The sequence below is a fragment of the Lactiplantibacillus nangangensis genome (genome assembly GCF_005405065.1).
GTDB classification, from domain to species: domain Bacteria; phylum Bacillota; class Bacilli; order Lactobacillales; family Lactobacillaceae; genus Lactiplantibacillus; species Lactiplantibacillus nangangensis.
In genome coordinates this window covers 171,444-229,114 of sequence record NZ_BJDI01000002.1, presented here as the reverse complement: position 1 = coordinate 229,114, position 57,671 = coordinate 171,444, and the positions used below count along the sequence as shown (strand labels likewise).

59 protein-coding genes and 1 pseudogene (2 of these 60 cut by a window edge) are annotated in these 57,671 nt (G+C 44.7%); 9 read left to right on the top strand and 51 right to left on the bottom strand.

Annotated features, from left to right (window positions below):
- A protein-coding gene (locus FFM70_RS02760; RefSeq protein WP_137615315.1) for an RsmB/NOP family class I SAM-dependent RNA methyltransferase crosses the window boundary here: on the bottom strand, positions 1–742 show its 5' portion. It extends 626 nt beyond the left edge of the window; only the first 742 of its 1,368 coding nucleotides appear in the window; it begins with the start codon at positions 740–742; its stop codon lies beyond the left edge, outside the window.
- Positions 743–888: 146 nt separating this feature from the next.
- Here FFM70_RS02760 and FFM70_RS02755 point away from each other — a divergent pair, with 146 nt between their 5' ends.
- Positions 889–1,698: a Cof-type HAD-IIB family hydrolase gene (locus FFM70_RS02755; protein WP_137615314.1), complete on the top strand. Its 810-nt coding sequence runs from the start codon at positions 889–891 to the stop codon at positions 1,696–1,698.
- A 106-nt stretch (positions 1,699–1,804) separates the two neighbouring features.
- On the opposite strand, the gene FFM70_RS02750 is transcribed toward FFM70_RS02755, so the two are convergent.
- From FFM70_RS02750 to FFM70_RS02720, 7 genes are all read right to left on the bottom strand, one after another.
- Positions 1,805–2,125, bottom strand: coding sequence for a hypothetical protein (locus tag FFM70_RS02750; RefSeq protein WP_137615313.1), 321 nt, complete (start codon positions 2,123–2,125; stop codon positions 1,805–1,807).
- 90 nt (positions 2,126–2,215) lie between these two features.
- A complete protein-coding gene (locus FFM70_RS02745; protein WP_137615312.1) occupies positions 2,216–2,998 on the bottom strand; it encodes a potassium channel family protein in 783 nt (260 codons plus the stop codon).
- A gap of 126 nt (positions 2,999–3,124) precedes the next feature.
- Complete coding sequence (locus FFM70_RS02740; protein ID WP_137615311.1) at positions 3,125–3,790, bottom strand: type 1 glutamine amidotransferase; 666 nt, start codon at positions 3,788–3,790, stop codon at positions 3,125–3,127.
- 54 nt (positions 3,791–3,844) lie between these two features.
- A complete protein-coding gene (murI, locus tag FFM70_RS02735) occupies positions 3,845–4,630 on the bottom strand; it encodes a glutamate racemase (protein WP_137615310.1) in 786 nt (261 codons plus the stop codon).
- A 113-nt stretch (positions 4,631–4,743) separates the two neighbouring features.
- Positions 4,744–6,072 carry a diaminopimelate decarboxylase gene (lysA, locus tag FFM70_RS02730; RefSeq protein ID WP_137615309.1) on the bottom strand — a complete coding sequence of 443 codons (1,329 nt, stop codon included), beginning with the start codon at positions 6,070–6,072 and terminating at the stop codon, positions 4,744–4,746.
- 82 nt (positions 6,073–6,154) lie between these two features.
- Positions 6,155–6,349, bottom strand: a complete 195-nt coding sequence (locus FFM70_RS02725) for a 2-hydroxymuconate tautomerase (RefSeq protein ID WP_057707072.1) — start codon at positions 6,347–6,349, stop codon at positions 6,155–6,157.
- Between the two features lie 53 nt (positions 6,350–6,402).
- Positions 6,403–7,296 carry a YitT family protein gene (locus FFM70_RS02720; protein ID WP_137615308.1) on the bottom strand — a complete coding sequence of 298 codons (894 nt, stop codon included), beginning with the start codon at positions 7,294–7,296 and terminating at the stop codon, positions 6,403–6,405.
- A gap of 124 nt (positions 7,297–7,420) precedes the next feature.
- Here FFM70_RS02720 and FFM70_RS02715 point away from each other — a divergent pair, with 124 nt between their 5' ends.
- Positions 7,421–8,860 carry a C69 family dipeptidase gene (locus FFM70_RS02715; protein ID WP_137615307.1) on the top strand — a complete coding sequence of 480 codons (1,440 nt, stop codon included), beginning with the start codon at positions 7,421–7,423 and terminating at the stop codon, positions 8,858–8,860.
- A 46-nt stretch (positions 8,861–8,906) separates the two neighbouring features.
- On the opposite strand, the gene FFM70_RS02710 is transcribed toward FFM70_RS02715, so the two are convergent.
- Both FFM70_RS02710 and FFM70_RS02705 read right to left on the bottom strand, forming a co-directional pair.
- On the bottom strand, positions 8,907–9,413 hold the full coding sequence (locus FFM70_RS02710) for an acyl-CoA thioesterase (protein WP_137615306.1): 507 nt from the start codon (positions 9,411–9,413) through the stop codon (positions 8,907–8,909).
- Between the two features lie 107 nt (positions 9,414–9,520).
- Positions 9,521–10,324 carry a metallophosphoesterase gene (locus FFM70_RS02705; protein ID WP_137615305.1) on the bottom strand — a complete coding sequence of 268 codons (804 nt, stop codon included), beginning with the start codon at positions 10,322–10,324 and terminating at the stop codon, positions 9,521–9,523.
- A gap of 189 nt (positions 10,325–10,513) precedes the next feature.
- Between FFM70_RS02705 and FFM70_RS02700 the strand changes: the two genes are divergently transcribed.
- Positions 10,514–10,912: a GNAT family N-acetyltransferase gene (locus FFM70_RS02700; protein ID WP_137615304.1), complete on the top strand. Its 399-nt coding sequence runs from the start codon at positions 10,514–10,516 to the stop codon at positions 10,910–10,912.
- Positions 10,913–11,065: 153 nt separating this feature from the next.
- A complete protein-coding gene (locus tag FFM70_RS02695) occupies positions 11,066–11,701 on the top strand; it encodes an RpiB/LacA/LacB family sugar-phosphate isomerase (RefSeq protein WP_137615303.1) in 636 nt (211 codons plus the stop codon).
- A gap of 79 nt (positions 11,702–11,780) precedes the next feature.
- Here the strand turns inward: FFM70_RS02695 and FFM70_RS02690 are convergent, their stop codons facing one another.
- From FFM70_RS02690 to FFM70_RS02680, 3 genes and pseudogenes are all read right to left on the bottom strand, one after another.
- On the bottom strand, positions 11,781–12,164 hold the full coding sequence (locus FFM70_RS02690) for a type II toxin-antitoxin system HicB family antitoxin (RefSeq protein ID WP_137615302.1): 384 nt from the start codon (positions 12,162–12,164) through the stop codon (positions 11,781–11,783).
- Between the two features lie 66 nt (positions 12,165–12,230).
- On the bottom strand, positions 12,231–12,425 hold the full coding sequence (locus FFM70_RS02685) for a type II toxin-antitoxin system HicA family toxin (RefSeq protein ID WP_137615301.1): 195 nt from the start codon (positions 12,423–12,425) through the stop codon (positions 12,231–12,233).
- 161 nt (positions 12,426–12,586) lie between these two features.
- Positions 12,587–12,784, bottom strand: a pseudogene (locus tag FFM70_RS02680) (response regulator transcription factor); the annotation flags it as partial.
- Positions 12,785–12,965: 181 nt separating this feature from the next.
- On the opposite strand from FFM70_RS02680, the gene FFM70_RS02675 reads away from it, so the two are divergent.
- The 3 genes from FFM70_RS02675 to FFM70_RS02665 all read left to right on the top strand — a co-directional run bounded on the left by FFM70_RS02675 (position 12,966) and on the right by FFM70_RS02665 (position 16,249).
- Positions 12,966–13,637 (top strand): TetR/AcrR family transcriptional regulator, encoded by a 672-nt coding sequence (locus FFM70_RS02675; protein WP_137615300.1) that lies wholly within the window; start codon positions 12,966–12,968, stop codon positions 13,635–13,637.
- 100 nt (positions 13,638–13,737) lie between these two features.
- On the top strand, positions 13,738–15,435 hold the full coding sequence (locus FFM70_RS02670) for a YhgE/Pip domain-containing protein (RefSeq protein ID WP_171002278.1): 1,698 nt from the start codon (positions 13,738–13,740) through the stop codon (positions 15,433–15,435).
- A 178-nt stretch (positions 15,436–15,613) separates the two neighbouring features.
- Positions 15,614–16,249: an RpiB/LacA/LacB family sugar-phosphate isomerase gene (locus FFM70_RS02665; protein WP_137615298.1), complete on the top strand. Its 636-nt coding sequence runs from the start codon at positions 15,614–15,616 to the stop codon at positions 16,247–16,249.
- Positions 16,250–16,339: 90 nt separating this feature from the next.
- Here FFM70_RS02665 and FFM70_RS02660 read toward each other — a convergent pair whose 3' ends face one another.
- The 22 genes from FFM70_RS02660 to FFM70_RS02560 form a co-directional block, all read right to left on the bottom strand.
- Positions 16,340–16,948: a response regulator transcription factor gene (locus tag FFM70_RS02660; RefSeq protein WP_137615297.1), complete on the bottom strand. Its 609-nt coding sequence runs from the start codon at positions 16,946–16,948 to the stop codon at positions 16,340–16,342.
- A complete protein-coding gene (locus FFM70_RS02655; RefSeq protein WP_223877422.1) occupies positions 16,945–18,054 on the bottom strand; it encodes a sensor histidine kinase in 1,110 nt (369 codons plus the stop codon). The genes FFM70_RS02660 and FFM70_RS02655 overlap by 4 nt, the downstream gene beginning before the upstream one ends.
- On the bottom strand, positions 18,041–18,799 hold the full coding sequence (locus FFM70_RS02650) for an ABC transporter permease (protein ID WP_137615295.1): 759 nt from the start codon (positions 18,797–18,799) through the stop codon (positions 18,041–18,043). The genes FFM70_RS02655 and FFM70_RS02650 overlap by 14 nt, the downstream gene beginning before the upstream one ends.
- A gap of 2 nt (positions 18,800–18,801) precedes the next feature.
- Complete coding sequence (locus FFM70_RS02645; protein WP_137615294.1) at positions 18,802–19,683, bottom strand: ABC transporter ATP-binding protein; 882 nt, start codon at positions 19,681–19,683, stop codon at positions 18,802–18,804.
- A 335-nt stretch (positions 19,684–20,018) separates the two neighbouring features.
- Positions 20,019–20,885 (bottom strand): SPFH domain-containing protein, encoded by an 867-nt coding sequence (locus FFM70_RS02640; RefSeq protein WP_137615293.1) that lies wholly within the window; start codon positions 20,883–20,885, stop codon positions 20,019–20,021.
- A gap of 190 nt (positions 20,886–21,075) precedes the next feature.
- Positions 21,076–21,462 carry a YxeA family protein gene (locus tag FFM70_RS02635; protein ID WP_137615292.1) on the bottom strand — a complete coding sequence of 129 codons (387 nt, stop codon included), beginning with the start codon at positions 21,460–21,462 and terminating at the stop codon, positions 21,076–21,078.
- A 200-nt stretch (positions 21,463–21,662) separates the two neighbouring features.
- Positions 21,663–21,785 carry a hypothetical protein gene (locus FFM70_RS14030; protein WP_263390596.1) on the bottom strand — a complete coding sequence of 41 codons (123 nt, stop codon included), beginning with the start codon at positions 21,783–21,785 and terminating at the stop codon, positions 21,663–21,665.
- A gap of 234 nt (positions 21,786–22,019) precedes the next feature.
- The gene (gene rplS, locus FFM70_RS02630) at positions 22,020–22,376 is read right to left on the bottom strand and encodes a 50S ribosomal protein L19 (RefSeq protein ID WP_137615291.1); all 357 of its coding nucleotides are present in this window, start codon (positions 22,374–22,376) and stop codon (positions 22,020–22,022) included.
- A 117-nt stretch (positions 22,377–22,493) separates the two neighbouring features.
- Positions 22,494–23,234, bottom strand: a complete 741-nt coding sequence (gene trmD, locus FFM70_RS02625) for a tRNA (guanosine(37)-N1)-methyltransferase TrmD (protein ID WP_137615290.1) — start codon at positions 23,232–23,234, stop codon at positions 22,494–22,496.
- Positions 23,234–23,758: a ribosome maturation factor RimM gene (gene rimM / locus FFM70_RS02620; protein ID WP_137615289.1), complete on the bottom strand. Its 525-nt coding sequence runs from the start codon at positions 23,756–23,758 to the stop codon at positions 23,234–23,236. The genes trmD and rimM overlap by 1 nt, the downstream gene beginning before the upstream one ends.
- Before the next feature lie 519 nt (positions 23,759–24,277).
- Positions 24,278–24,535 carry an RNA-binding protein KhpA gene (gene khpA / locus FFM70_RS02615; protein ID WP_137615288.1) on the bottom strand — a complete coding sequence of 86 codons (258 nt, stop codon included), beginning with the start codon at positions 24,533–24,535 and terminating at the stop codon, positions 24,278–24,280.
- A 17-nt stretch (positions 24,536–24,552) separates the two neighbouring features.
- Positions 24,553–24,825, bottom strand: coding sequence for a 30S ribosomal protein S16 (rpsP, locus tag FFM70_RS02610; RefSeq protein ID WP_003638633.1), 273 nt, complete (start codon positions 24,823–24,825; stop codon positions 24,553–24,555).
- Between the two features lie 96 nt (positions 24,826–24,921).
- Entirely contained in the window at positions 24,922–26,376 is a 1,455-nt protein-coding gene (gene ffh / locus FFM70_RS02605) for a signal recognition particle protein (RefSeq protein ID WP_137615287.1), read from the bottom strand.
- A gap of 23 nt (positions 26,377–26,399) precedes the next feature.
- Entirely contained in the window at positions 26,400–26,747 is a 348-nt protein-coding gene (locus FFM70_RS02600) for a putative DNA-binding protein (RefSeq protein ID WP_137615286.1), read from the bottom strand.
- Positions 26,748–26,891: 144 nt separating this feature from the next.
- Positions 26,892–28,277 carry a signal recognition particle-docking protein FtsY gene (gene ftsY, locus FFM70_RS02595; protein ID WP_137615285.1) on the bottom strand — a complete coding sequence of 462 codons (1,386 nt, stop codon included), beginning with the start codon at positions 28,275–28,277 and terminating at the stop codon, positions 26,892–26,894.
- A 20-nt stretch (positions 28,278–28,297) separates the two neighbouring features.
- Positions 28,298–31,867 (bottom strand): chromosome segregation protein SMC, encoded by a 3,570-nt coding sequence (gene smc, locus FFM70_RS02590; RefSeq protein ID WP_137615284.1) that lies wholly within the window; start codon positions 31,865–31,867, stop codon positions 28,298–28,300.
- A gap of 75 nt (positions 31,868–31,942) precedes the next feature.
- Positions 31,943–32,638 carry a ribonuclease III gene (gene rnc / locus FFM70_RS02585; RefSeq protein WP_137615283.1) on the bottom strand — a complete coding sequence of 232 codons (696 nt, stop codon included), beginning with the start codon at positions 32,636–32,638 and terminating at the stop codon, positions 31,943–31,945.
- A gap of 155 nt (positions 32,639–32,793) precedes the next feature.
- The gene (acpP, locus tag FFM70_RS02580; protein WP_137615282.1) at positions 32,794–33,039 is read right to left on the bottom strand and encodes an acyl carrier protein; all 246 of its coding nucleotides are present in this window, start codon (positions 33,037–33,039) and stop codon (positions 32,794–32,796) included.
- Between the two features lie 38 nt (positions 33,040–33,077).
- On the bottom strand, positions 33,078–34,124 hold the full coding sequence (gene plsX / locus FFM70_RS02575) for a phosphate acyltransferase PlsX (RefSeq protein ID WP_137615281.1): 1,047 nt from the start codon (positions 34,122–34,124) through the stop codon (positions 33,078–33,080).
- A gap of 29 nt (positions 34,125–34,153) precedes the next feature.
- A complete protein-coding gene (gene recG, locus FFM70_RS02570; RefSeq protein WP_137615280.1) occupies positions 34,154–36,193 on the bottom strand; it encodes an ATP-dependent DNA helicase RecG in 2,040 nt (679 codons plus the stop codon).
- A gap of 208 nt (positions 36,194–36,401) precedes the next feature.
- The gene (locus tag FFM70_RS02565) at positions 36,402–38,105 is read right to left on the bottom strand and encodes a DAK2 domain-containing protein (RefSeq protein ID WP_137615279.1); all 1,704 of its coding nucleotides are present in this window, start codon (positions 38,103–38,105) and stop codon (positions 36,402–36,404) included.
- Between the two features lie 35 nt (positions 38,106–38,140).
- Positions 38,141–38,503, bottom strand: coding sequence for an Asp23/Gls24 family envelope stress response protein (locus tag FFM70_RS02560; protein ID WP_137615278.1), 363 nt, complete (start codon positions 38,501–38,503; stop codon positions 38,141–38,143).
- A gap of 237 nt (positions 38,504–38,740) precedes the next feature.
- Between FFM70_RS02560 and rpmB the strand changes: the two genes are divergently transcribed.
- Positions 38,741–38,926, top strand: a complete 186-nt coding sequence (gene rpmB, locus FFM70_RS02555) for a 50S ribosomal protein L28 (protein ID WP_137607503.1) — start codon at positions 38,741–38,743, stop codon at positions 38,924–38,926.
- A gap of 735 nt (positions 38,927–39,661) precedes the next feature.
- On the opposite strand, the gene FFM70_RS02550 is transcribed toward rpmB, so the two are convergent.
- From FFM70_RS02550 to gmk, 11 genes are all read right to left on the bottom strand, one after another.
- Complete coding sequence (locus tag FFM70_RS02550; protein WP_137615277.1) at positions 39,662–40,306, bottom strand: thiamine diphosphokinase; 645 nt, start codon at positions 40,304–40,306, stop codon at positions 39,662–39,664.
- Positions 40,306–40,959 carry a ribulose-phosphate 3-epimerase gene (gene rpe / locus FFM70_RS02545; RefSeq protein ID WP_137615276.1) on the bottom strand — a complete coding sequence of 218 codons (654 nt, stop codon included), beginning with the start codon at positions 40,957–40,959 and terminating at the stop codon, positions 40,306–40,308. Before rpe ends, FFM70_RS02550 begins: the two co-directional genes overlap by 1 nt.
- Positions 40,960–40,968: 9 nt before the next feature.
- On the bottom strand, positions 40,969–41,865 hold the full coding sequence (rsgA, locus tag FFM70_RS02540; protein ID WP_137615275.1) for a ribosome small subunit-dependent GTPase A: 897 nt from the start codon (positions 41,863–41,865) through the stop codon (positions 40,969–40,971).
- Positions 41,866–41,962: 97 nt separating this feature from the next.
- Positions 41,963–43,975 carry a Stk1 family PASTA domain-containing Ser/Thr kinase gene (gene pknB / locus FFM70_RS02535; RefSeq protein WP_137615274.1) on the bottom strand — a complete coding sequence of 671 codons (2,013 nt, stop codon included), beginning with the start codon at positions 43,973–43,975 and terminating at the stop codon, positions 41,963–41,965.
- Positions 43,972–44,721, bottom strand: a complete 750-nt coding sequence (locus FFM70_RS02530; RefSeq protein ID WP_137615273.1) for a Stp1/IreP family PP2C-type Ser/Thr phosphatase — start codon at positions 44,719–44,721, stop codon at positions 43,972–43,974. Before FFM70_RS02530 ends, pknB begins: the two co-directional genes overlap by 4 nt.
- A 17-nt stretch (positions 44,722–44,738) precedes the next feature.
- On the bottom strand, positions 44,739–46,082 hold the full coding sequence (rsmB, locus tag FFM70_RS02525; RefSeq protein ID WP_137615272.1) for a 16S rRNA (cytosine(967)-C(5))-methyltransferase RsmB: 1,344 nt from the start codon (positions 46,080–46,082) through the stop codon (positions 44,739–44,741).
- Entirely contained in the window at positions 46,079–47,026 is a 948-nt protein-coding gene (gene fmt / locus FFM70_RS02520; RefSeq protein ID WP_137615271.1) for a methionyl-tRNA formyltransferase, read from the bottom strand. The genes rsmB and fmt overlap by 4 nt, the downstream gene beginning before the upstream one ends.
- A gap of 20 nt (positions 47,027–47,046) precedes the next feature.
- Positions 47,047–49,464 carry a primosomal protein N' gene (gene priA / locus FFM70_RS02515; RefSeq protein ID WP_137615270.1) on the bottom strand — a complete coding sequence of 806 codons (2,418 nt, stop codon included), beginning with the start codon at positions 49,462–49,464 and terminating at the stop codon, positions 47,047–47,049.
- A gap of 15 nt (positions 49,465–49,479) precedes the next feature.
- Entirely contained in the window at positions 49,480–50,706 is a 1,227-nt protein-coding gene (gene coaBC / locus FFM70_RS02510; RefSeq protein ID WP_137615269.1) for a bifunctional phosphopantothenoylcysteine decarboxylase/phosphopantothenate--cysteine ligase CoaBC, read from the bottom strand.
- A gap of 550 nt (positions 50,707–51,256) precedes the next feature.
- Positions 51,257–51,469 carry a DNA-directed RNA polymerase subunit omega gene (gene rpoZ, locus FFM70_RS02505; RefSeq protein WP_137607493.1) on the bottom strand — a complete coding sequence of 71 codons (213 nt, stop codon included), beginning with the start codon at positions 51,467–51,469 and terminating at the stop codon, positions 51,257–51,259.
- Positions 51,466–52,086, bottom strand: coding sequence for a guanylate kinase (gene gmk / locus FFM70_RS02500; RefSeq protein WP_137615268.1), 621 nt, complete (start codon positions 52,084–52,086; stop codon positions 51,466–51,468). Before gmk ends, rpoZ begins: the two co-directional genes overlap by 4 nt.
- A 200-nt stretch (positions 52,087–52,286) precedes the next feature.
- On the opposite strand from gmk, the gene FFM70_RS02495 reads away from it, so the two are divergent.
- Positions 52,287–52,622 carry a hypothetical protein gene (locus FFM70_RS02495; protein ID WP_137615267.1) on the top strand — a complete coding sequence of 112 codons (336 nt, stop codon included), beginning with the start codon at positions 52,287–52,289 and terminating at the stop codon, positions 52,620–52,622.
- Between the two features lie 161 nt (positions 52,623–52,783).
- On the opposite strand, the gene FFM70_RS02490 is transcribed toward FFM70_RS02495, so the two are convergent.
- The 5 genes from FFM70_RS02490 to recN form a co-directional block, all read right to left on the bottom strand.
- A complete protein-coding gene (locus tag FFM70_RS02490) occupies positions 52,784–53,437 on the bottom strand; it encodes an ABC transporter permease (protein ID WP_137615266.1) in 654 nt (217 codons plus the stop codon).
- Positions 53,437–54,372 carry an osmoprotectant ABC transporter substrate-binding protein gene (locus FFM70_RS02485; protein WP_137615265.1) on the bottom strand — a complete coding sequence of 312 codons (936 nt, stop codon included), beginning with the start codon at positions 54,370–54,372 and terminating at the stop codon, positions 53,437–53,439. The genes FFM70_RS02490 and FFM70_RS02485 overlap by 1 nt, the downstream gene beginning before the upstream one ends.
- Positions 54,373–54,384: 12 nt before the next feature.
- Positions 54,385–55,014, bottom strand: coding sequence for an ABC transporter permease (locus tag FFM70_RS02480; RefSeq protein ID WP_137615264.1), 630 nt, complete (start codon positions 55,012–55,014; stop codon positions 54,385–54,387).
- Positions 55,011–56,219, bottom strand: a complete 1,209-nt coding sequence (locus FFM70_RS02475; protein ID WP_307722483.1) for a betaine/proline/choline family ABC transporter ATP-binding protein — start codon at positions 56,217–56,219, stop codon at positions 55,011–55,013. The genes FFM70_RS02480 and FFM70_RS02475 overlap by 4 nt, the downstream gene beginning before the upstream one ends.
- 224 nt (positions 56,220–56,443) lie before the next feature.
- Positions 56,444–57,671, bottom strand: the 3' portion of a protein-coding gene (gene recN / locus FFM70_RS02470; RefSeq protein WP_137615263.1) for a DNA repair protein RecN. It continues 467 nt past the right edge of the window; the window shows 1,228 of its 1,695 coding nt (coding positions 468–1,695); its start codon lies off the right edge, out of view — the gene reads right to left on this strand; it ends in the stop codon at positions 56,444–56,446.

Here is a 57,671-nt window from a genome sequence, read left to right as displayed (position 1 = left end):
GTTCAAACTCAGGATACGTTTGTAGTAGCCAAGCAATCATTTGCTCGTCTTCTTCTGGGGCAAACGTACAAGTTGAATAGATCAAATGACCACCTGGGCGCAACATTTTAACCGTTTCAGTCAGAATCTCACGCTGTCTGGTCGCACATTCTGCCGGATAGTCCGGTGTCCAATACTGCATCGCTGCTGGATCTTTACGAAACATCCCTTCGCCAGAACATGGCGCATCTACTAAAATACGGTCAAAGAACCCTGGTAAGGCTTTGGCTAAATGAGCCGGTGTCTCATTAGTAATGACAGTATTACGAGCACCATAACGTTCCACATTGTCACCCAATGCCGTGACACGCTTTGGATTAATCTCATTTGTAACCAACAAACCAGTTTGCTTTAAGTAACTCAACAAATGGGTCGTTTTACCGCCCGGTGCGGCGCACAAATCAAGCACCCGTTCATTGAGCGCCGGCTTGGCAACTTCGCCGACCGTCATCGCACTAGGTTCTTGGCTATAAACAGCCCCGGCTAAATGTTCCAAAGAATTTCCATTAACTTTCCCATAATACCCAATCGGACTATACGGAATGGCAGCCGTCATTTTTTGCCGCATGGCCGGCGTGGTTGGCTTCATCGGATTAACCCGGAACCCCTTTTCAACTGAGCCGTCAAACGCTGCAAAAAAAGCCGGCGCGGCTGTTCCTAATAATTTTTCATATTTAGTAATAAATTCTGCTGGTAGCTTCACCCAAAAATCCTCCTCAAACGATAGTCTTCCTCAAATAGATTACCACATTTTCAGTCCTCAACAAGCAACGGAATTCGCATTCTTTCAGAAAATATGCTAAATTTAACTCACTTAGCACAATTCTGAAAACTGAGGTGACCTTTTCAATGACGCGTAAATTAATTGCTTTAGATTTAGATGGTACCACGCTCAACGCGGATTCTAAGTTAAATCAACCAACAATCCAAACCATGCAACGATTGCAAGCTGCTGGCCACGTTGTCAGCATCATCACTGGCCGGTCTTATCAAGGCTCACAAGCCATCTATGATGGGTTGCAACTCACTAGCCCGATGATTAACTTTAACGGTTCGCTGGGTCATTTACCCCATCAAGAATGGGCCTCTGAATACCAGTTTACGCTCAATAAAGCCATCGTCTTGGCATTGGTTAAATATCGTGAGCAACTGGGCATCAATGAAATTATTGCTGAAAATAAAAATAGTACCATGACAGCCGGTCAAGATCTGATTGCTGGCAAATTCTTCCCAGAAATTGCCAACAGTCCGCGCTTGACACCGGAAACGTTAACCCGCAATCCGAACTCACTAGTTTTACTCGTTCAATTAGACAAACGGTCCGCCATCATTGACTGGATCAATGACCGCTTTGGTGATTTAGTTGATGTTGGGGTTTGGGGTGGTCCTAACGCCATTCTGGAAATCACCTCAAAAGGCGTCCACAAGGCCAAGGGTGTCGCGTACTTAGCTGATTATTTTAAAATTTCACGTGAAAATATCATTGCTTTTGGCGATGAACATAATGATTTAGAAATGTTGCAATACGCTGGTTTAGGGGTCGCAATGCATAACGGCACGACTGCGATTAAGGCCGCTGCTGATGACGTGACGCCTTATGATAATGACCAAAATGGCGTCGCCCGCTACTTGAATGATTACTTTGAAATTGCTGAATGAGCAAAAAACGATGCCAAAATTAAACTAACCGTCCAGAAATGTTGATTGTTTCTGGACGGTTAGTTTTTTATTATGACAGTTGAGCATACAATCCTTTTCAACCATTTTAGCGTTGACGATGTTTGGCGAGATACCAGCAATAACTGCCGACTACACCACCTGCCGCTAAGAACCCTAAACTCAGCTGATTGATTTTATTGGCATTAGCATCATGATTAGTTGCTATAGCCAACATGGCGCCAGTTCTGCTATCAAAGAGTTCGGTCTTGGATGACCGATTATTCTGAAACGCACTTGCTTGTGCCTGCCAGCCGAGTCCACCAATCAATAAGGCAAAGCTGAGTGACATCACCACTAGCCAATGCCAACGACGCCCATTTTCACGTAACCCGCTTAACCAAACTAAAATCTCTTGATGACTTTTCATGATCATGGCCTCTCATCTGCTTAATTTACAAGCCTAACTTAACGCTAGGACTTTGCAAATAACAGCCAAAGATTTCATTCAGTCACTTGACTAACCGGATTTCTTTTTACTACCACGTTTAGATGTTTCTAGCCGTTTTACTTCAGTCTGCAGATGATCAACTTTTTGGGTCAACTGATCGATTTTCGCCAATAACAATTTGATATCTGACGCTTTTTCATCGTCTTTTTCCACTAAGTTTTGGCTCGTTTCATTGGTGATGAAGTCCGTGATCGTACTCGTTAACAACCCAATAAACCCGATACCACCGATCATTAAGACCGCTGCGATGATCTTGCCAACTGGTGTATGCGGCGTTTCGTCACCATAACCAACCGTAGTCGCGGTTGTGATCGCCCACCATAATGAATCCGATAGGCTTTGATGTTCAAATACCGAGAACAACAGCGCACTCAACACGATAATCGCAATACTGATTGAAAACAGATAAATAAATCCCGTACTATAAAGGAAACGATGAAAATCATGGCTCCATTTACCGTCCAGACCCAGGCGCCAAAACAGATGATGATATTGAATCATCCGTGCCAATCGCCCTAACCGAAACAGAGCAAAGACTGGGTGCATCGGAATGATTCCCATCAAGTCAAATGCTGAATGAATTAAGAAAGCCTTGCGATCCTTCGCCGTTGCGAGCCGGACAAAATAATCAACTGCAAAAACCGCCAATAAACCATTGGCGATGCCCATTTCAAGATGCCAGTCTCCCAAATGGAACGTCATCATTAACACATTTGCAACCGACCAAACTGTTAGAAGCGTCACGATTAAATGATAGCCCACAATTAATGATTTTTGGCGTTGATTCCCCATACGATCAATCTCCTAGATATAAGCTAATTTATAATATAGTCTTATCCAGCCCAATTAACTAGTCGTAACAATTGCAATTTAGTAATTTATTAAGGTTACAAATCAGCACTTTTCGGACTGACATCATTAAGCAGTAATATAGTCTAAGATTTTAAACATCACTGCCTGATTTTCAGCTGGCACTAGTGTCGCTAAAATATCGGCCGGTGATTGCTGTAAGACCGACCCAGCTGTATAGGCACCATCATTGACAACCATCTCACGCACATTGTCCGCTTCCGGTTCAAAATGAAACTGTAACCCCACGACCCGATGATTCATCACAAACCCTTGATTAGCGACACGGTCACTTGAAAATAACCAAGTCGCCTCTGCGGGAATCGCGAACATTTCTTCATGCCAATGCAATGCCATCAATTTAGCGGGAATGCCAGGAATTACCGTACTCTGTCGATAAACCGGTGCCCAACCAACTTCCTTGGCCGGTGCCTTGCTCACAGGATAGCCTAAAGTTTTTGTGATTTGTTGTGCGCCAAAACATGCGCCGAAAATTGGTTTGTCCGTATTTAACAATTGCTGAATAAGCACGCGTTCTTGTTTGATCCAATCTAGGTCATCATTTGGACTCATTGGACCGCCCAGAATGATCAAGAGGTCCGTTTCTGCCGCTGTCGGTAACTGGCCAAATTGATACGGATGATAGATAAACAGCTGATGACCATGTTGTTGTGACCAAGTCTGAATCGCCCCGGGACCTTCATTTGGAGTATGCTGTAGGACATTAATTCGCATGCAATCAACCTCACTTTCATATTGCGGTAATTAGTCTCAAATCTTTGCTAAAAATTAGTCCAATTCAATGCCATGTTCAAATAAATGCTGATATAGCTTGATTTCAGCACATGTCTCATTACTACTATAAAAAGAAACCGTTTGTTGATGCGCATCCGTTCTGAGTAATTGTTGCCGTTGTAAGGTTTGTTTCAAATTAGCCGCAATGCCAGAATAGCCTGTGTAAAAAGCAGTACCAGCGGCAAATCTTTCACGAATCAGTCCCTCAATAAATGGATAGTGTGTGCAACCTAAGACGACCGCATCAATTGGTCGATCACTTAGTGGTGTGAGCAACTTGGTCAGCAAACGCCGAATCGCGGGTAACTGAGCCTCGCCACCTTCAATCAGGTCGGCTAATCCCGGACAAGGTAACGATTGAATCATCGCTTGGTCACTAAACCGATTGCGTTGGGCCAAGTATTTCGGTCGACTCAAGGTCAGTGGCGTCGCCATCACCAAAATGTGTTGCTTGCCAGCGTCAACCGCTTCCTTGAGTGCCGGTTCGATGCCTAGAATTGGTAAATCTGGGTAAGCCGTAATCAGCGCTGGCTTAGCTGCAGAAGTGGCAGTATTACAAGCAATGACGATAGCTTTCACGGCATGCGCACGCAATTGTTCAACCACTTGCTTCGATAAGTCCGTCACAGTGGCCGCAGACTTCTCACCATAAGGCGCATTTTTAGAATCGCCATAAAAAATAAAATCTTCTTGTGGTAACGTTTTTGCTAGTGTTTGTAACGTACTAATGCCACCGACACCGGAGTCAAAGACCCCAATAGGCGCTGTTAATTTTGTCATCAATATCCCTCTCTCAATCAAAATAGCCTTCATTTATTGATATAATTCTATTTTATCTCAAAAGAACCTAAATCAATAAAAAAGACGAGAAATTTTCATTCTCGTCCATAAACTTAATTATTCACTTCAGTTTTAGTCACCAATGGCACATCCAAACGGGTCAAATCCGTATAAGTTTCACGTTGGACAACGAGTTGACTATGGCCGTCCTCACAAAAAACGACTGCGGGCCGCGGATTACGGTTATAATTGCTAGCCATTGAATAACCATATGCGCCAGTATCTAAGACCGCTAGCACGTCACCAGGTTGAGTTGCTGGTAATTTTTGATCCCAGATCAACATGTCACCGGACTCACAATACTTCCCCGCAATGGAGACCACTTCTTTACTTGGTAACGTCGGGTCTTTAGCCAACACGGCTTCGTATTTGGCTTCATATAAAGCGGGCCGGATATTATCACCCATGCCACCATCAACTGCTAAATACTTCCGAATGCCTGGAATATCTTTAGACGCACCGAGCGTGTACAAGGTCATCCCAGCCGTCGCAACCAACGAACGCCCTGGTTCAATCCAGATTTCCAGCATTGGGACTGCTTTAGCTTGCGTCTGAACCATTGTTTCTTTAATAATTGCATCGACAAATTCCGTTGGCAATAAGGGTTGGTCTTCGGACGTATATTTCACCCCAAAACCACCACCGACATTCATGACTTGTGGGTAGAAGCCCAAATCATTCCGCCAACGAGCAAAGACCGTTACTAGTTTATCCACGATCATCTTGAAGCCATCCAGTTCAAAAATTTGCGACCCAATGTGACAATGAATCCCAATTAAATCTAAGAATGGCGCTGCTTGGGCTTGTTTGACGGCCTCGTCAGCCTGCCCACTGTTCAAATCAAAGCCAAACTTGGAATCCTCTTGACCAGTAGAAATATACTCATGGGTATGTGCTGAAATTCCCGGTGCCACACGTAACATGATCGTCGTGACTTGTTCCCGTTGAGCAGCTAGGTCACGCAATAAGCCTAATTCATAAAAATTATCGACAATAATACAGCCGACCCCGTAATCCAAAGCCATGGTCAATTCTTCAAGTGACTTGTTGTTACCGTGAAATGAGACATGTGCCATAGGGAAACCAGCTTGTTTCGCCGTATAAAGTTCACCACCAGAAACGACGTCACAATGAATCCCCGCTTGGGCAATCAATTGATACATCGCAACCGTCGCGAAAGCTTTGCTGGCATAGCTGATTTGATAGTTGACTTGATTGGCTTCAAAGACTTGCTTGAAAGCCTGAATTTCAGCACGGATTTCTCCAGTATCGTAGACGTATAAAGGCGTTTGATACTGCTTAGCCAACTCTAAAGTGTCCACTCCGCCGACCATTAAATGCTTAGCTGCGTTTAAATCAGCGTTTGTAATTTGTTCGTTCACGATCTAACCTCTCTTTTTTTAACAACGATGCAGCTTTCAAAAAAAACCGGCCCTAACTGCTTGGCCGGTTCAGACAAAGTGACTATTTAGCCTCTTCGTCGCTCTTTAACACACCGCCAACACTGTAACGGTTCTTTTGCATTTCACTTAAGATCACGTGAATATGTTCAGCTGGTGCGCCAGTATTTTTGCTGACCGCATCCGTCACATCTTTGACGAGATTTTTAAGTTGTTCTTGTGAACGACCCGCGATTAAATCAATGTGTACGATTGGCATCGTTGTCACACTCCTCTATTAGTCTTGATAGAATCTAATCATATCTTAATTTTTTAATTTTGTAAACTCTTTCGTTGCTCCGCTTGTTGGCGTTCATTCATAAACAAACCCGAGGTATCAACCGTATTTAAAATATTGATAAACGCATGCTGATCTGTTTGTTGAACCGCCGCTTGTAACGCATATAATTCGTAGCGACTGAGAACGACCATTAACGTCGCGTTCGGTTTGCCAGAATAACCGCCGTGCGAATCTGTAATCGTCACACCACGTAAAATGGCCGTCTGAATCGCTTTCGACACCGCATCTGCTTGAGTCGTAACGATCATCGCCGTCAGTTTTTGATGTCGCGTATGAATCAGATCAACAAGCCGCGTTGAGGCATAAATGGAAATAATCGTAAATAAGGCATTTTCCCAACTGAATAACAGCCCAGAGATGATAATAATCGCGAAGTTAGTCAAAAACATCAGGCTTCCAACCGTCCGACCAGTAGCACGTTCTAGCACCAAGACGATGATATCAAAGCCACCGGTCGAGAAACCGTAACGCATTGTGATTCCAATCCCAACGCCAGTTAACACCCCGCCAAATAACGCCCCTAATAAGGGGTTGTGGGCCACGTTCACCACCGGCATGATTACAGCCGCCGCTGAAGTTAAAAAGGCGGTGGCAAAACTCATAATCGTGAACCGATGTCCTAATTTGAACCAACCGAGCAACGCAATTGGGGTATTGAATAACAGAATATAATACCCAGTATTAATATGTAGCCCCAGTGGCTTACCGGCGGAATAGAGAATCTGGGCGATCCCATTGACCCCACCACTAAAAGTATTGGCCGGGATCAAAAACTCATTTAACGCAAACGCTGAAATCACCGCGGAAGCAAGCATGATCACTAATTGCCAGAGGAACGCTAACCGTGGATTCGTAATATGTGACATCTTCAAACCTTCTTTACAATTTTCTCGCTGCACTTATTATAGCGAAAAAGCCCCATTTATACAGTTAAATGATAGAATAAGTTTAGTGAAATTTTAAGGTGTATTTACAGAAAGAAGGTTCTTTATGCTGACACATCAGTTTAATCCCTACTCAGCTTGTACCAGTATTTTAATTGGTAAAAATGCCACTGCCGATGGTTCAACGATGATTGGCCGAAATGAGGATTCTAAGGCCGCTTGGGCCAAAAAGTTTGTTGTGCATCCCCACGCCGAATTTGACGCACCACAAACGTTCCAATCACATGATCAAGACCATCCGTTTACGATGACGCTGCCCAAGATCCGTGCGAAATATACCGCGACTCCTGAATGGACGCCAAAATTCGGATTATTTGAAGAAGACGGTATCAATGAACACGGGGTCGCCATGAGTGCGACCGAAAGTGCTTATTGCAATGCCCGCGTTTTAGCCGCTGATCCCTATGTGCAGGATGGTATCGGTGAAGAAGCTATGGTGACGGTCACCTTACCTTACATTACCTCCGCGCGTGAAGGCGTCGAACGTTTGGGTAAAATTATCGAAACCCATGGGACTTACGAAACCAACGGCATTCTCTTTAGTGATACCGACGAAGTTTGGTACATGGAGACTGGTGCTGGGCATTATTGGGTCGCTCAACGAATTCCAGACGACGCTTATGCCGTGGTGGCCAATCAACTCGCAATTCAAGAAGTCGACTATGCTGATCACGAAAACTTTTTGTACGCTAAGGGTATTCGGGATTTTGTTGTTAACAATCAATTAGCTTCAATGGCCAACGGGTTGAACTTCCGTGACGTTTTTGGCACAGCTGATCTATCCGACCAACACTACAACACACCGCGTGTTTGGTATGGTCAAAAATACTTCACGCCAGAAATCGAACAAGATCCAGAATCATTTGATTTGCCATTCATCCAACGGGCCAACCGCCTCATCCATATTGATGAAGCCCAACATTACTTGGCCTCACATTATGAAGGGACCCCATTTGATCCGGTCGGTGGCGGTACTGACGCTGAAAAACACACTTACCGACCAATTAGTTTAGCCAAAACACAGGAGTCCCACGTCTTACAACTGCGGCCAGATAAGCCAGCTGGCGTACGCGGCATTCACTGGTTAGCGATGGGTGTGGCTGCCGAAAGTGTCTACGTACCATTTTATGCCAACGTTGACACGACTCCCGCCGCTTACCAACTGGCGACTGAAAAATACGACGACCAGTCGGCTTATTGGATTTATAAATTAGCGGGCGTACTCGTTGATGCCCATTATCACGACTTGCATGCCCTGCTGAATGAGGTGCAAAAAGAAACGACTATTAAACTTGGTCACCATTTAATCATGACTGATCAAGCCATCGCCAACACCCCCGCCGCTGAATTATCGGCTAAGTTGACCCAAGCCAATGAACAAGCGGCAAAGATTGCACTCACAGCCATGCAAAACTTGTCTGCTGAGCTGATTACGAAGAGTACCGATTTTTCACCATTAAATTACGAGACAGATTTAAACTTATAAATGAACTAAAGCCACTAACCGAATTTTCTCGGTTAGTGGCTTTTAATTAGTTCGTCCATGGAAAATCTAAACTAATGTGCTGATTAAAATGTTCCTGGCGTTGTAACTTCGCCATCCGTTCAGCTTGGCGTGTAGCGTACCCTTCACAAACGAAGCAGTATTCTGCACTATCCGGGACAATTTTGGGCAATTGAATCTCACGTTCCATCACGACAAATGATGAAAAACAGGTTAAACCTAAGAAACGTTCACCCGTTTTCAAATGTTCCCCAATAATCTTCGTAAAGACCTCGATTGACCGATGACCGACACCTGACACATATGATTCAGTACACATTGAATCCTGCAACCGAAATGGCAAGATAAAATTAACTTGATCCACCGAAGCAGTGACCGTTTCGATGTGCGCCACGCGAGACGCGGGAATTGAAGAGTTATCATCGATTGCAGCTAAAATCTTCCCGCCAAATACCGTGTCATGTTCATTTAAATCAGAGGAAAAGACACGGTGATTACTGACGGATAATGTTTGTGAAACTTTAATGGTTTCCATAAGGCACCTCGACACTTGTCATTAATAACTTAATTATACTAAAGAATTAAGCAATTGCGTGTCTAAGAATTTAATTTTCACGTCCAACTAGGGCTAATTAACTCATTTTAAGCTTGTAAATAGGGCTGGTTGCCATCTAATAGTTGTCCGTTCACAACCCAATTTTTAGCAATAACCGCCCCATCCTCTGAGAGGGTTAACGCAAAAATACCACCATTTTGAGCACCTGAACGGCTCCCAGCATCAATGAGGTAACGTGGGACATCTTGTTCATCTGCTTGCATTTTAATGAAGCCATAACCATCATCATGAATGGTTTGGACTGGCGTGTGGCCGGTAATCATGACTTTCTTCGTTAAATTGCGATGCCACTTTCGATTTTGATCAAAATAATAGTCATCACGAATCCATAACAAGTCATCACGCACTTGCTGATCAAACGGATAAGCCCAATCAATTCCTGCATGCATCGCCAACATTGTGTTATTCTCCCAAGTCAACGATAACTGAGCGAGAAATTTAGTGTAACGAGATAGCGGGTCATGCTTCAAGGCGTCCGCAACAACCGTCAAATTGCTCGAATGAATCCCTAATTGACGCCAAGTCCGAGCACCACCATTCAGTCGCCAAGTCTGGTAGCTCAAGTCATTTCCATAGGCCGTTTGCAACCAAAAATCATCATGATTTCCTAATAAGGCAATATCACCATACTCGTTGACACGGGTCATGATTATGTCAAGCACCGCTAATGGTTCAAGCGCATCCGGGTGGCTGCTGCCATTTCGTGATGCGCGACCATCAATATAGTCACCTAAAAAGACTAATCGACTATTTTGAATCGCTTTGGCCTGTAATAAAGCTTTTAAATCATCCGCCGCTGAATGGGTATCCCCGATAAACGTGTATTGCATCTAGTGCCCCCTCCTGTTCACACTTTTTAATCCGTTGTCATCATTTTAAAATGCCTCATCCGATAGATCATAGATTACACCATAAGTTGGCTCTCTATTTAAAAACAAATTCACCAAAGGCCGCTACTGTGCCATGAAACCGGTGAACGTGGTCCATGAGATAAAAAGTAATTTGTAAGGAGATTTTAAATGATTACTTACACCAATCAAAAACAATTAACCGCAGCGCAGTTGGCTTCAATTTTTACCAGTTCTGGCATCCATCGGCCAACGACTGATTCGCCCCGTCTGCAACAAATGCTAGACCAGGCAGATTGTCTCTGGACTGCCTGGGACGACCAACGCTTGGTGGGCGTCGCAAGGACGTTAACGGATTTCAGCTATGCCTGTTACCTATCTGACTTGGCTGTCGCTCAAGACTATCAGCATCAAGGAATTGGTCGCGAATTGGTCCAGCAGCTTAAAACAGAAATTGGCCCAGATGTTGCTTTAGTTTTGTTAGCGGCCCCCGCAGCTATGACATATTACCCCAAGCTAGAATTTGAACACATTGATAATGCTTTCTTACAGCGACGACGGCCATTTTAAAACAACAAGCTCAATCAGAATAGTTATCATTTTCTGATCGAGCTTGTTTTACATAATTTTCATCAACTAATTTCCAAACGTCACCTTAAATTATGCAGACACTCGAAGTCTCAAAAGCGTTACAATTACTTTGACAAAAAGGGAGCGTTATCAATGAAAATTGCAGTGATTCAGGCAACCACACAGCTCAATAAAAACGACCTCTTGTTCCAAGCTACCCAACAAGCTGCTGGAGCTGAGAATGAGGTGATTAACTTTGGTGTTTTTGAACACGATTCGAAGTTATCCTACGTCCAAGTCTCATTATTAGTTGGCCTATTGCTCAATACTAAAGCAGTCGACTATGTCATTACTGGTTGTAGTTCTGGCAATGGGATGGCGATTGCCTGCAATAGTTTGCCCAATGTCATTTGTGGTTATTTGCCCACACCTAGTGATGCCTACTTATTTGGCCGCATTAATCACGGCAACTGTGCCTCACTACCGCTAGGCCTAAATTTCGGGTGGGCCGGTGAATTAAACCTCCAATTCACGTTGAAAAAGCTCTTTGATGGTCCAATGAATACCGGTTATCCGCAGGCAGCTTCTAAACGTAAAGAACATGACGCGTTGATGTTGCAAAATATTAAGCGGTTGACTCAGACTAATCTAATCGGTGCAATTAACCAAATTGACTCTGATTTTATGGCGCCAATTTATCGAAAACATGATGTCTTCGACTATATCTTCAAAAATGGTTCTGAACAGAATCTTGTGAACAGCATAAAACTCATTGTTCCCGATTACTAACGGGCTTCAATAGGCATGAGTTAAAGAATATCAAAAAAAGCCCAGTATCAGCTGAGCTTGGTTGCAAATCCGTAGCATTTTAAACACCAAATTTAGTCTTTAATGCGTCCGTTAATACCTTCGAAACATTTAATTTCTGCTTTTTTGCCATATCATTTAGATACTCTGGGATCGTGACATTTTTTCGAATAGTACGTGAAAATTCTTGGCGAAAAGCACTTAAATCGGTCGTGATATAAACCAACTTTTCATCACTGCCTAGGGATGACGGATCAATCTCTGTAGCTTGGGGATATTCCGTTTGATCTTCCAATAAGTTTCCAATCAAGTCTTCACTCATCTGTACAGCATCAACGGTATCATTTCCCTGAGTAAACCCACCCTTTAAGTCTGGAATACGCACAAAAATGTAATCACCATCTTGACTAAAAATAGCCGGATAAATAACAATATCTTTTTTCATAGCTTGCCTCCTTGAACTTAAATATACGATCATCAGGAAAAAACATTTTCGATGCTAAAGAAATAATTAATTCTTTAAATTTGCTTCTCGTAAAATCGCATTTTCTAAGCCCTTACCTAATTCCTTCGCATGAATGGGAACCATAACAGTCACATTAGTGCTCGGGTTAAACATTTTAAGGTGTGAGGATCCGTTTTGTGATTTTTCGATAAAGCCATTCTCTTTGAGCAATTTTACAATTTGCCGGGGCTTCATCGGCATCTAGATCACCTCTATAGTCGTCTTGTTTTAAAGATACACATTCAGTGTGTATAAATCAAGTGTAATGTTCTAGTTATTAGTGTTTGCCTTCATTGACTCGTTTGACGTTTTAAAAGGTTAGTGTCCAAATCCAGAGTCCGTCTTCACAACACTACCCACCACTAGCTCAGCCATTTATTACGCTTAGCCACACTAATGGCCTCAAGTCGATTATGGACGCCAAGTTTGCTAAATATTGCCGACAAATAATTACGCACCGTGCCGGCAGATAAATAGAGTTCACTCGCAATCGCTTTTGTCGGCAGGCCTTGATCAGCCACTTTTAACACGGCCAGTTCACGTTCCGTTAGTGGAAAGCTTTAAAAGTACCAGCAAATCAAGTGACCACCTCACTTAATTTACTGGCACTTTTAATAATATTAGAAAATATAGTCCTTCATACGCAACATCATTTGTTAGGAAACCTGTCAAAACAAGAATGAATGATTCATTCTAAAACTGAACGATGCTATACTCGCCTCATTCCATGGAGGTGATTGAATGGATTTACACGAAAAGTTAATACGCGTTATCACAAGCGCTAAGATTTTATTTATTGTGCCCGGCTATGCTGAAACTAAGATGACCGACATCGCCACACACGCCAATCTAGCTGTTGGAACGCTATACAGTTTGTTTCGCAGTAAAGACGATCTACTGCAATTTGTGTTTGCCACCACCCTAGACTCGACAGTCATCGATCATGTTCAAGCCTTACCCGTGGCACCACTTTCCGCTGATGAGCTAGTCACACACACCGCTGAAATTTACCAACAGGCTAATGACAAGTTACACACGCTGATGACAGATTATCCAACCGATGCACGATTTTCGGCCATGTTAGACTATCTGTTTACTAATTTTCATGAATACGGTGCCTACTTTTTAATTCTCGAACGTAACCCGCAAATGAGTCCAGCCCTATTACAATTATATAAACGCTATCGACAACAACTATACACGGACATTGCCCAATTGTTAGCTGCTTTAGTCACTTCCGGTGAAGTCCGTTATCTCAGCCACCCAGAAAATGACGCATTGCTGATTATTGATCAAGTTTTCTGGTGGTCCGCTCACAAACAATACGACTCCTTTGACCATCAGACTAATCATTATGATCAGCAAGAAATGAAAAAGTGCGTCGTCCAGCAACTAACGACCAGTTATACCTGAAACGGCTAGTTAAACCTTTGAAAATACGGTCAACGTGCCGTTTTTCTTTAAGTCGGCTGATGAATGAATCGTTCATTATAAAAGTATGGGGGCATCAATGATGTTTTTAGATGAATGGAAATACATTTTTCGTACCAAAGGACTGTTACGAATTATTCTCGGAATTTTACTGATTCCAACCTTTTACGCAGTCATCTTTCTCGCCTCGTTATGGAATCCTTATAGTAATGTGAAACAGCTACCCGTCGGTATCATTAACGACGACGTAACAGTTGTCAAGCACCAGACTAGCTATTCACTCGGTCAAAAACTAACGACTCGCCTAACTCAAACTAATACTGCCGATTTCAAAGCGCTCAGTCAGACCCGCGCTAATCACGACCTAAAAAATGGGAAACTTTATATGGTCATTACAATTCCAAAAAGTTTTTCCAAACAAGCGACCGAATTAGGGCAACATCATTTTAAAAATATTGACTTAAATTATCACACCAATGCAGGCTTCAGTTTTATTGCGATGAAAATGTCGACAACAATTGCTGAAAGTGTCCAAAAATCCGTCAACCAGCAGCTCACCACCGCTTACTTGCAAGTCATGAACAAGACACTCGCAACTACCGGACAGAAATTAATCACTGCCAACCAAGCCCTAACGCAAACCAATACCGGCTTAGCCCAAACGGTTACAGGTGAAACACAACTTGCAACCGCAGATCAAACGCTAAGTAACCGTGAAACAGAGCTTCAAAATGGCCTCACACAATTATCCAGTGGAACGGCAAAATTAACTATGGGGCTCGAACAAATCCCACAAAACAATCAGCAACTTGCACAAATACTAACAACGTTAACTCAAAAGTCTGCAAACACGGACACCACACAATCCGATTTGACACAAAAAGCTGAAAGACTACTGACTGCCAACACAGTAATTGCCAAACAAGCAATCACTGGTAACAATCAAGATATGACGGCCATTCAGTCTCTTAATCAAGACATGTCAAAGTTAAGTATTGGGGCTGCAAGTCTGACTGGAGATACGACTAAATTAGCTCAAAGTACCGGATTGATCCACCAAGCCAATGTTAAAATCGCCACCGGGCTTAAAACTGGTGGCCATCAACTAATCGCCACTAGTCAAAACACGTCTCACCAGATAAATAGTATCGTCACACCAGTCAAGCTTACTCACACGGACACCACGCACGTTAAAAATAATGGGACCGGGATGACACCATACCTGATGTCCGTGGCCTTATTTGTCGGTTGTATTACCTTTAATATTATTTATGACATGTTTACACCCCATCGCCGCCCCAAAAATGCTTTTGATTGGTGGGGTGAAAAGATTCCTTTCTTCTTCACGTTTACGTTAGCGGCCGCGACTATCATGTTCTTAATGTTACTGTTCATTAACCAGCTCATACCGTTACAACCCATTAAAACGTGGCTATTCACTATCCTCACTATGTGGGCTTTTGGAAGCATCGTAACATTCTTCAATTTGATTATGGGAAAAACCGGTGCTTGGCTCATGCTTATCTTTATGATCATCCAATTAGGCGGTTCAGCCGGGACTTATCCCATTCAATTGTCCAATCACTTTTTCCAAGTCATTCACCCTTACTTGCCAATGAGTATTTCAATCAATGCTTTTAGAAGTACCCTTTCGATTGGCAACAGTATCCTATCCGAGACAATTATTTTCGGTACCGTGATTCTCATTTTTAACCTGCTAATGTTGATCACTTTTTCGTTAAATATGAAAAAGGTAGCATCTTTCTCGTATGAGAACTAAAAGCTTATCATCGTATTTCGAGCCTAATTCAAAAAAACTGGTGTTGATGGTTTTCACATTAACACCAGTTTTTTTATGACAGTATGTCGAAAAAATCAGCTTAAATATTTAGTGTCGCTCACCAATTATTATTGTGATAGCGTTACAATTATTCTAGTAAATAAAAGGAGCGCTGCCTATGAAAGTTGCAGTGATCCAGGCTACCACGCAAATCGATAAAAACAACTTATTGTTCCAGGCTACCCAACAAGCTGCTGGAGCTGAGAATGAGGTGATTAACTTTGGTGTTTTTGAACACGATCCAAAGTTATCCTACGTTCAAGTCTCACTATTAGTTGGCCTACTGCTCAATACTAAAGCGGTCGACTATGTCATTACTGGTTGTAGTTCCGGCAATGGGATGGCAATTGCCTGCAATAGTTTGCCCAATGTCATTTGTGGTTATTTGCCCACACCTAGTGATGCCTACTTGTTTGGCCGCATCAATCACGGCAACTGCGCCTCACTACCGCTAGGCCTAAATTTCGGCTGGGCGGGTGAATTAAATCTCAAATTTACGCTGGAAAAGCTCTTTGATGGTCCCATGAATACTGGCTATCCGCAGGCAGCTTCTGAACGTAAAGAACATGACGCGCTGATGTTGCAAAATATTAAACAGTTGGCTCAGACTAATCTAATCGACACAATTAACCAAATTGATTCTGATTTTATGGCACCAATTTATCAAAAGCATGATGTCTTCGACTATATCTTCAAAAATGGCACAGATAAACAAGTGACACAACTAAAATCAATTATGCCAACCTGTAATTAACAAGACTTTTCCATTAAAAAAGTATCGACTCAGGATTTAAAAAATTCAAGTCGATGCTTTTGTATCAGTAGTTAGTAAAAATGACATTCCCTAGCTCAGCCATTTATTACGCTTAGCCACACTAATGGCCTCAAGTCGATTATGGACGCCAAGTTTGCTAAATATTGCCGACAAATAATTACGCACCGTGCCGGCAGATAAATAGAGTTCACTCGCAATCGCTTTCGTCGGCAGGCCTTGATCAGCCACTTTTAACACGGCCAGTTCACGATCAGTTAAGGGATTTTGGTCGGCAGATAACATATTGACCACTAATTCCGGCGCATAAAGTGTCTGCCCAAGCATCACTTTTCGAATCGCTGCAATCAGATCATCACTAGGACTATCCTTCAACAAATACCCCGCGACCTGTGCCTTAACTGCTCGCTCAAAGTAGGCCTTTTGCGCGAACGTCGTCAAAATAACAACCTTAGTCGTGAGCTGACTATTTTGAATCCGGTCGGCGACGTCTAAACCAGATAAGCCGGGCATTTCAATATCCAAAATTGCGACTTGGGGTTGTAATTGTTGTAGCTCGTCCCAAGCAGTTTGACCATCGCCCGCCGACCCGACGACATGTAAATCATCTTCCAGCTCTAATAACTGTGTCAAGGCAGAATTCAGCATACTCTGATCTTCCGCCAAATAAATTGTGATCATTGAAGTGCCTCCTCTTTGGGTAACGTTAAAATCAATCTGGTTCCCCGACCGACCGGTTTAATTTCAAACGTCCCGTGTGCCTCAAATAAACGGGTTCGCATGCCTGTAATCCCATTCGCACCTGCACGTTCTAATGAGCCACCCCGGCCATTATCTTGAACCACAACTTGATACTGCACAGTCGTTTCACTAAAATTCAACTGAACTTGATGAGCATGCGCATGCCGTATCACATTGGTCAGTGCTTCGACCAGTGTCGCGGAAAACACTCCTTGAACCACCGTCGGCCACTTAACCGCTTGCTTTTCACCAGTGGTCACCAACCAAACATTGGCGGCCAACAAATTCCGATTCTGTTCAAGTAAGACTTCACTAATCGACTTCTGATGAAGGTCATTTACAATCGAGCGGACTAATTGTAAGTTTTCCCGACTGGTTCGCGCAATATCGTCAAGTTCAGGGCCAACCTTCTCTGGTGCTTTGACCAGTAACTTTTTAGCCAGCTCTGTTTTCAATGTAATCATCGAAAAGCTTTGACCAAGTGTATCGTGCAAGTCCCGGGCAATCCGTTCACGTTCATCACGTTGCACAACTGACTGTAGCCGCCGATTGGTTTGACGAAGTTGCCGCTGTCGAATAATCGACCGAGAAAACGTGTAGGCCATTAATGGTGATAGAAGCGGAAACACTAATCCCATCACTTCAATGTTATGCCAACTAGGATTCGAGTAATAGACTTCAACCAGACTGGTTAAAATAAACCCATAGTAAGCCGTCAAGAACCAATAGAAATACTTTTTAGGACGTTGTGCCAAAATAAATGAAACTTGCCAACCTGGAAAAATAATCAAGTAATTATTTCCCCCAAAGACTGAAAACATCCCAGTGATGAGTAACTCCAGCGGAATTGTCACCGGTCGCCAGGCCTCTTTTTCGACAACTAAAACATACAAAATTAAGAAAACGGCCAATAAACTCAGCCAAAACCAGGCTTGAATCGTTTTGACCGGTAAATAAATTGCGACTGAATAAGGCAAATAACCGAGCCAAATATAACTATCCCATTCAAGGTTCTTAACGCGCGCCAGCCACTTAGGCTTTGACAACCCCATCACCCCGTTTAAGTAATTGGCGGGTTTCAAAAATCACAAGCACTAACAGGACCCCAATCCAAGCACTCACACCAATCACATTTGTTGTTTTAAGTGTAGCATGAGTCGCCACTGCGCCCAACCAATTGTTCACAAAATAAGTTGGCATTAACTTGCCGATTGGTTGTAGCCAGCTTGGCAACATTGACATCGGCCACCATAGCCCGCTAACAATCGCCATCGGAAATGTAATGAGGTTACTAACGATACTTAACGTTTCTGGCCGGTTGAGAAATGAGATTGCGACACCCATCAGCAAGGTTGGTATTTGACCAACCAACGCAACCCCCGCCACCGAAAACCATTGTCCGAGCGTTAAGCTGACATGATTGACAACGACTGCGAGCATTCCTAACACTACAATCGCAATGCCATTCATCACCATGCTCCAGAATCCTACCGACAAATAATACGGTTGCACTCCTGATGGCGTCAGTTGATACCATTGGAGTAGCCCTTTTTCACGATCATGCATTAAGATTAAGGCAATCCCGAATAACGCGTTAATCGTGCCACTATACACAATCATGCTTGCCATATACTGCAAACTAAAACTCACTGGGACCGTGCCTGACACCATCACTTTGGTAAATAGTAAGTAGAAACCGGCGGGCATTAAGATTGAGAAAAATTGAAATGAAAAATTCCGTAAAATCAGCCGCCGACCATCAAACTTTAATTGTGCTAAAAATGGTTTCATGATTAGACCTCCTTGGTTAAGTGGACAAAAATAGTGGCTAATGATTCTCGGTTGATCGTTACTTGCTGCAAGTGTGATAAATATGGGACCAGCGCCCGTAACGTTTTATCGCCATCCGTGCTACTCATTTGGACAACTTGATTGATTTGCGACACTGCCGTCACCCCAGCCAATGCCTCAAAAGTTGTCAAAGCTAATGACGTTTGAAAACTAATTTCGACCTGTTGATATTGCCGCTGCAACTCGGCCAACGTTCCTTGAAAAATAAAGCGACCATCTTGGAGTAACAGGATCCGATCGGCCACTTGCTCAATCTCAGGTAAATAGTGGCTCGTAATAATCACTGTTTTACCTTGTGCTTTTAATGCCTTGACGCGTGCCCAAAAAGCTTGCTGGGCATTGGTGTCCATACCCACTGTTGGTTCGTCCAAAAATAAGAGCTTAGGATTGCCAATCAGTGCTAACGCAAAGGTGACACGCCGTAACTGACCACCTGATAAAGTTGTTAATTGTTGTTGTGATAGCTCAGTCAATGCTAAATCGGCCATTAATTGCTTCGGCTGTAGCGCTGTCGGATAATGCGTCACTGCCATGGTTAACAATTCCACTACCGTGACTCCACGAATCGGCAAATCGCCCTGTAACATTGAGCCAATATTTCGCTTGGTTAACGGTCCCCCGGGTACCTGATCGAACAAGGTTAAATGACCACTTTTCTTCGCCCGCACCCCCAGCAACAAGTTCAAAAGTGTCGTTTTTCCAGCCCCATTTTTCCCAATTAAACCAATAATTTCACCAGGATTAATGGTTAAATTAATATCTTTTAAAATGGCCTGCTCGCCATAACTAAAACTCACATGTTCTGCCTGAATAATTGGTTGCATCTCTTCATCCCCCTTGAATAACTATTAGCTTAGCAGGATGGCTATGTTGTCGGTAGTTCACTTTGTCATGAGTTTCAAGTGACAAATGTCATGGTTTAACTGTTATTGCATGGAAAACTAGTTTATCAAATGACCACTTGAGGAACTTATCTGCTTTAAGCCCGAGTACATCACTCGTTTCGATGATTTAAATAACGATTTTAGCTAATACACATTGCGCGAAAACCTAGTAAATGAAAATTCAACCAAAACTTCACCACAAAAAGAACCGGCCCTCTTTTTCAGAGAGCCGGTTCTAAATTTAAAGTGCTATAATCATTGATATGACAACGTTTCTACTCCACCTTCGAAGTATTAACAACTGGCTGTGTCCCACGCTCAGATATAATGGTGACCATCATATTATTGATCAGTTGTAATTTTTTATCATCCGACAACTGCATCCCAGTGTCTTTTTCCAAACGTTGAATGGTGTCTTCTGTGATAGACACCGCCCCTTCAACAATGACCTTCCGCGCAGATAAGATAGCGGATGATTGTTGACGCTGTAACATGGCACTCGCAATTTCAGTGGCATAAGCCAAATGAGTCAAACGGGTCTCCACGATTTCAACCCCGGCGACGTTCAAACGTTCCTGTAATTCTTCAGTCAGACGATCTGAAACTTCGGTTGGGTTACTCCGCAAAGTCACTTTTTTACCATCATCAAACGTATCATAAGGATATTCCGAAGCGACGTGTCGTACTGCGGATTCGGTTTGAATCTCAACAAATTGTTCATAATCGTCAACCGCAAATAGTGCCATGCTGGTGTCGACCACTTTAAACACGATAACAGCCGCAATTTCAACCGGATTCCCACGTAAATCGTTCACTTTCAAAATGGCACTATTAAAGTTGCGGACACGTAACGAAATCGAAAATTTACTCGTCAATGGCACGGTCATAAATAAGCCGGAATCTCGAATCGTCCCAATATATTTACCAAAGAAGGTTAAGACGCGCGCCTCATTTGGGCCAACGATAGTTAATGAACTTGCTCCCAAACCGGCAACAATGAGCAACAGGCCGCCTAAAATGACGGTTACAATCTGATCACTGACACTCCCTTGCCAAATCAACCAGCCACCAAAGAGTACAAACAAGATGGCTAAGACTAGTCCAATATAACCATTAATATGAAAAACTTCTTTTTCCTTCATAGTTAAACACCCCTCCATAACTGTAAGTATACGCGTCATTGAACAGCATGCCCAATCACTGAGACCATTATAGTTTTACTATTATCCGCCATCATCCTGGAAGTCTTTACCGTTTCATTCTTTTACTTACAAACAGCATTCAAAAGCCCGTCAATTCAAAATTAGCTCATAATTGAAGGCTTAGTTGGTTTTAATTGCCTAATTGATTACGAACTGGCACTGGTAAGTGTTTCAAATTTTTGACCGGTTCATAGTTGGTGATGCCATAATGTGTATTAACCGTCACCTTAACAATTTTACTCTTGCTAAATGGCGCTGGTGCCACCGCATCCGACTTAAACTTAATCTGACGCTTCGCCCCATGCCGATTAATTCCTATCCCTAAATAAGTGTGTCCCGTACCCACAACCCCCGTGGGCATTGTTACTGAATAAGAATTCAGTGCTTTGCCGTTTTGTACATAATAAGTTTCCCCACCGTAACGGTAGACCATCCACCAAATATTCAAACCGACGACCGCAATCAACAAGCCAATCTCCACTGCACCAATCAACCACTCACGCCTCTGTTTGGTCACTTTTCGCCACTCTCCATCTCTCTAGTTTAAGTTAACTTGAGTATAGATAATGACTTAGCTGGAAACAAGTGATATTTTGAAACAAATTAATTTGTAAAAATCAAAAATTGGTCGATATTGTTCAACCGCCTAACCGACCGGATTAAGCATTGATGGGAATAAAAAAGTCGCAATCGAGTCAACCTCAATTGCAACCAGGTTTATTTCCGTCGTTTCCATAACCACACCACACCAAAAATTACTGCCGTAAGCCCAGTACTAACCGCGAGCCAAATCATAATCGACTCTTCCAAGACTGGATTGAGGCTTAATAACGTCTTCACCTATCCTAACCTCCACACCACAATTTGCGATATTCCTAGGCAATTACGGCTGTTGACGAGGCACTTGCTAGGATCCCCACATCTTGAAATATCGTGACTAATTTTATCATATCATTATTTTTTCAAAAGTTAACTAAAGGCCACAAAAAAATCGATCACCGAAATTAATCAGTAACCGATTCTTGGACCTAATCCGTGACCTAAGCCACCAAATTAAGTTTAACTTGCTTTGATTTAGCCGCGACGACGTTCTGGAATCCGAGCAGCCTTACCATGTAAGTCGCGTAAGTAGTACAACTTAGCACGACGTACCCGACCTTGACGTACAACATCAATAGCCGCTACACGAGGTGTGTGTAATGGGAAAGTCCGTTCAACACCGACACCGTTACTGATCTTACGAACAGTATAGGTTTCGCTGATACCTGAACCGTGACGTTTGATAACGACACCTTCAAATAATTGGATCCGTTCACGAGTGCCTTCAACAACACGGGCGTGAATACGAACAGTATCTCCAGGGCGGAAATTAGGAATATCCGTACGGAGTTGGTCATTGGTGATCTTTTCGATCAATTGGTTTTGACGCATAGTTTTGTTTCTTCCTTTCGCCGATATTCGTGACAGCTTTGGTCAGCGGAATGTCGTTAATGGGCATGATAGCCAATAAATAGATTAACATAATCTGTTAGCTGGTGCAAGGATTCTTTATAAATCGTCTGCATCTGCCTTAATATCTGCCAACATTTGACGAGCCTTACCACTCAACTTCAAGTCTTTTAGCATATCTGGACGCCGTTCATAGGTTCGCTTTAAAGCTTGCTCTAAGCGCCAGTCATCGATTTTACCGTGGTCACCGCTCAGCAAGATGTCTGGGACCTTTAGCCCCCGAAAATCGGCTGGACGCGTATATTGAGGATATTCTAATAACCCACTTGAGAACGAGTCGCCAGGCGCCGATTCAGAATTACCCAGCACGCCGGGAATCAAACGGACGGTCGCATCGATCATGACCATGGCGCCCAATTCACCACCGGTCAAGACGTAGTCCCCTAAAGAGACTTCATCGGTCACCAGTGAGCGAATACGTTCGTCATAGCCCTCATAATGGCCACAGATAAACGTCAAGTGATCTTCCTTGGCAAAGTCCTCCGCAACAGTCTGATTGAACTGGTAACCCGCTGGATCGAGTAAAATGACCCGGCCTTTCGCTGGATGCTTTTCTTCGACAGCCGCTAACGCATCAAAAATCGGTTGGGGTTGCAGCAACATGCCGGCACCGCCACCATATGGGTAGTCGTCAACATGATTGTGTTTATCCGTCGTATAATCGCGAAAATCCGTCACCCCAACGTCGATCAAGTCATTTTCAACCGCGTTACCGATCATCGATTCATGTAATGGCCCATCGAACATGTGCGGAAATAAGCTTAAAATATCAATCCGCATTAATCGATCAATCCTTCCATCAATTCAATCGTCACGGTACCAGCGTCTAAATCAACCTTTTTGATGACTTGCGGAATCTTAGGTAACAGGACATCAGCTTGCCCATGGTCGCGTTGGACGACCCAGACATCGTTAGCCCCAGGCGACATAATTTCCTTAATTTTACCGATTGTTTCGCCTTCAGTTGTTACTACTTTAAGACCAATAATCTGGTGATAGTAATATTCACCGGCTGGTAGGTCCTGCAAAGCTTCGGCAGCGACTTTTAACGTCCAGCCTTTATACTTTTCGACGTCATTAATGTTATCAAGCCCTTTAAATGTCAGGAAAAAGAGCCCTTTTTGTTCGCGCGCCTTTTCAATCGTTAACGGAATGCCACCAGTCGTGTCGTCCACGTTTTTAAATAAAATCAGCTTTTCCCCTTTAACGAATCGTTTTTCAGGAAAGTCGGTGATGACCACAACTTTCACTTCACCACGAATGCCATGGGTATTAACTAAGGTACCTACTCGAAAATAATCCATTTAATCCTCCTTATATTTGACCATTATTTTTGTAATTAAAGGTTGAAAGTATCAAAGCTGCCATGAAATACTAGCGTTGATTATGACTAAAATGGCCTTATACGGATTATCAGCTCCGACAAGCAGAATCAATTTTCGTGTCTCAACGCCACGCCGACTATCCCTGTCGACACAGCCACAAATTCTGACTGATCTCGCTAAATATCTAAATAACTGACAATCACTCAAAGCAGTTAGCTAGCTGTAGGTTGTTGTTGATGGCATCGGCCGTGTGGGTGGCGTTTGACCGGCGACTTTCCGGTCTTACACCACGGACCGGCCGGGAGACTTGCGGTTTACGCAGGTCTTCCGGGCGAGGGACAAGACGTTTCTCAGGCTTGTCCCGGTCCCTCGGCCGCATGTTATCAACAACAATCGGAAGCGACAATTATCAACTATCCTTCACAGTCGGATGAACCAGTTATTTTCAACCTTTTGTTTGTAATAAAAAAGCTCTCGAACAAAACATTACTGCTTCGCTCAAGAGTTTTTTTTCTGTCCATCTTCGATCGTAAGACGAACTCGTTTAGGTCCTGAAACTCGGACACTATACACAATCGTCCGAATTGCCGAAGCAACGCGTCCTTGTCGGCCAATGACCCGACCGATATCCTCAGGATTAACCGTTAAGTTATATTCCAAGTAACGAGTGGTTTCTTTGAAATCAATCGCAATATCGGCAGGATATTGAACCAACGGTGTGACGACCGTTTTGATTAAAGCTTTAATATCTGCCATGATCTATTACCGCTTTATTATTTAGTGAACTTAGCTTCATGATACTTCTTCATGATACCGGCTTTAGATAAGATATTCTTAACCGTATCTGAAGGTTGTGCACCATTGTTCAACCAACCGAGGATATCTTCCTCTTCAAGTTTAACTTGGGCTGGTTCTGTAAGTGGGTTGTATGTGCCGACTTGGGCGATAAAACGACCATCACGTGGTGAACGTGAATCAGCGACAACAATCCGGTAAAATGGATTTTTCTTTGAACCCATCCGCTTTAGACGAATCTTGACTGACATTTAAACACCTCCCGAATTCTTTAACAGGTAATAATATACCAGTAAATCAATAGCTTGTAAAGGTTTTTTTCTTGACAGGCTAAAAATAGTTTCAAATTAGTGTTTACGACGGCGCATTGCCTTGGCTAAACGTTTCTTTTTATTCTTTTTGGTCGTGCGGACCATCCGCTTCATGGCCATTTGCTGCATCTTGCCACCAAGACCGCCACCACCACCGGCACCGCCCATTAGCCCTTCCATCCCAGAAAAGTTTCCTTTGGACATTTGATTCATCATTTTTTTCGTTTGATTGAATTGTTTGATCATACGGTTCACTTCATGAATTGGCCGACCAGAACCAGCCGCAATCCGTCGCCGCCGCGATGGATTTAAGACATCAGGGTCCGCTTTTTCTTGGGGCGTCATCGAGTAAACAATGGCCCGAATGTGGGCGACATCTTTTGGATCCATGTTGATATTCTTCATGGCAGGATTATTAGCCATCCCGGGAATCATCTTCATGATGTCTTCCATGTTCCCCATTTTGTCAACTTGATCCAACTGATCCAAGAAGTCATTGAAGTCGAACGTGTTTTCTTGGATCTTGCGATTCATTTGTTCGGCTTCTTTTTCATCGTACTGTTGTTGCGCCTTTTCAATCAGCGTCAACATGTCACCCATACCTAAGATCCGATCAGCCATTCGGTCGGGATGGAAGACATCGAGGTCGGTCATCTTTTCACCTTGACCAACGAACTTGATTGGTTTCCCAGTCACGGCTCGAATCGATAAGGCGGCCCCACCACGGGTATCCCCATCTAACTTCGTTAAAACGACCCCAGTGACATCAAGCTTCTGATCAAAGCCCTCGGCCGTATTGACCGCGTTTTGACCAGTCATGGCATCGATGACTAATAGAATTTCGTCAGGATGCACTAAATCTTTGATATTGGCTAATTCAGTCATCAATTGTTCATCGATTTGTAAACGACCAGCCGTATCAATGAAGACGTAATCGTTGTGATTAGCTTCGGCTTCAGCCATCCCTTGACGGACGATTTCGACTGGATCAACATCTGTCCCCATCTCAAAAACGGGCACGCCAATTTGCTGGCCGACCTGTTGCAATTGTTGAATCGCGGCTGGCCGATAAACGTCGGCAGCAATCATTAAGGGACGGGCATTCTGTTCATTCTTGAGTTTTAACGCCAGTTTCCCGACAGTCGTCGTTTTCCCAGCCCCTTGGAGCCCGGCCATCATGATCACCGTTGGAATCTTCGGCGATTTGTTCAACGGTACTGCCGTTTCACCCATCGTCTTCGTTAATTCTTCGTTAACGATCTTTACAATTTGTTGGGCTGGATTTAACCCTTCGAGGACTTTTGCCCCCAAAGCACGTTCCCGCACCGTTTTGACGAAATCTTTGACAACGGTAAAGTTAACGTCGGCTTCTAATAACGCCAGACGAATTTCACGCATGGTGTCTCTTAAATCACTTTCGGAAACTTTCCCTTTCCGTCGGAGATTGGTCATTGCTTTTTGTAAACGTTCTGTTAGGCCTTCAAATGCCATCAGTGTTCACCTAACCTTCATTTTTATTCTGAGTCAGCTTCTAAGTTGACTAGTTGTTGAATCATTTTAATTAACGTCGCATCACCGTGATAGTGCTGCTTGATATACGCCGAAATCGCGTCGACCTCATGATTACGTTCCACAAATGCTTGATATAAATGCAATTTAGCTTCGTAACCTTCGAGAATCTTTTCTGTGCGTTTGATATTATCGTACACCGCCTGGCGCGAGACCGAAAATTCTTCGGCAATTTCCCCTAAGGAATAATCATCACCGTAATACAGCTGAATATAAGACTTTTGCTTATTGGTCAGCAGTGGTTCGTAGAATTCAAATAAAGAATTGATGCGGTAATTTTTTTCAATTTCCATGGGACGCTCCTTTGGGGACAAAATAACTAATTGCACACTAACTTAGATTACCGATTTTTGCTTGAAACGTCAACTCTCAGCCGTTAGTTTCAAGCAAAAAAGAAGAACGATCTTCCGCTGACCGAAAAACCGTTCTCAATACCGTTAACCGGCAATCACATCTTTAAATAAACCATAAACAAAGTCGTTCGCATTAAATGGCCGCAAATCGGTCACTTTTTCGCCTAGACCCACATACTTCACCGCTAAGTGCAGCTCGTTTCGAATGGCTAGGACAATCCCACCACGGGCAGTCCCATCTAGTTTTGTCAGGACGATTCCGGTCACCGCCGTCGACTGTTTGAACAATTTTGCTTGGTTCAACGCATTTTGACCGGTGGTTGCGTCTAAGACTAACAAGACTTCTTGGGGCGCCGCTGGAATCTCACGCGTAATGACCCGTTTGATTTTTTCCAGTTCGTTCATCAAGTTAACCTTATTTTGTAACCGGCCAGCCGTGTCGACGAATAAAATATCGTAATCTTCCGCCTTGGCCTTTTTGACTGCATCAAAACAAACCGAAGCAGGATCACTCTTTTCAGGCCCTGCGACAACGTCAACGCCATCCCGTTCACCCCAAACTTGGAGTTGTTGAATGGCCCCAGCCCGGAACGTGTCACAAGCCGCTAGTAAAACTTTCTTACCTTGCTGCTTGTACATGTTCGCCATTTTACCAATCGTCGTCGTTTTACCGGCACCATTGACGCCGACAAATAAAATAACCGTCGGGCCAGATTTGGCTAAGTGGATTGAATTATCCTCGCCACGACCAGCTTCGCCATACATATCAACGAGCTTTTCAACGATCACACTGGAAAGTTCTTTTTTACTTTTCGCGTTTTGGAGTTTGGCTTCATCTCGCAATTCATCACTGATCCGCATCGCCGTTTCATAGCCGACATCCGATTCGATCAGCGTATCTTCAAGTTCATCGAAGAACCCTTCATCAACGTGACGGAAGTTGGCGAGGAAGGCATTGATGCGATCCCCGAAAGTTTTCCGAGACTTTTTCAACCCTTCGTCATAACGCTCCGCTTCCGTTGGTTCTGCGTCTGCTGCTGGTGCTGTCGATGCAGCTGAGTCGACCGTCTCGTTGGCAACTGAAGACTCTGGCGCCATTGATTCAGCAACAGCACTCGTTTCAGTAGCCACACTTGTCGCTGATTCAGCAGCACTAGCGGTCACGGCAGCTGACGTCACAGTTGCTGGCGCTGTCGATTCAGCGCTAACGGGTGCTGATGACTCACTTTCGTTGGCAACGGGTGTCTCTGAAATCGCAGGGGCTTCGGATGCCACCGGGGCTTCAGAACTCGCAGCTGAACTGTCAGTTACCGCCGCAACAGTGCTACTGACTACGGTATTAGCACTACTAGTGGCTGTTTCAGCTTGGCTGGCCGTACTGTCAGCCGCATCACTGGCAGCCGAGGTCGCTTGTGAGTCGGCGGATTCTGGTAAACTAAATGCTTTCTTGAGGCGACTAAATAATCCCATCTTTAATACTCCCCTTTAGATTAATTTTTGAGTTTCGAACTAGCTTTCAAGTCATCTAACGAAACTGAGACCATCTTCGAAACACCGGATTCTTCCATTGTCACGCCGTATAATACGTTGGCGTGCATCATGGTCCCTTTCCGGTGCGTGATGATCACAAACTGGGTTCCCGTCTGGAAATCCTGCAAATATTGGCTAAAACGATCGACGTTGGCGTCATCCAAAGCAGCTTCCGCCTCGTCCAAAATACTGAATGGCACCGGCCGAACTGCCAAAATAGCAAATAGCAACGTAATCGCTGTCAAGGCCCGTTCCCCACCGGATAACAAACTCAACCGCTGGAACTTTTTGCCAGGTGGCTGCGCCATGATGTCGACGCCACTAGTCAACAGGTGCTCTGGATCCGTGAGAATCAGCTCAGCCTTGCCGCCACCGAACATTTGCACAAAAATCGCACTAAATTCGGTCGCAACTTGATCAAAAGCGGTCTTAAAACGAGTCACGACCGTTTCGTCCAAATCGGCCATCGTCTGTAACAGATCCGCCTTCGACCGTTTCAAATCATCCGCCTGCTTGGTCAAGAAATCATCACGCTCGGCCAATTCGTCGAAGGCTTGAATCGCGCCTAAGTTGACCGTCCCAATTTCGTCCAGACCACGCTTCAATAATTTTAATTGTTCTTCGAGTTCTGATAATGCTAAGTCACTGATATCGGCTTGGGCCGCGGCTAAAGTGAGGCTGTACTTTTCACTCAAATCAGCCGTCGCGTGGTCAACTTCACCCGTCAATTTAGTTTGACTTAATTCTAAGCGACGATAATCATCTGTCGCGGCCGCTAACAGTTGTTGCGTCCGCGTTTGAACAGTCGTCAAATCGGCTAAGGCATCATTGGCTTGTGTCAGTTTAGCCTGCACCGTGGTTTGTTTAGCGACAACTTCCGCTTGGGTAGCTTTGGCTTTCGCTAGGATCGTCGTCCGTTCTTTGACGGATAACTGCTGATTAACCAACGTTTTTTGAACCGTTTGTAACTCGTTTTCGGTCTGAGTTTGCGCTGCTTGTTGCGACCTCAATTGTTGGTCCGTCTGCGTCAGCTGTGCTTGCGTTTGCTTGGCATGCTCTTGAAGCACGAGCACTTGATCACGTTGCGCTCGTAGCTCACCAGCTTGCTGTTGTTGATAAGCCGTGTAGTCCGCTTGTTGTTGCTGAATGGTGGCCATTTGCTGCATATAATCAGCCAACTTGGCCTGATTTTCAGCCGTTGCTTGCTGGTTACGTGCCACCTGAGCCTCATAGCTGCTATCTTCGTCAGCGTGCTGTGACTGCTCGTAAGTCAATGCTTTAACTTGCCGTGAGAGTTGCGTCAAAGCCGCTTGCGCAGTTTGTAATTTTGCTTGTGCTTGGCTAGCCTGATCCTTTAGATCACTCAACTTTTGCTGACTGGCTTCACCAGCCGTGGTCAAGTCATCAGTAGCAGTCTTAGTTGCTTTTAACTGTTCTTCACTGGCTTTTAAAGCCGCGTTCATTTTTTCGACATCCGCCGCTAATTGTTCCGTGCGTTGCTGCTGTTGAAGCACACCCCGGTCACCATGCATGGTGGCACCACCGGTAATCGCCCCACTGGCCGCAATCGTTTCACCGTCAATCGTCACTAATTTACAACGAAAACGTCGTGTCCGCGAAATGGCCAACGCGTGGTCTAACGTATCCACGATCACCGTTGTCCCGAGTAGATAACGTTTAATGGCGACATACGGCTGCGCACAAGTCACAAGCTCACTTGCGACACCCAGAACCCCAGCTTGCTGTTGCAATGCTTGTGCTGTTGCAACGGGTAGTTGACGCGCTTCAATCCGTTCAACGGGTAAAAAGGTCGCTCGACCAGCGTGGTGTTGCTTTAAGAAAGCCACGACTGCTTTGGCCGTTTGTTGCGTATCACAAACCAAGTTTTGAACTTGACCACCAAGCGCAATTTCGACTGCTTTCGTATAGTTAGCCGGAATCGTTAACAGTTCAGAAACAGCGCCGGCGACACCTGGAAATTGTTGCCGATGCTCCAAAGCCGCTCGAACACCAGCATAGAAGCTTGTATACCGTTCTTGAGCCGACTGTAACGTCTCTAACTGTGACTTAGCTTTTTCACGTAAGCCTAACGCCGCATAATAATTGTGTTGCTGGTCGTCATACTTAGTCGCATTGGCTCGGTAGTCAGCCCGTTGTTTGGCTAACAATTGGGTCTGCGCCGTCACTTGGTTCTTCAACTCGCTCAACTGATAATTCTCAGTATCAACTGTCGTCTTAGCCTGTGCCAACTCAGCTTGCGCCGCTGACAACCGTTGCGTGGTCGCGTCAGTTTGTGAACCAGCTTGTTGGTGTTGTTTCACCAAATTTTTAGCTTCATTTTTCAACGATGCCTCAACTTGCTTTTCATCAACGAAAGCCGCGCGTACTTGCTCCAACTGGTCCGCTAATTGTTGCCGGCCAGCCTCACTAGTTGCCGTCGTCAGTTTTTGGACGTTTGCCCGCAAGGTTTTAAGCTGTTGCTGTTGATCCGCAAGTTTAACCGTTAACTGCTGCTTTTGAGCCGTCAAGGTAGCGACCGCGTCTTTAGCAGTCGCTAACGCCGTCGTTAAGCGTTCCTGTGTCGCTTGCTGATTTTGGCGCCGTTCCGCATCGACCCCTTGTTGACCTTGCGTATTTTCAATCGTTTTAGTCAACTCGAGATTTTTGGCAGCCAAGTCGTCTTTTGTTTGTAGAGCCGCTGCTTGGTCACTTTTCAGTTGGGCCAACTGTGTCGCCCCAGCGTCAACTTGTTCCTGATAACGTTGTACTAAACCCTTTGCTTGGCCTAATTGCTGATTAACTTTGACCAATTGATTGTGCGCAATCGTCACCTTTTGTACTAGGCGCGAGCGGTCTAAATAATCATATTTCTGTTTTTGATCCTGATAATCGTGAGCCAAACTAGCTTGTTCTTCTAATGGACCACGTTGTTGATCGAGTTCCGCAATAATATCAGTGATCCGATTGAGGTTATCCGTCGTGTCTGCCAAGCGTGCCTCGGTGGTCTGTTTATCTTTTTTGTACTTCAAAACACCGGCAACATCCTCAATGATGCTCCGTCGTTCTTCCGGCTTAGCGTTGAAGACGGCTTCGACCCGCCCCTGCGAAATCACTGAAAATGAATCCTTACCCAGACCCGTATCAATCATTAAATTCGTAATATCTTTTAAGCGGCAGGCCTGATTATTGATCAGATACTCACTGTCCCCATTGCGAAATAACTTCCGCGTAATGCTGACTTCCGCATAATCTAGGGGCAAAAAGTGGTCACTGTTATCAAAGGTAATAGTGACCTTGGCCATATTGAGACGTTTACGATGATCTGAGCCCGCGAAAATAACATCCGTCATCTTAGTGCCCCGTAAACTTTTAACCGCTTGTTCACCTAAGACCCAGCGAATCGCTTCAATGATATTACTCTTACCGCTACCGTTTGGGCCAACAATGCCAGTCATTCCGGCTTGAAAATCAATTTTTGTTTTATCGGCAAAAGACTTAAAACCGCTGATTTCTAATGATTTAAGTTGCATTCGACACAAACTTCCTGTAATTATTAATCGTTATTTTTCTAAAGCTTCTAAAATTTAAGGCAGTAGCAATAGACGCTATTTTTGTTGCAATTGCGTATACGCTTGACGAGCGGCACTTTGTTCGGCTTCTTTTTTGGAGTGGCCGCGACCTTCACCAATCTTGCGCCCGTTCGCTGAAACCGCAATTTCATACGACCGTTCGTTGGCTGGCCCATCTTGTTCAACAAGTTCGTAATCAATCTCGACATCACCAGCTTGTTGCAAATATTCCTGTAACGTCGTTTTATAATCAAAGACACCGTCAAAGCGGCCTTCATCCAACTTAGGAAAAATCACCTGATGGATGAATTTCAAGACTGGTTCGCGGCCTTGATCTAAATATAGCGCCCCAACGAATGATTCAAAAATATCACAAAGTAAGGAATCTCGTTCCCAGGCTTTGGCTTTTTGTTCGCCTTTACCTAAGCGAATATACTGTGGAAAGTCACACTCACGCGCGAAGCTGGCAAAACTATCTTCACAGACCATTGCCGCTCGCAGGCGAGTCAACTTGCCTTGGGGCATGTCTTTATAACGTTTGTATAAATACTCAGAAACCGCTAATTCTAAGACGGCATCCCCCAAAAATTCGACTCGTTCATAGTACTTCAATTTTTGATCTTGGTGTTCGTTGACATATGACGCTTGGGTGAACGCTTCTGCTAATAGCTCAGGATTCTTAAAAGTAATCCCAAAACGTTCCTCTAACATTGCTGCTAACTCGGTTATCATAGTTGACATCCTTTCTTTTTGGTAAAACCCGATACGTTAAACTATTATACTATGGTTAGCTAGTGATTAACAATTTTTTGTTAATGACGGTAATTAAAAAGCAGACCAGTTTGGCCTGCTTTTTAATTTAGTCGCTCAGTTTTGAAAACTAAGTGCTATTTTGTTTGGTTAGCTGCAACGTAATCGACAACTTCGCCGACAGTATTCAACTTTTCAGCATCTTCATCGGAGATTTCACTGCCAAACGTATCTTCAAGTTCTAAGACGAACTCGACAAAATCGATTGAATCAGCATCCAAATCTTTTTGCAGATTCATTTCATTGGTTACAGTACTTTGTTCAACTTCAAAACGGTCCGCAATAATGGCCGCAATTTTATTGAAGATTTCTTCTTTTGTCATGCAACTACTCCTCACTAACTTGAATTCACTAAAGTATTTTAATCGTTTTCGACGGACTTGTCTACACTCGCCTGTTGATTTGCTTGCTGGTTCGCATAGTAAGCCGCTACTCCGGGCACGATATCGGTCGCCACCATTTGGCGAATTTGGCGAATCGTATTAACGACCGTTGGCGCTTTGCTAGAGCCATGAGTCTTAACAACTGGGGCCTTCAAGCCGAGTAACACCGCACCACCATATTGTGAATAGTCCATTTGTGAGCGAATTTGATTAAAGCCATTTTTAAGCAGCAAGCCACCCAATTTACCACTAACACCAGTATTATAAACCGCGTCCTTGACCAAACCGAGCATTGAGCGAGCCGTCCCTTCGATACTCTTCAAAACGGCATTACCGGTGAAGCCGTCCGTGACGACCACATCTGCGACCCCATTTAACAAGTCCCGCGATTCGACATTCCCGATAAAGTTAATGTCAGCGGTTTGTTGTAGCAATTCAAAGGCGGCCTTGTGTACTTTATTTCCCTTATCGTCTTCAGTCCCATTGTTGAGTAAAGCAACCCGGGGTGACTTGGCTTGCATCATGCGTTCTGCATAATATGTCCCCAAAACCGCATATTGTTGCAAATTGACAGGCTTGCTGTCCGCATTTGCCCCAATATCCATCATCACAAAATTAGACTGGTTGGCATTACGAACCACGGGCAACGCCGTGACTAAGCCTGGCCGGTCGATACCTTTAATCCGACCAACGATGAAAAGGCCCGCAGCTAAAACGGCCCCAGAATTACCAGCAGAAAAGAAAGCATCAGCTTCGCCATCTTTGACCGCCGTTGCAGCCATCACGATTGAGGAGTTTTTCTTACGCCGAACGGCTCGCACGGGTTCGTCTTCCATCGTGATCACTTCATCGGCATTGATGACTTGAATTCGATCCCGATTTTTAAGATGTTGATTAATGACGTCCCGCTTCCCATACAGTAAGAATACCGTATCTTCAAATAAGTCACGGGCTTGTTCTACGCCTTCAATGACTGCTTCGGGAGCATAGTCGCCGCCCATTGCATCAATTGCAATTTTTACCATAATTTATCACCATTGCCTCTCATAGTCAGCTAGTCCAAAGTTCCGACCGCTGCAAGTTTTCCTTTTAAATAGTGGGCTAAAGCTTGATTTTCAGGCTGTTGATCCCATTTAGGCGTTGCCACGATGGCATGCGCATCCTGTTGCGCCACTTGGAGGACGTTCAAATCCGCAATCGGGTCGCCGACCTTAAACGATGGCATCCCGGATTGCTTCACACCGAGCACTTCACCCGAACCCCGTAATTCCAAATCTTTTTGCGCCAAAACAAAACCATTAGTCGTTTCCGTCATAATTTGCATGCGTTCAATGCCTTGCTGATTTTTAGGATCAGCCACCAAAATACAATAAGACGCTTTTTGACCCCGACCAACCCGGCCGCGCAATTGGTGTAACTGAGCTAAGCCAAAACGATCCGCATCATAAATCATCATGACCGTCGCGTTTTTGACGTCGACCCCCACTTCAATGACCGTGGTTGAAACTAACAGTTGAATTTTACCAGCTTTAAAGTCCGCCATCACGGCTTCTTTTTCTTCCGGCTTCATGCGACCATGCAACAAGCCAACCGTATAATCCGGCGCAAAATAGGTCTGCAAGTTCTCTGACAACGCTTCAGCATTTTTAACATCTAACGTTTCGGACTCTTCAATCAGGGGGGTCACGACATAGACTTGTGACCCAGCCACTAACTGTTTACGGACAAATACCAAGGCATTATCCGCTTGATTACTGCGAACCCAAGTTGTCTGAATCGGTTGGCGGCCAGCGGGTAACTCATCAATCTCAGATACATCCATCTCACCATAAGCCGTAATCGCCAATGTTCGTGGAATCGGGGTGGCGGTCATGGCTAACGCATCCGGCTGACCACCCTTTTGCCGGAAGGCCGCTCGCTGATTGACCCCAAAACGATGTTGCTCATCCGTGATGACTAAACCTAAGTTGGCATAATCCACGCCATCTTGAATCAGCGCGTGCGTTCCAATCAACAAATTGATCTCACCAGCCGCTAAAGCCGCCAGTAACGTTTTACGCGCAGCGGGCTTGGTCGATCCAGTCAGCAACGCCACGTTCACCGGCGTATCGGCAAAAACTCGCGCCAGATTATTGGCGTGTTGTTCAGCCAATATTTCGGTTGGCGCCATTAACGCCGTTTGATAGCCAGCCGTGATTGCCGCATACATCACGATTGCTGCCACGATCGTCTTACCAGAACCCACGTCCCCTTGAAGCAAGCGGTTCATGTGTTTAGGCGATTTCAGATCCAGACAGATTTCATTGACGACTCGCTTCTGCGCATGGGTCAATTCGAAAGGTAACGTTTTGATAAAAGCCTTTAAACGCTCATTGTCATAATGAATGGCAATCCCGTCCGTGTCATGATCAGAACGCTTTAACACTTGCATCTGCATCTGAAACATTAAAAATTCTTCATAAGTCGCCGAACGCCGTGCTGCCGCGGAAGCTTCCTGACTGATTGGAAAATGCATATCGTGAATCATCTGTTGTCGTGGCAACAAACGATACTTCGCAATCAACGGTTCAGGGACCACATCGACGATGCTATCCTGATACGCTTCGTAAGCCTGCTTAACAAGCTTTTGAATCGTGCCCTGCTTAATTGACTTACTAGCCGGATAAATGGACCCAAACGCCTCCTCAGCGTTATTAGGATTGATAATCTTCATCCCAGTGATGCTGCTACGTTTGGCATCCCATTTGCCATAAACCGCCAACGCTTGTCCCGTTTCGATCTGTTTCATCAAATAAGGTTGGTTAAAAAAGGTGACCATATAGACATCATGGTCAATAAGCAACCGAAAATTTAACCGGTTCTTCTTGCGTCCAAACCGCACTAAAACTGGTTCCGACGCAACGGTCCCTTTCAAAGTGACCTTTTCTTGATCCGCAATTTCGTTAATATCTTTGACTTGTAAATCATCGTAACGAAAGGGGTAATAAGTTAACAGATCGGCGACCGTATTAATACCGAGCTCGACCAACGCCTTTTGCCGCGCTGGACCAACACCAGCTAATTCGCCGACCGGATCCGTTAATGTTTTAGTCATCTCAAAAAGTCCCCTCTCAGTTGTATTTCAGTTAATTATACCAAACTCTCAAGACAAAAACGAAAAGTACCCCAAGGCTAAATCGCCGGTTACTGGAACTAATCGCAATTAGATTATGCAACGGACAATCGTTCGTTAAGTTTTCAGTAAACAGCTAAAAACGGGCCACAGACTTTGACGGTCCGGACCCGTTTAAAATACGTTTAAGTTATTCGACTGAGACCAAGAATGGATAAACTGGTTGGTCGCCCTCATGAATTTCGATTTCAAGTTCATCATCGAGTTTTTGAATCGCTGCAGATAATTTATCGGCATCCGCTTTAGTAGCGTCTGCGCCATAAATAATCGTGACTAGTTCACTGTCTTCGTCCAACATGTGTTTGACCATGTTGATCGTGGCAGTTTCCCGTTTAGGATCCGTCACGACGATGTCACCATCCACTAGACCCATGTAGTCGTCTTTGCGAATCGTCATCCCGTCGATCGTGGTATCACGTACTGCATGCGTGACTTGACCACTAACGACCGTATCCAATGTATCTTCCATTTCAGCTTGATTATCTGCTAACTCAGCTTCTGGATTGAACGCCAACATCGCGGTCATCCCTTGTGAAATCGTCTTACTGTGGATGATTTCAACTGGAATATCCGCAACATCCGCAGCTTGTTCCGCGGCTAAGAAGATATTTTTGTTGTTAGGTAAAACTAAGGCCTTTTCAGCACCACTATCATTGACTGCTTTGACGATATCCGCCGTACTTGGATTCATCGTTTGACCACCAGCAATAATATGCGTGACACCTAACCCTTTGAACAGCTTGCCGATACCTTCGCCAGAAGCGACAGAAATAATGGCATAGCCGTGCATATCAGGTTTTGGTTGACCCATGGTTTCAGCGGCTGGCGTCGCCTCAGCAGCGGCCTCGTCATGTTCCATGATCGTTTCTTGTTGCAAACGCATGTTGTCAACTTTAACTTTGACTAAAGCCCCAAAACGTTGACCCCAAGTCATGACATCGCCGGGATGTTCCGTATGCACGTGCACTTTGACGATTTCATCATCATTAATCACCAATAATGAATCGCCTAATTTGGCTAAATAGTTATAGAAAGTGTCGTAATCAAATTTTTGATCAACTAACTTACCATCACCGATTCTAACCATGATTTCAGTACAGTAGCCATACTTGATATCATTCGGGTCTAATTGACCTTGGACACTCTGATGATGCGTGGCATCGATCATTGAGTCCATTTCAGCGTCATCTGGCACATAGTCTTTAGATTCATCGATTTTACCGCTTAAAGAATCGCTGAATGCTTCCAAAACAAAGGTCAACCCTTGACCGCCAGAATCAACCACACCAACTTGCTTCAAAACAGGTAACAAGTCAGGCGTTGACTTCAAGGCAGCTTCGGCAGCGGTCACGACGGCGTCCATGACTTCACAAATGTCATCAGACGTCTTGACGGCTTCTTTACCAGCGCCAGCCGCTTTCCGAATGACCGTCAAAATGGTCCCTTCAGTTGGCTTCATCACCGCTTTATAGGCCGTCTGTGCCCCAGCAGCGAAAGCTGAAGCTAAGTCTTCGGCAGTTAAAACGTCTTTACCGGCGACTTTTTTAGAAAAGCCCCGGAAGATTTGTGACAAAATAACACCGGAATTACCGCGGGCACCCATTAATAGCCCTTTGGCTAAAGCTGAAGCTAAATCGCCAACTTGAGTACTCGTTTCATCACGTTCATACTTGGCCCCACTGGCCATGGATAAGCTCATATTAGTCCCGGTATCACCATCAGGTACCGGAAAGACATTCAAAGAATTAATGAATTCGGCGCGTTGGTTCAGCTTTTGTGAAGCGGCCTGTACCATCTTGCCAAACTCAAGATTAGTTATCTTGGTGATTTTCAATTTCAAAATTCCTCCTTGGCTCACACCAATATCGATTAGTCGTTCATTACCCGAACACCTTGGACAATGACGTTGACCGAATTGGCCGCAACGCCAAGCATATTTTGTAAGTTATATTTGACCTTGGCTTGGACGTTCCGTGAAACTTCTGAGATTTTAGTCCCATAACTGACAATAATGTTCACTTCAATTGAAACACCATTATCTTCTTGGCGCACAACGACACCACGTGCATAGTTTTCGCGGCGTAAAATTTCATTTAAGTTATCACGAATCTGATTCCGACTAGCCATGCCGACAACCCCGTAGTTATCTGTTGCCGCACCACCAACTACTGTCGCAATCACATCATTATCGATGTCGATTGTTCCAAATTGCGTTTTGATTTTGACAGCCATGAAAATAGCCTCCTTGTTTTAACGCGCTCATTTACGATAGTTTATCATAGCACAACAATTCATGAAAGAAAAATTACACGACCGCCTTTCAGGAAGCCCGAATTAGCGGAATTTAGCAGTAAAGTAAAATTACTTGATAGAAATGTATTGCAACCTTTATTAATCTATGATAAATTATTCTAGTGAATGATAAAGCATCGACCTTTTATCAATGATTACCGAAGGAGGCAGATCAACATGGCAAAAGACTTCGTTACAGGCAAACGGACGCACTTTGGTAACTCGCGTTCTCATGCTTTGAACCACAGCCGCCGCAGCTGGAAAGCTAACTTGCAAAAAGTTCGCATTTTAGTTGATGGTAAACCAAAGAAGGTTTGGGTTTCAGCTCGGACTTTGAAATCAGGTAAAGTAACGCGCGTTTAGCGCAGCAAACCGTCACCGCAATTTTTTTGCGAGTGGCGTTTTTTGTTGCCCTTTTTCACTTTTTTTCGGTCAGAAAATTATAAAGTTTAGAATTTTGGCCGCTGGTAAAAAGGTCATTGGCTCGTGAACCTTTACATAACATCAGTGATTATTTTTAGATTAAGCAGCACAAAATGCTTATTATCACCTATTTTTGAACTTAAAATGACACTCAAAAAAGTTAAAGTTTAGAAATCTGTCGCTGAGTTTCAAACCACTTTAACCTAGCAAATTACGAGGTTGAAAGTAATAAGGCACTCATAAATCCAGTAATACCAGTGTTTGTTGTGTTTAAAATGGCTTTATATTTCGTATCACTCTGGCCGACTTTGCTAACTAAACAACTATCTTATTAGTCAAAAAAGTTTACTAGCTGTAGTTATTATTGATAGTATCGGGCGTGTGGGTGGCGTTTGACCGGTGATTTTCCGGTCTTACACCACGGACCGGCCGGGAGATTTGCGAGTTGTGCAAGGCTTCCGGGCGAGGGACAAGACGTTTTTCAGGCTTGGCCCGGTCCCTCGGCCGCATGTTATCAATAATAACCGGAAGCGACAACCAGCAACTATCCTTCATTGTTTAACCGCTAACACAGCAAGACGAAGCAGCAATTTTCTATCCTTTAAATCGTTCACAAAAAAGTCGAGGCAACGGGTTGACCCCCTGTCTCGACTTTTTCGACTATTCTTATTATTGCTAGTCCGCATCGCAACTCTGAATCACAGCTAACACGCCGGCATCAAAGCTGAAATGCCCCTTTTCACCAACAAACTCATTGCTGGCCCAAGAAATTGGATAATCATTGAGCGCGGCCGTTAATGGATACTTTTCATCCGCTAAGGTTAAATGCATCGACATCAACGGGACGAAAGCTAAATAACGCTTATCAGCTTCTTTAGTAATCGTATACGCCCCTGGCAAGAAATACCGGACTGTATTTTGACGGTCAATCAAGCGAATCTTCGGTGCCCAGACCCGAAAGAACGGATCAAGCACTAGCCATAAATTGGCCAGCAAGTGGTCCAGGCGGCCACCCGTAGCGCCGTAAATATGCAATTCATCCGGCTGTAACCGCTCAAAAATCGACTTCACAGCCAGTTGCGTGTCGGTATGATCTTGATCAGGCTTCACAATGACTGTCCCCGCTAAAGATTGCTTAACAGTTTCTAGTTCGGTCTCACTGATTGAATCAAAATCCCCGACCACCATCACTGGTCGAATCCCTAACTTTACTAACCGTAAGGCACCACGATCGGCACCGACCCATGGCCCTGGAATTTTTTCCAAGTCCACTGGCCAATTCGCCGTCGGTCCCCCGACTAACAAATTTACGCTGGTCATTAGTTCGTCGCCACCTTTAAGTCTTGGATCCGCTGACTAGGATCATCACTCCCATAAACATAAGAGCCTGCAACGGCCACCGTTGCACCAGCATCATAGACCGTCTTGACGGTTTGATCATTAATACCACCATCAACTTCAATCTCAAATTGATAGCCATGTTGCTGTTTTAATTGAGCCAAAGCGCGAATTTTATCAACCATCGGTGTCAAAAAGTGTTGGCCACCAAAACCGGGATTAACTGTCATAATCAGGACCTGATCAACTAGCGGTAACACCTCTTCAATCATACTCAATGGTGTCCCAGGATTAACGACAACTTCCGCTTTCGCACCGGCTTGCTTGATCAACTGCAAGACGTGATAAATATGGCGGGTGCTTTCGACATGGACCCCAATCAAATCAGCACCAGCTTGCGCGAACTGCGTCACAAAGCGTTCAGGTTCAACAATCATCAAATGACAATCTAGTGTTAACGACGTAATCGGCCGAATCGCCGCGACGGTACTCATCCCAAATGACAAATTAGGGACAAATTGACCATCCATGACATCAATATGCAGGGCATCGGCCCCCGCTCGTTCAACCAATTCGACATCTGGTTGTAAATTAGCAAAATTAGCACTTAAAATCGAAGGCGCAACTTTAATCATTAGCTTCACTCACTTTTTCTTATTATAGATAACCTTTTTATTTTTAATCGTTTCATAAAATTGTAAATAATCATCATAACGGCTTTGACGCACGGTTCCCGCCGCCAAAGCAGCCTTCACCGCACATTTAGGTTCATTAATGTGCACACAACCACGATACTTACAATCCACACTCAACCGCACAAATTCTGGGAAAAAGTGGGTCAACTCATTGGCGGCGATATCAAAGACTTCATAAGACGAAAATCCAGGCGTATCTGCCACCAAGCCATCCGCAATCTCAATCAGGCTAACTTTACGCGTGGTATGTTTCCCACGATTCAAGGCTTGTGAGATTTCACCAGTTGCTAGATCCAAGCCTGGTTGTAAATGATTCAACAGTGTCGATTTACCGGCACCCGTTTGCCCCATCACGACGGCAACATGCCCAGCCAACGCGGCTTTAACGGCGGCTAAAGCGTGTGCATCAAAAGCGGCTCGTTCAATAATCACCTGATAACCAATTTGTTCATAATCATTTGCCAATTGTTGGCGGGCTGCAAATTCTTCATCTGAAAGTAAATCAGTTTTAGCCATATAGATTACAGGCTGAATCCCAGCCACCTCTAACGCAACCAATTGTCGATCGAGTAAGTTCGTCGAAAATTCTTGCGTCGTGGTTGCCGTGACCACAATGGCTAAATCAACATTAGCGACGGGGGGTCGCACAAGTTCAGTCTTTCGTGGCAGTACTTTTAAAATGTACCCCTCTTGTTGAGTCGGCGCATCGAATTCTACTTGATCACCCACTAGCGGCGTAATGCCGCGTTTACGGAAATTTCCACGGGCTCGGGTCCGATATAACTGCCCATCGGCGTATACATCATAGAAACCACTTAACGATTGTCGGATTTGTCCAGTTTTCAAACTTGCACCACCTTATTTTTATTTTGGTACGGTCCACTTTAAGCTTGTTGGCTCTATTGTACCAAAAAAGTCATGCCTAGGCATGACTTTGATTTTTTTAATTTGAAGCATCTTTATTCGTTACTTTAGTCTTTTGGGCAATCGTCACACCGTTACGCACGATGCGATATTGGCCAGTCTGCGAACCAGTCAATTGAAACGGCATCGTCACTTCAGTATCTTGGGTGATGGCCATTTCACGATAAAGGGTCCCAATCAGGTGCTCATCATCTTGGTAATACACTTTAACATCATTTGCAGTCGCAGTGGCCGTTGTTAACGCTTTGTATGGCACCTTAACTTTAACATTAAAGCTTTCCGCTAAATTGGCACTTGCGGGTTGACTCCCCTTAGACATCAGCACAGTGACTGTTGACCCGGCTCGGACACTAGCACCCCCTTCAGGCGTTTGATCATACGAATAACCCGCTTTTTGGTCATCCGAATAACCTTGCTTAAAGTTGATATTAATGCGGTTAGCCGTCGCATAGTTCAAAATATCGCCACGGCTCTCACCAGTCAGATCCTTCAAGCCCACATAGCGACTGCCAGCACTAACGGTAAATGTAACCGTCGTGTTCGTTGGCAAAACTGAGCTACCGGCAACCACATCTTGACTAATGATCTGGCCAGCAGCGACCGCTGACGTGCTGAATCGTTGCTTGACCTTAAAGCCTTCTGCCTTGAGTGTCGCCCGTACATCACCATAACTCTCATTCACGTAATTGCCAAAGCTCGTTTGCTTAGCGCCATTACTGATCGTCAAGTTGATTCGTGACCGCTCCTGGACTTTTTGCTGACTTCCTGGGGTACTCTTAATAATTTGGTTTTTAGCGACCGCATTACTCTTCGCATGCTTAATCGTTCCGACCGATAAATGGCGCTTTGCTAGGACCTTAGTCGCGGTCGTCTGCGTCATGCCAGTCAATTTAGGCACTTTCGTCATTTGTGGTCGACTCAATTCCAACCCAATCACGATTGCCACAATCAACAAGACCGCAATCGACCCAAAAATAATCAGGCGTCGCCGCACTGGATGGCGTTTTGACCATGACCGTTTTGGTAATGGTGCTTCATCCGTCGCCGTGTCAGTCGACTCAGTTGTCTTTTCGGGGTGCGCCTTAGCTTGGCTCTTCGCGGCATCCGCCCGCCGATTCGCCGCAATGGCTGCGGCAATATCCGCGCTGGGCATGATCTTCGTTTCATCATTGCCTAAATCGTCCGGCTCGAAACGTTTTTCACCAACCCGCGTGTCGGATAGCGTCGTTAACAGGTCATTTGCCATGTCCGCAACCGTGGCATAGCGGTCACGAGGATCTTTGGCGGTTGATTGAAGCACGACGTTTTCCAACGCTTGCGGAATCTTAGCGTCATAATCACGGACTGACGGAATTTCATTTTGGAAGTGTTTTAAAGCGATTGAAACCGCCGTTTCACCTTTAAATGGCACCGAGCCAGTCAACATTTCGTATAAAATGATCCCTAATGAATAAATATCGGATTGTTTGGTTGCCATACTGCCGCGGGCTTGTTCCGGCGACAAATAATGGACCGAACCCAAAATTGTGTTGGTCTGCGTCATCGTATGTTCCGACAACGCGACTGCAATCCCAAAGTCCGTAATTTTAGCATTGCCCTGTTCATCGATTAAAATATTTTGCGGTTTGAGATCCCGATGAATAATGTTATGCGCATGCGCGGTTGCGACCGCACTTAATATTTGTTCCATGATGTCGATCACTTGTTGGAGCGGCAACGGGAAATGTTCCTTGATATAATTCTTCAAGTCCATTCCTTTAACGTACTCCATGACCAAGTACTGCATCCCATTTTCTTCGCCGACATCGTATAAACTCACAATGTGCGGATGAACCAACTCCGTCGTCGCCAAAGCCTCACGCTGGAACCGTTTGATGGTCTTAGGATCATCCCGTAAATCCAAGCGTAACAGTTTGACCGCCACATCGCGATCCAATATTAAGTCATGCGCCAAGTAAACATTCGCCATCCCACCTTCACCTAAGGACCGGATAATTCGATACCGCCCGCTAAGTGTGTAGTTAGGTGTCATTTACTGGCCACCTCACCATCAACGACCACGATCAGCGCCGTAATATTATCGGCGCCGCCAGCCGCATTCGCTAGTTTAATCAACGTTTCACATTTATCAGTCGCCGTTTGGTCACTGTCCTGTAAGACATTGGTCAATTGCTCATCAGTCACCATATTGGTCAGTCCATCTGAACATAATAACAGCTGATCGCCCGTTTGCATTTGATACAAGTTCGTGTCAATGTCCGCATCTGGTGAAATGCCCAAAGTCCGCGTAATGATATTCTTTTGTGGATGTTGCCGCGCTTGTTCGGCTGAAATTTCGCCACGTTTGACAAGCTCATTCACCAAGGAATGATCTTCGGTCAATTGTTGCAACGTCTCATGCCGGAAAAGATAGCCGCGGCTGTCGCCAATATTGGCCATCAAAAATTCATCATCAAAGATCAGGGCCGCCACCATGGTCGTCCCCATGCCATTTAAATCTGAAAATTCGCGTGCTTTTTCAATAATATGCTGATTTTCATCTTGGACTTCAGCCGCGAGCCATTTGACGGCCGCGGTCGGTTGGTCAAATGTCGTATTTTCAAACCGATAGCCCATGTGAGAAACGGCCATTTCAGAAGCCACGTCCCCACCTTGATGACCACCAATACCATCCGCGACGATGGCAAACTGAACCCCTGCTTTATTTTTGAATACGCCGACATAATCTTCATTTTCTTCGCGTTGTTGGCCAATATCAGACCGATATGCAAAATTCACGGTTCACCACTCCACTGTTATTTTTTTCGTAAACAAGCAATGAAAAAGCCATCTGAAAGGTAATCATCCGGATAGATCGACAAGGTATCACTGTCTCGATCCGCTTTTAAATTCATCTCAGTTGGTGTTTTGATCAATTCAAACTCAGGTTGATCAGCTAAGAATTGCGCAATCACATCCTGATTTTCTTGTTTTAAAATGGTACAAGTGCTATACGTCATGATACCACCTTTTTTTAAGGTTGGTGCCACGGCTGTTAAAATTGCAAGTTGGATGCGTTGCAAGTTTAAGCTATCCGAAAGCTGCTTTTCATAACGAATTTCTGGCTTCCGACGAATTAACCCCAATCCAGAACAAGGCGCATCCACTAAGATTCGATCAAAGTGTCCGTCACCGAATTCGGTGCCAACTTTGCGGGCATCCAACTCGGTTGCGGCAACGCGGTCAGCAACGTGCATCCGCGCAGCATTTTCACCGATCAACTTGACCTTGTTCGAGTGAATATCCAAGGCAACGACTTCACCACCCGCATCAGCATCCAGCGCAGCGGCGATTTGTGTCGTCTTCCCGCCAGGTGCGGCACAAGCATCCAAAACGCGGTCGCCAGGTTGCGGATTCAAGGCTGGGACAACCAATTGTGCACTTTCATCTTGAACGGTGAACATCCCATACTTCATGGCATCCGTCGTCACCGCTTGGCCGTCACTCACGATCAACCCAATTGGTGAGATCTCACTAAAATCAACCGTCAAATCCTCATTAGTTAACGCAGCGGTCACATCTTCAACGTCTGAAACTGCGGTATTGACCCGCAATGACTGTTTGGCTGGTTGATTAAGTGAAGCAATGATCCGTTGCATCTTGTCTGCCCCTAATTGGTCACGCAATTCGTCGATCAACCAGATTGGCATACTGTAAGTCACACTCAAGCGTTCGTCAGGGTCAGTAATCGCATCAAATTTTGGTAAGCCTTGGCGATCCATTTCATGCAAGACGCCAGTCACAAACCGCCGAATTCCTGGGTGACCTTTGACTTTCGCAATTTCAATTGTTTCGTTAAAAACGGCCCGTTGTGGAATTTTGTCTAAATATTGCCACTGATATAAGGCCGTTAACAATAATTCGTTAACCCATGGATCTAACTGGTGCGGATGCCGCACAAATGGCTTTAGCCAGTATTCCAAGGTCAAACGGTGCTGAATCACCCCATAGACAATGTTCGTCAATAAATTAATATCGCGCCGATCCATCGTATGCTGATTGATCAATTGATTTAATTGTAAATTGGAATACGCACCGTTTTTAATTTTTGATAAGGCTGATACGGCTAACCAGCGGGGACTATTTCCGACTTCGCTCATTTTGTAATGACCTGCTCTCCAGTATTGAATTTGTCAGCGGCACCGTTCAGAAAATCAGTAATCGTCATCTTCGGCTTACCTGCTGGTTGAAGCTCATTGATTGCTAACGCCGTCTGGTTCCCGGCTGCTAGCACTAATTCATGTTTTGTTTTCCGGACGACTTGACCAGGCGCTTGTGACACGGTCTCAGTCAACGGTGTCACATCCCAGAATTTCGTCCGTTTACCATCCATGATGGCATAGGCAATTGGCGCTGGCCGTAACCCCCGAACTTGGTCATCGATTTGAGCCGCTGTTTGATCAAAGTCCAATTGCTCTTCTTCTGGCTTAATCGTTGGCGCAAAAGTAACTTGGTCTTCAGGTTGGGGCGTTGCGGTCAACTCACCCGCAATTAATTTTGGTAAGGTGGCTAATAATAAGTCACGACCAACGACACTCAACTTTTCAAACATCGTCCCAGTATCATCTTTAGCCGTAATTGGAATGGCTTGTTGGGCAAGCATATCACCGGCATCCATCTTCTTGACCATATAAATAATCGTAATCCCGGTCTCGGCTTCACCGTTCATAATTGAATACTGAACGGGTGCCCCACCGCGATATTTTGGTAACAATGAGCCATGCACATTGATGGCCCCAATTTGAGCGGCTTTTAGCAATTTTGTTGGTAAAAATTGACCGAAGGCAGCTGTGACGATTAAATCTGGTTGTAAGTCGATCACTTTTTGCATTTCCGGACTACCACTGATCTTTTCTGGTTGTAAAACTAAAATATCATGCGCTAAAGCGACTTGCTTGACGGGTGACGCGGTCAAAACGTGCTTCCGACCAACTTTACGATCCGGTTGCGTCACAACGGCCAAGACGTCATACTTTTCGTCAATTAAACTAGCTAAGATTGGGGCGGCAAATTGCGGCGTCCCCATAAAAACGATTGATGTCATTTCTAAATTCCTCCAATGAGTTACATAAAATGTAACGGCTCCACGTCAATGCCAATTTGTAATCCTTGGCGTTGCTGCACTTGGGTTTCTTGTAACAGTGTCGTTAACGTGTGCTCGAGATTTGGTTCTTGTTTATATTTGATCACAATTTGATAGTAATACCGGCGATTGACCCGCGCAATCGGTTTAGGCGTTGGGCCTAAAATAATTGTGCTGGGTGTCAAACGGGGCTTTAACCATTGTAACAGTTGATACATGCGTTTGGCAGCTACCGCTTCATCTAAATCACTCGCAGTAATCTGAACCGTGAAATAATAGGGCGGATAACCGCCTTGATGGCGCATCTGCATTTCATATTTAAAGAAGCCTTCATAATCGTGATGCTTCGCAAACCGAATCGCATAGTGGTCTGGATTGAAAGTCTGAATATAGACATGACCAGATTTTTCCGCCCGGCCGGCACGGCCACTGACCTGCGTCAATAATTGAAAGGTACGTTCACTGGCCCGAAAATCCGGTAAGCCTAACGCGGTATCGGCGTTTAAGACCCCGACTAACGTCACATTAGGAAAATCGAGTCCCTTGGCGATCATCTGCGTCCCAATCAAAATATCGGCCTCGCCGCTGCCAAATTGGGTCAGTAGCTTCGCGTGGGCCCCTTTTTTGCGGGTCGTATCGTTATCCATTCGAATAATACGCGCATCTGGTAACAAGTTTTGGAGTTCTTCCTCCACCTTTTCAGTGCCCGTCCCATAGTAACGGATCTGACGACTGTGACAGTTTGGGCAAACTTTCGGAATTGCCTCTTCATGACCACAATAGTGACACTTCATCGTATGCGTATCCATATGTAACGTCAACGAAATATCACAATTAGGACATTTGAGCACGAACCCACAGTCCCGACAGAGGACAAAAGATGAATACCCTCTTCGATTGAGCATGAGGACACTCTGCTCATGGCGTTCCAAGCGGTCTTGCAAGGCTACTAGCAGTGCCCGCGAAAAGTTACTTTCGGCATGTTGTTGCATTTCCTGCTTCATATCAATGATCGATACGCTCGGCAGTGGCCGCCGATTCACGCGATCAGCTAACAAGAGGCGTTGGTAAACGCCCTTTTCAGCGCGTGCCCGCGTCTCTAGCGAGGGGGTCGCGGAACCTAAAACGACTGGGCAATGATGGTACTGACTCCGCCATAAGGCCACTTGGCGGGCGTGATACCGTGGTGCATCATCTTGCTTATAACTGCTTTCATGTTCTTCATCCATGATGATCAAGCCTAAATTATCAAGTGGCGCAAAAACGGCTGAGCGTGCGCCGACCACGACTTGGGCTTCATGGCGCCGAATTCGCCGCCATTCGTCGTATTTTTCACCACTTGATAGCCCACTATGCAACACGGCGACAGCTTTACCGAAGCGCCCTTTGACCCGTTGGACCATCTGCGGCGTCAACGAAATTTCTGGCACTAGCATCAAGGCTGTTTTCCCCTTGGCGAGCGCCGCGGCAATGGACTGCAAGTAGACTTCAGTCTTCCCGCTCCCCGTCACACCTTCGAGTAGAAATGTCGTCGTGGCTGGGGCATCTACCGCTGCGACGATTTGATTCACCGCAACTTGCTGTTCATCATTGAGTTTTAGCGGCTTGGTCGGCCGAATATTAGCTGTCGCATACGGGTCACGATAAACTTCGATGGCCGTTTTTTGTAGCCAACCCTTTTGTTCACCGGTGCGAATCACCGCTTCACTCACATCAAAACGCTGACTAAATTCTCGTTGCGTTAACGTTTCACCATTTAACGTTTGTAGCCCGTTCAACAAAGCCAACTGCTTAGCCGCCCCGGATCGAACCGTTGTCTCAACTTGCTTTAAATCCGCTACACTGAGCGCAGCTTTCACGCCAACAACCGTTTTATGTCGAGCTTGATTTTTAACTTGATAATAAACCTCAACTTCACCTGCTGCCTGCAACCGCAATAATTGACTCACTGCTGCAGGCGTGGTTGCAATGGCATCAAAATCAACACTGGTCTGGCCATGAAAAATCTGGTCATCAATCGCCGCGGAAGTTTGGTCAGTCGGCCGTAACAACTTTTCATACTTGGCACGCATCACTGCTGGCAGCATCGTTTGGGCACAAGTGATTTGAAACGAGAAAGTGCTCGCGGCTAACCAAGCAGTCAATTTCAACGCTTCTTGATTTAAGACTGGCGCCAAATCGACCACCGAATCAATAGCTTTCAAGTCACCATCAAAGGTCGTTACGTCATTGCAGGCCAAAACAAACCCTTGCACGCGGCGTTTACCGCGACCAAATGGGACGACGACGCGCATTCCTGGCTGCACTTGTGATTGCCAAGCACTGGGAATCTGATAACTATAAGGTCGATTCGTTTGCATCGTTGGAACATCGACCAAAACTTGGGCAATTTGTGCCAAGTTGCACTTCCTCTCTTAATTTTTACTAGCAATACCATGTTCTAAGGCGGTCTTAAAAACTGCCTTCGCAATAGCTAACTTTGGTAAGACTGCGGTCGTTACCGGGGTCGCATACGGGCTCAATAAAGTCACCTGATTGGTATCCCCATTAAAGCCAACCCCTGGCTTCGACACATCATTTGCTACTAGTAAGTCTAACTTTTTCGCCGCCAGTTTCTTTTCAGCATTCGCCAATAAATTCTGAGTCTCTGCCGCAAAGCCAATGACGTACTGATTCTGCTTTTGCGTCGCTAACTTCTTTAAAATATCGGTGGTTTCGGTTAAATGTAGCGTTAATCCTGGCTCCGCTGCTTGTTTTTTAATTTTTTGCGTCACCACTTGCGCCGGCCGATAATCAGATACCGCAGCCGCCATCACCAAAATATCCGTCTGGGCAAAAGCTTGCTCAACTTGTTTCAACATTTCAGCTGCAGAAGTGACTTGGATATACTGAATACCTTGTGGACGTGGTAACGCAGTCTGGGCACTGACTAAGGTCACCGTTGCACCCATTTCACGTGCGACTTGGGCCATCGCGTAACCCATTTTTCCAGAGGAACGATTGGAAATATACCGGACTGGGTCAAGCATCTCACGCGTCCCACCAGCTGTCACAAGCACCTTTTTACCATGTAGTGGCAAGTCAGTCGCGGCATCGATCACTTGATTGGTCAGCCAAGCCACAATCTCGGTTGGTTCCGGTAAACGGCCTTGACCAGCGTAACCTTCTGCCAAGAGACCAGTAGCGGGCGTCATCAGGTGAATGCCATCTGCGGTTAACTGCGCCAAGTTGCGTTGTGTCGCTGGATTAGCCCACATATGCGAATTCATCGCTGGAATGACATATTTTGGGGCCGTAGTTGCTAAAATCGTAGTGGTCGCGACATCATCCGCGAGTCCCTGAGCCACTTTAGCAATTAAATTGGCGGTGGCTGGTACCATCACCATCACATCGGTCCAATCTGCCAAGGCTACGTGAACGACGTGTGTTGGATCTGTCAGCGTAAATTCATCGGTGACGACCGGTTGTTGAGTCAAAGTTTGAAACGTTAATGGCGTCACAAATTTGGCCGCATTAGCCGTCAAAACAACCCGAACTTGTGCGCCTTGTTTCATCAACAAACGCATGACCGTCAACGCTTTATAACTAGCGATGCCACCACTTACTACGACCGTCACATGCCGATCCGTCCAAATACTCATTACGCTCACACCCTTAACTTCCATAGTTTAGTTACGGCAACCGGGATAAGAACTCACCCAGTTACCGGTTTAGTTTCATTTTTACTCACGAATAAGTTAATTGTATCAAGAATCCATGATGAGGTGAAGCTTGAAGGTTGACCGTGGCAAAATATGCAATTACGCCGCACCTCATAAATCAACACCACAACTGTCTCTCTGCACAATTAGCGTCGTCTGAATCATTCTCAATGGCAAATTTGGTGGTAACAATTAGTTAACTACTGCTCGCCACAATAGATCAACTCAAAATGCTGCCACTAACTAGCCGGAGGTTGTCGCTGATGGCATCGGTCGTGAAGGTGGCGTTAGGCCGGCGTTTTTTGCCGACCTTAGGCCATGGACGGTCCGGGACAATTGCGGGCTTCGCAACTGTTCCGGGCGAGGGTTGAGACGTTTCTTAGGCTCAGCCCGGTCCCACGACCGCATGCCATCAGCGACAACCGGAGGCAGTAACTTAAAGCTAAAAAAATAGCGTCAAGCCCAAATGGCTCAACACTATTCGTTCGAATTAGTCCTTATCGGTTTCGTCGGGGTCAATCATTAAATCGCCCGCTGCGATTTCTTCCAAAGCGCGACCAATCGTTTTAACTGACTTGTATTCACTTAACATTGGTGTTGCGCCGGCGTCCAATTCATGGGCCCGCTTGCTAGCTAACATAATCAATGAATAACGTGAGTTAACTTGTTTCAATAAATCATCAACTGATGGGTATAAGATCAAGATTCAGCATCTCCTAACATTTCTTCATATTCTGGCATCACACGTTTAACGCTATAACGTTCACTGCGAATAATCGCCTTGATTCGTTCAGCGGCTAACGGCACTTCGTCGTTAACGACCGCATAATCATAATTACGCATCATTTTAATTTCACCAACGGCCTTCGCCATCCGTTTATTGATGACTGCCATATCGTCAGTGCCACGACCAATAATGCGATGTTTCAATTCCATCAAATCTGGCGGTGTCAAAAAGATAAAGACACCATCAGGCATTTTTTCACGAACTTGCATGGCCCCGTTAACTTCAATCTCTAAAAAGACATCTTTACCGGCGGCCAATGACTGCTTGATATATTTTAAGGGCGTTCCATAGTAATTGTCAACATACTTGGCATATTCAAGCATACCGCCGCTCCTAATTTCATCCTCGAATTCATCTTTGGAGACAAAATAGTAGTCCTTTCCATCAACTTCGCCCGGACGCATTTTCCGAGTTGTCATCGAGACTGAATATTGAAAATCGTTATCATCTGAGTCAAAGATTGCCTTGCGGACGGTACCCTTGCCGACGCCCGAAGGACCTGATAAGACGATTAACATGCCTTGTTTCGCCATGATCGCAAATTCCCCTTATTAAATATGTTTTAAAGATTATTTTGCACTTTTTAACGCCTGAATGCAAGTTTTATCACAGCTCCAGCTTAGATTTTCATCAATAGGGTCTCATTTTCAACCCAAATCTCGAAAATATTGCTTGCATTTTAGAACGCTTGTTCGTATAATAAAAACACAAACAAATGTTCGAGGTGGTTATCATGCAAAACAAGCAAACTAGTTTACAAATCGTATCAAAAAACTTACAAGCTTCTTACCGACAATTTATGACCGATTTTACCAGTCCCGTTGAAGCCGTCACGCCCCTGTTGCCGCAGATGCCTTCCTTCCAACTAACTTTATTTTTGGAAAAAGCACAGACAAACCACTATCAAATCATGTTGCAGATGCAACCTAGCTTAACCGAGACACACCCCTACAACATTCACGGGGTCCTCAAACACTTATCATCTGGTCAATTGGTACTCGTTAACCGGGCCCAACACCTGACACACTTAATCGACCCTAATCAAATTCGCTATTTAAAACGAGCTTAAAAAATAATGACTTGCATCAAAAGATGAAATCAAGGTCTATCAAACCTTGCAGATTGCCTTGGTGTTTTTGATGCAAATTAAAAAAGATTGATGTTACAGTTCAACGTGCTTCCCTGAATGAGCAATGCTGACGCCTGTAAATCAATCTTTTTAGTTTCCACTTATTTCTGAGTTGGATCAGCTTTCTTTTCGATCCAGCCTAAAATCAAATCAGAGATAATCGCCATCAAAGCAGTTGGTAACGCCCCTGCTAAGATGATGGCACCACCATCCGTCGCGTTCGTCCCCCGAATGATGATATCACCTAACCCACCGGCACCCACGAAGGTCCCGATGGCAGTGATCCCAATCGCTAGGACTAAGGCATTCCGCAACCCTGCCATGATCACCGATAAGGACAACGGTAACTCGACAATTCGCAATATTTGCCAACGGGTCATTCCCATTCCTTTACCAGAATCCAGAACACTAGGATCAACATTTAGCATCCCTGTATATGTGTTCTTAATAATTGGGAGTAAGGCATATAGGAAGACTGTCACAATGACGGTGTTCACACCGAGACCCAGTCCAATCATAATGATCGACAACATCGCTAGTGACGGCACTGTTTGAATCACGTTGGCAATCGCAATCACGGTCGCACTGAGCTTACTGTGATGTGCAATAAAAATTCCAATCGGAATGCCGACAATCGCCGCAAACAAGACCCCATAAATTGAAATCAAGAAGTGACGCGAAAATTGACTAAGGACATAGGCCCCATTTTGTTGATAGTAATAAATCAACTGTTGAAGCATATTCATGTGAGCCATTATTTGTCACTCCCTTCAAAGTAATTGTGTTTTTCAAGGAATTGTTTGGCGACAACTTCGGGTTCAACTAAGTTATTATCCACTTGATAGTTCAAACTTTGCATCGTCTTCAAATCAATCTTGCCGTTTAAACGCGACAAAATCGGCTTCAACTTAGGATGCTCTTTCAAAATTTTGTTAGTCGCCACCGCACTGGCATTGTATGGTGGGAAAAAGTTCTTGTTATCCTTCAAGATCGTCAAATCATAACTCTTGATCCGACCATCTGTGGAGTAACCCAAGATGGCATCCATTTTGCCAGACTCCAACGCATCGTAGACCAACCCGATTTGCATTGGATACGTTTTACCGAACTGATACCCATAGAGTTGTTGAAAGGCATCGTAACCGTCACCTTTACGTTCCAACCAAGTTTGGTCCAACCCAACCGTCAACTTTGAAGCCACTTTTTGCATATCGCCGACGGTTTTAAGATTGTACTTCTTCGCCGTCTGTTTCGTCACCATAAAAGCGTAGGTATCGGCAAAACCATAACTTGGAAAGTAGTGCATCCCATATTTCGTGTTAAATTGACGCTTAACTAAAGCATCCGTCTGCTTCGTCTGACCACGTTTAACTTTTTCACCCAAGACTGTTGTCAAGTCAGTCCCAGTGAACCGAATCGATGAAATATCCGCTTGGTCGTTCTTTAGCGCATTAAAACTAACGGTCCCAGAGCCCAAATTATTAATAATGGTGGTATTCAGATTAGAATAATGCTGAATCATGTCTTGAATCACATAAGCCATAATTTGTTGTTCAGTCGTATTCTGCGACGCGATTCGCACCGTGTCATCAGAACTACCAGATAATCCTGGAAACCCACAACCTGCCAAGAGTAAGGCACTGGCAGCGGCCGCGACTAAACCTAATAACCATTTTTTGAATTTTCGCATGTCGTTACCCCCTTACGCCTGCGTCGTCCGTGGGGTCACTGCAGCTTCCAGCTTGCCCAATAACCAATCGACAATCAAGGCCAAGATAATGACCGGAATCGAACCGCCTAAAATTAAATCAGTCCGATACAAATTCAATCCGTTAAAAATGAAATCACCTAAACCACCGGCACCAATATATGAAGCCAATGCTGCCCAAGCAATCACATAAGTCGCTGACAACCGAATCCCAGCCATGATCACAGGTGCGGCCATTGGTAACTCGACCTTAATAATCGATTGCCAAGCCGTCATCCCCATCCCTTTAGCAGCATCGATCAAGGCTGGATTAACATCTTCCAACCCTAGATAGGTGTTACGCAAAATTGGCAGTAACGAATAGATGAATAGCGCAATAATCGCTGGGACTGCACCAATCCCAAAGAATGGAATCATTAACGCTAATAATGCCATGGCTGGAATCGTTTGGAGCATACTAGCAATCGCCATCACAAAACCAGAGATAGATTTTGTTCTAGTCAATAGCACCCCTAATGGGACGGCAACAATAATCCCCAAGGCAAGCGCGATGGCTGAAATATATAAATGTTGCCAAGTTTTCAGTAGCAATTGTGTGCCATAGGTTTGTAAGAACGTGATCATTGCTGATCACCGCCTTCAGCGCCAGTTTGCGATTTACCGCTTACTGCCGTTGCGTCGGCCTCATGATGAATATTGTTGGTTTCTTCATCTTCTTCTTCATCACCCCAAAGGGCATCGTAAACGATATCAACCAAGGTTGCCCGCGTCACGATACCGACCAACCGATGTTGATCGTCAACGACGGGAATATTTTTGAAGCCCCGCTTTAAGATCCGTTCAACCGTATCACGAATCAATGAATTAGACTGGACATAGAAAATGTCGCGATTCATAATATCATCGACACTCGTTGCCGAATTGAAATTATAATCCACATCTTCAATGCCAATCATCCCTTTAAGGATATTGGCCTCATCTGTGACCAACAGTGAATCGACTCGCTTTTCATGCATCAAGCGCAACGCATCGGTCAAAGACTTCCCTGGGGTCGTCGAAATTGGATTCTTCAGCATCACTTGACCAACCGTCGTAATACTTGGGCGGGCTTGAATCAAACGATCTTTACCAATTAAGTTCTCCACGAATTCATTGGCTGGATGCCGCAAAATGCCATCTGGCGTATCAACTTGCATGATTTTACCGCCATCCATGACCACGATTCTAGTCGACAGCTTGAGGGCTTCATCCATATCATGGGTCACGAACACGAAGGTCTTACCGAGACGTTCTTGCAAATCTTTAACTAAATCTTGCAACGCTTCTCGGGTAATTGGGTCCAACGCCCCAAAAGGTTCATCCATCAAAACTAGATCTTGGTTCGCAGCTAAAGCCCGCACGACCCCGATCCGTTGTTGTTGCCCACCAGATAGTTCGGAAGGATAACGATCTAAGTAGTCTTCAGGTAATTCGACTAACTTGATCATTTCCTTAGCCCGTTCATTCATCTTATCTTGTGGCCATTTAAGCAATTTAGGAACTAACGTAATATTATCACGAATCGTCATATGTGGCATTAAGCCAATATTTTGAATAACATAGCCGATTTTTCGCCGTAATTTAACGGGGTCTAACTTACCAATATCTTCCCCCTCTAACTTAATTGTTCCTGAAGTCTGACTCAACATCCGATTAATCATCCGCATCGTTGTCGTCTTACCCGAACCAGAAGTCCCGATAAAACAAATAAACTCACCCTTTTCAATTTCCAGGTTAAAGTCTTCGACGGCAACTTTGCCACCGGGATAAGTTTTATTCAAATGTTCCATTGTCAGAAACAAGCTCATCACTCCTATCTTTTTATTTCAATAATTTATTTTCTAAAGCAGTACACATTAAATCATAACTTATAAAACGTCCCAATTGCAAACAAGTCGACAGTACAATTCAGCCGTTCCCCACCAAAATACCAATCATACCGCCGATACCCGCCCCATTGACACAAAAAAAGTTTGGCACTTAATTGCCAAACTTTTTGATCGTATCACTACGCTTAATCCACTTTTTCTTCACTGGCTAACCGTAACAGTTCTTCCGCATGTTCTAGCGACAATTTAGTCACTTTGGTTCCAGCTAACATCCGAGCCAACTCTTGGACGCGATCGGGCTGAGCCAATTTAGCCACACTGGTTTTCGTTCGATGACCAGTGATCTTTTTCGCAATGAAATAATGATGGTCAGCCATCGCAGCCACTTGTGGTAAATGCGTAATACAGAGCACTTGTGAAAATTTCGCAATTCCACTAATCTTTTCCGCAATCGCTTGAGCTACACGCCCACTGACCCCAGTATCCACTTCATCAAAGATAATACTCGTAATGCCTTGAGACTCTGAAAAAATCGTCTTCAAGGCCAACATCATCCGGGAAAGTTCCCCACCAGAAGCAATTTTTGCTAACGGTCGCATCCGTTCACCAGGGTTCGTCTGAATATAAAATTCAACGCTATCCAAACCACTCCGATAGATTTGGCCTTTCGTTGGCTTAAACCGCACTTCAAAAATCGCTTTATCCATATATAAATCTTTCAATTCTTGATGGATCTGGCGCTGAAGGCTCTTCGCACAAGTCCGGCGCTTATCAGAAAGTGCCTGCCCAGTTTTCAGTAAAGCAGCTTTTTGTTCGGCAACCCGCTGCGATAAGTCTTCACTATTTTCTTCCGAATCGGTCATCTTTGCGAGCTCGGCAGCAATTTTTTTGTAATAATCCAAAATTTGCTGTTCGGAATCGCCATACTTCCGCTTCAGCTGACTTAGCACGTCCAACCGTTGCTCGATCTCATCCAAACGACCCTCGTCAAACTCTTGCAAATCCAACTGATTAGAAATTTGTCCGGCCGCATCTTGTAACGCATAAAAGGCGTTTTTGACATTGACCGTAATATCGTTGAAAGCCGAATCCAGATTTGCAATCGGTTCCAGAGCATTCATCGCGGTCCCCACAATATCGACAGCCCCTGGCGTTTCTTCCTCAGCTGTCAATAAACTATAACTCTGTTGTAAGGCCTGATTGATCGTCTGATAGTTATCTAAGCGGTCTCGTTCAGCAGTCAAATCGGCCTCTTCGCCAACTTTAACTTGGGCCGCGGCGATTTCATCAACTTGAAAATTCAACATATCAAGCCGTTGTGCCCATTCTTTTTCATTGGTATTTTTTTGTCGTAATTCTTGGCTCAATTGTTGATAATCATCGTATTGTTGGGCATAGGTCGCTTTTAATTTT

Coding starts and splice junctions, on each gene's coding strand:
- murI (WP_137615310.1), bottom strand. CDS start 4,630: ATGACAAAATTAACAGCGCCTATTGGGGTCTTTGACTCCGGTGTCGGT.
- rpmB (WP_137607503.1), top strand. CDS start 38,741: ATGGCAAAAGACTTCGTTACAGGCAAACGGACGCACTTTGGTAACTCG.
- FFM70_RS02670 (WP_171002278.1), top strand. CDS start 13,738: ATGTTTTTAGATGAATGGAAATACATTTTTCGTACCAAAGGACTGTTA.
- FFM70_RS02480 (WP_137615264.1), bottom strand. CDS start 55,014: ATGATCACGTTCTTACAAACCTATGGCACACAATTGCTACTGAAAACT.
- FFM70_RS02640 (WP_137615293.1), bottom strand. CDS start 20,885: ATGAAGGAAAAAGAAGTTTTTCATATTAATGGTTATATTGGACTAGTC.
- plsX (WP_137615281.1), bottom strand. CDS start 34,124: ATGGTAAAAATTGCAATTGATGCAATGGGCGGCGACTATGCTCCCGAA.
- ffh (WP_137615287.1), bottom strand. CDS start 26,376: ATGGCATTTGAAGGCCTAACAGAACGTTTACAAAAAGCAATGACCAAT.
- FFM70_RS02685 (WP_137615301.1), bottom strand. CDS start 12,425: ATGCCGATGAAGCCCCGGCAAATTGTAAAATTGCTCAAAGAGAATGGC.
- FFM70_RS02660 (WP_137615297.1), bottom strand. CDS start 16,948: ATGATCACAATTTATTTGGCGGAAGATCAGAGTATGCTGAATTCTGCC.
- FFM70_RS02710 (WP_137615306.1), bottom strand. CDS start 9,413: ATGGAAACCATTAAAGTTTCACAAACATTATCCGTCAGTAATCACCGT.
- gmk (WP_137615268.1), bottom strand. CDS start 52,086: ATGGCGAAACAAGGCATGTTAATCGTCTTATCAGGTCCTTCGGGCGTC.
- fmt (WP_137615271.1), bottom strand. CDS start 47,026: ATGACATCAATCGTTTTTATGGGGACGCCGCAATTTGCCGCCCCAATC.
- FFM70_RS02645 (WP_137615294.1), bottom strand. CDS start 19,683: ATGCAACCAATTATTCAGGCAGAACATGTGAGTTTTAGTTATGGCGAG.
- ftsY (WP_137615285.1), bottom strand. CDS start 28,277: ATGGGATTATTTAGTCGCCTCAAGAAAGCATTTAGTTTACCAGAATCC.
- FFM70_RS02750 (WP_137615313.1), bottom strand. CDS start 2,125: ATGAAAAGTCATCAAGAGATTTTAGTTTGGTTAAGCGGGTTACGTGAA.
- FFM70_RS02720 (WP_137615308.1), bottom strand. CDS start 7,296: ATGTCACATATTACGAATCCACGGTTAGCGTTCCTCTGGCAATTAGTG.
- FFM70_RS02495 (WP_137615267.1), top strand. CDS start 52,287: ATGCAAAACAAGCAAACTAGTTTACAAATCGTATCAAAAAACTTACAA.
- FFM70_RS02695 (WP_137615303.1), top strand. CDS start 11,066: ATGAAAATTGCAGTGATTCAGGCAACCACACAGCTCAATAAAAACGAC.
- FFM70_RS02475 (WP_307722483.1), bottom strand. CDS start 56,219: ATGGAACATTTGAATAAAACTTATCCCGGTGGCAAAGTTGCCGTCGAA.
- rimM (WP_137615289.1), bottom strand. CDS start 23,758: ATGGATTATTTTCGAGTAGGTACCTTAGTTAATACCCATGGCATTCGT.
- FFM70_RS02600 (WP_137615286.1), bottom strand. CDS start 26,747: ATGGAAATTGAAAAAAATTACCGCATCAATTCTTTATTTGAATTCTAC.
- FFM70_RS02715 (WP_137615307.1), top strand. CDS start 7,421: ATGCTGACACATCAGTTTAATCCCTACTCAGCTTGTACCAGTATTTTA.
- coaBC (WP_137615269.1), bottom strand. CDS start 50,706: ATGAGTATTTGGACGGATCGGCATGTGACGGTCGTAGTAAGTGGTGGC.
- FFM70_RS02650 (WP_137615295.1), bottom strand. CDS start 18,799: ATGAAACCATTTTTAGCACAATTAAAGTTTGATGGTCGGCGGCTGATT.
- FFM70_RS02665 (WP_137615298.1), top strand. CDS start 15,614: ATGAAAGTTGCAGTGATCCAGGCTACCACGCAAATCGATAAAAACAAC.
- FFM70_RS02740 (WP_137615311.1), bottom strand. CDS start 3,790: ATGCGAATTAATGTCCTACAGCATACTCCAAATGAAGGTCCCGGGGCG.
- khpA (WP_137615288.1), bottom strand. CDS start 24,535: ATGGCAGATATTAAAGCTTTAATCAAAACGGTCGTCACACCGTTGGTT.
- rsmB (WP_137615272.1), bottom strand. CDS start 46,082: ATGAGCGAAGTCGGAAATAGTCCCCGCTGGTTAGCCGTATCAGCCTTA.
- rpsP (WP_003638633.1), bottom strand. CDS start 24,825: ATGTCAGTCAAGATTCGTCTAAAGCGGATGGGTTCAAAGAAAAATCCA.
- acpP (WP_137615282.1), bottom strand. CDS start 33,039: ATGACAAAAGAAGAAATCTTCAATAAAATTGCGGCCATTATTGCGGAC.
- FFM70_RS02725 (WP_057707072.1), bottom strand. CDS start 6,349: ATGCCAATCGTACACATTGATTTAATCGCGGGTCGTTCACAAGAACAA.
- FFM70_RS02675 (WP_137615300.1), top strand. CDS start 12,966: ATGGATTTACACGAAAAGTTAATACGCGTTATCACAAGCGCTAAGATT.
- FFM70_RS02755 (WP_137615314.1), top strand. CDS start 889: ATGACGCGTAAATTAATTGCTTTAGATTTAGATGGTACCACGCTCAAC.
- rpe (WP_137615276.1), bottom strand. CDS start 40,959: ATGATTAAAGTTGCGCCTTCGATTTTAAGTGCTAATTTTGCTAATTTA.
- smc (WP_137615284.1), bottom strand. CDS start 31,867: ATGCAACTTAAATCATTAGAAATCAGCGGTTTTAAGTCTTTTGCCGAT.
- FFM70_RS02705 (WP_137615305.1), bottom strand. CDS start 10,324: ATGCAATACACGTTTATCGGGGATACCCATTCAGCGGCGGATGATTTA.
- FFM70_RS02550 (WP_137615277.1), bottom strand. CDS start 40,306: ATGACCAGCGTAAATTTGTTAGTCGGGGGACCGACGGCGAATTGGCCA.
- pknB (WP_137615274.1), bottom strand. CDS start 43,975: ATGACACCTAACTACACACTTAGCGGGCGGTATCGAATTATCCGGTCC.
- FFM70_RS02485 (WP_137615265.1), bottom strand. CDS start 54,372: ATGCGAAAATTCAAAAAATGGTTATTAGGTTTAGTCGCGGCCGCTGCC.
- rplS (WP_137615291.1), bottom strand. CDS start 22,376: ATGCGTCAAAACCAATTGATCGAAAAGATCACCAATGACCAACTCCGT.
- rnc (WP_137615283.1), bottom strand. CDS start 32,638: ATGATAACCGAGTTAGCAGCAATGTTAGAGGAACGTTTTGGGATTACT.
- FFM70_RS02745 (WP_137615312.1), bottom strand. CDS start 2,998: ATGGGGAATCAACGCCAAAAATCATTAATTGTGGGCTATCATTTAATC.
- recG (WP_137615280.1), bottom strand. CDS start 36,193: ATGACTAAAACATTAACGGATCCGGTCGGCGAATTAGCTGGTGTTGGT.
- FFM70_RS02700 (WP_137615304.1), top strand. CDS start 10,514: ATGATTACTTACACCAATCAAAAACAATTAACCGCAGCGCAGTTGGCT.
- FFM70_RS02490 (WP_137615266.1), bottom strand. CDS start 53,437: ATGGCTCACATGAATATGCTTCAACAGTTGATTTATTACTATCAACAA.
- trmD (WP_137615290.1), bottom strand. CDS start 23,234: ATGCGGATTGATATTTTAAGCTTATTTCCGCACATGTTCGATGGGCCA.
- FFM70_RS02690 (WP_137615302.1), bottom strand. CDS start 12,164: ATGAAAAAAGATATTGTTATTTATCCGGCTATTTTTAGTCAAGATGGT.
- FFM70_RS02560 (WP_137615278.1), bottom strand. CDS start 38,503: ATGGCTGTCAAAATCAAAACGCAATTTGGAACAATCGACATCGATAAT.